Origin of the sequence: Pseudaeromonas sharmana, from assembly GCF_042649925.1 — a bacterium.
GTDB classification, from domain to species: Bacteria; Pseudomonadota; Gammaproteobacteria; order Enterobacterales; family Aeromonadaceae; genus Pseudaeromonas; species Pseudaeromonas sharmana.
Genome location: NZ_JBHSAF010000007.1, coordinates 1 through 55948 on the forward strand (window position 1 = coordinate 1; position 55948 = coordinate 55948).

Annotated in this window: 57 protein-coding genes and 1 tRNA gene (1 of these 58 cut by a window edge); 26 read left to right on the forward strand and 32 right to left on the reverse strand. The window is 57.1% G+C overall.

Annotated features, from left to right (window positions below):
* Window positions 1-144: 144 nt before the first annotated feature.
* Entirely contained in the window at window positions 145-687 is a 543-nt protein-coding gene (locus tag ACFOSS_RS07680) for a gamma carbonic anhydrase family protein (protein WP_377151995.1), read from the forward strand.
* 4 nt (window positions 688-691) lie between these two features.
* Here the strand turns inward: ACFOSS_RS07680 and ACFOSS_RS07685 are convergent, their stop codons facing one another.
* From ACFOSS_RS07685 to ACFOSS_RS07720, 8 genes are all read right to left on the reverse strand, one after another.
* Window positions 692-955, reverse strand: a complete 264-nt coding sequence (locus tag ACFOSS_RS07685) for a DUF1488 family protein (RefSeq protein ID WP_377151623.1) — start codon at window positions 953-955, stop codon at window positions 692-694.
* A 3-nt stretch (window positions 956-958) separates the two neighbouring features.
* Window positions 959-1774 (reverse strand): shikimate dehydrogenase, encoded by an 816-nt coding sequence (aroE, locus tag ACFOSS_RS07690; RefSeq protein ID WP_377151625.1) that lies wholly within the window; start codon window positions 1772-1774, stop codon window positions 959-961.
* 74 nt (window positions 1775-1848) lie between these two features.
* The gene (locus tag ACFOSS_RS07695; protein WP_377151626.1) at window positions 1849-2415 is read right to left on the reverse strand and encodes a Sua5/YciO/YrdC/YwlC family protein; all 567 of its coding nucleotides are present in this window, start codon (window positions 2413-2415) and stop codon (window positions 1849-1851) included.
* Between the two features lie 53 nt (window positions 2416-2468).
* Window positions 2469-2975 (reverse strand): 5-(carboxyamino)imidazole ribonucleotide mutase, encoded by a 507-nt coding sequence (gene purE, locus ACFOSS_RS07700; RefSeq protein ID WP_377151627.1) that lies wholly within the window; start codon window positions 2973-2975, stop codon window positions 2469-2471.
* 49 nt (window positions 2976-3024) lie between these two features.
* Window positions 3025-3585 (reverse strand): DNA topoisomerase family protein, encoded by a 561-nt coding sequence (locus tag ACFOSS_RS07705; RefSeq protein ID WP_377151628.1) that lies wholly within the window; start codon window positions 3583-3585, stop codon window positions 3025-3027.
* Window positions 3586-3622: 37 nt separating this feature from the next.
* Window positions 3623-4093, reverse strand: coding sequence for a DUF494 family protein (locus tag ACFOSS_RS07710; RefSeq protein WP_377151629.1), 471 nt, complete (start codon window positions 4091-4093; stop codon window positions 3623-3625).
* A 2-nt stretch (window positions 4094-4095) separates the two neighbouring features.
* Complete coding sequence (dprA, locus tag ACFOSS_RS07715) at window positions 4096-5190, reverse strand: DNA-processing protein DprA (protein WP_377151630.1); 1095 nt, start codon at window positions 5188-5190, stop codon at window positions 4096-4098.
* Window positions 5190-6269: a LysM peptidoglycan-binding domain-containing protein gene (locus tag ACFOSS_RS07720; protein WP_377151631.1), complete on the reverse strand. Its 1080-nt coding sequence runs from the start codon at window positions 6267-6269 to the stop codon at window positions 5190-5192. The genes dprA and ACFOSS_RS07720 overlap by 1 nt, the downstream gene beginning before the upstream one ends.
* 97 nt (window positions 6270-6366) lie before the next feature.
* On the opposite strand from ACFOSS_RS07720, the gene def reads away from it, so the two are divergent.
* The 5 genes from def to ACFOSS_RS07745 are packed head-to-tail and all read left to right on the forward strand — an operon-like array spanning window position 6367 to window position 11993.
* Window positions 6367-6870: a peptide deformylase gene (gene def / locus ACFOSS_RS07725; protein WP_377151632.1), complete on the forward strand. Its 504-nt coding sequence runs from the start codon at window positions 6367-6369 to the stop codon at window positions 6868-6870.
* A gap of 9 nt (window positions 6871-6879) precedes the next feature.
* On the forward strand, window positions 6880-7824 hold the full coding sequence (fmt, locus tag ACFOSS_RS07730) for a methionyl-tRNA formyltransferase (protein WP_377151633.1): 945 nt from the start codon (window positions 6880-6882) through the stop codon (window positions 7822-7824).
* 43 nt (window positions 7825-7867) lie between these two features.
* Window positions 7868-9175: a 16S rRNA (cytosine(967)-C(5))-methyltransferase RsmB gene (gene rsmB, locus ACFOSS_RS07735; protein WP_377151635.1), complete on the forward strand. Its 1308-nt coding sequence runs from the start codon at window positions 7868-7870 to the stop codon at window positions 9173-9175.
* The gene (trkA, locus tag ACFOSS_RS07740) at window positions 9172-10548 is read left to right on the forward strand and encodes a Trk system potassium transporter TrkA (RefSeq protein ID WP_377151637.1); all 1377 of its coding nucleotides are present in this window, start codon (window positions 9172-9174) and stop codon (window positions 10546-10548) included. The genes rsmB and trkA overlap by 4 nt, the downstream gene beginning before the upstream one ends.
* A 2-nt stretch (window positions 10549-10550) precedes the next feature.
* Entirely contained in the window at window positions 10551-11993 is a 1443-nt protein-coding gene (locus ACFOSS_RS07745; protein WP_377151639.1) for a TrkH family potassium uptake protein, read from the forward strand.
* A gap of 47 nt (window positions 11994-12040) precedes the next feature.
* Here the strand turns inward: ACFOSS_RS07745 and rmuC are convergent, their stop codons facing one another.
* Window positions 12041-13387 carry a DNA recombination protein RmuC gene (gene rmuC / locus ACFOSS_RS07750; protein WP_377151996.1) on the reverse strand — a complete coding sequence of 449 codons (1347 nt, stop codon included), beginning with the start codon at window positions 13385-13387 and terminating at the stop codon, window positions 12041-12043.
* Window positions 13388-13415: 28 nt separating this feature from the next.
* Complete coding sequence (locus tag ACFOSS_RS07755; protein WP_377151641.1) at window positions 13416-13859, reverse strand: Rrf2 family transcriptional regulator; 444 nt, start codon at window positions 13857-13859, stop codon at window positions 13416-13418.
* A gap of 159 nt (window positions 13860-14018) precedes the next feature.
* On the opposite strand from ACFOSS_RS07755, the gene ACFOSS_RS07760 reads away from it, so the two are divergent.
* Window positions 14019-14186 carry a hypothetical protein gene (locus ACFOSS_RS07760; protein WP_377151642.1) on the forward strand — a complete coding sequence of 56 codons (168 nt, stop codon included), beginning with the start codon at window positions 14019-14021 and terminating at the stop codon, window positions 14184-14186.
* A gap of 66 nt (window positions 14187-14252) precedes the next feature.
* On the opposite strand, the gene ACFOSS_RS07765 is transcribed toward ACFOSS_RS07760, so the two are convergent.
* The 5 genes from ACFOSS_RS07765 to ACFOSS_RS07785 form a co-directional block, all read right to left on the reverse strand.
* Window positions 14253-14329, reverse strand: a tRNA-Pro gene (locus ACFOSS_RS07765).
* A gap of 156 nt (window positions 14330-14485) precedes the next feature.
* On the reverse strand, window positions 14486-15334 hold the full coding sequence (locus ACFOSS_RS07770; protein ID WP_377151644.1) for an ABC transporter permease subunit: 849 nt from the start codon (window positions 15332-15334) through the stop codon (window positions 14486-14488).
* On the reverse strand, window positions 15331-16245 hold the full coding sequence (gene potH, locus ACFOSS_RS07775) for a putrescine ABC transporter permease PotH (protein WP_377151645.1): 915 nt from the start codon (window positions 16243-16245) through the stop codon (window positions 15331-15333). The genes ACFOSS_RS07770 and potH overlap by 4 nt, the downstream gene beginning before the upstream one ends.
* 10 nt (window positions 16246-16255) lie before the next feature.
* The gene (gene potG, locus ACFOSS_RS07780) at window positions 16256-17392 is read right to left on the reverse strand and encodes a putrescine ABC transporter ATP-binding subunit PotG (protein ID WP_377151997.1); all 1137 of its coding nucleotides are present in this window, start codon (window positions 17390-17392) and stop codon (window positions 16256-16258) included.
* A gap of 52 nt (window positions 17393-17444) precedes the next feature.
* Window positions 17445-18542: an extracellular solute-binding protein gene (locus ACFOSS_RS07785; RefSeq protein ID WP_377151647.1), complete on the reverse strand. Its 1098-nt coding sequence runs from the start codon at window positions 18540-18542 to the stop codon at window positions 17445-17447.
* Between the two features lie 431 nt (window positions 18543-18973).
* On the opposite strand from ACFOSS_RS07785, the gene ACFOSS_RS07790 reads away from it, so the two are divergent.
* Complete coding sequence (locus tag ACFOSS_RS07790; RefSeq protein ID WP_377151649.1) at window positions 18974-19402, forward strand: META domain-containing protein; 429 nt, start codon at window positions 18974-18976, stop codon at window positions 19400-19402.
* A gap of 83 nt (window positions 19403-19485) precedes the next feature.
* Entirely contained in the window at window positions 19486-20316 is an 831-nt protein-coding gene (locus tag ACFOSS_RS07795) for an HDOD domain-containing protein (RefSeq protein ID WP_377151650.1), read from the forward strand.
* Window positions 20317-20779: 463 nt separating this feature from the next.
* Here ACFOSS_RS07795 and ACFOSS_RS07800 read toward each other — a convergent pair whose 3' ends face one another.
* Complete coding sequence (locus ACFOSS_RS07800; protein ID WP_377151652.1) at window positions 20780-21367, reverse strand: YhgN family NAAT transporter; 588 nt, start codon at window positions 21365-21367, stop codon at window positions 20780-20782.
* A 91-nt stretch (window positions 21368-21458) separates the two neighbouring features.
* Window positions 21459-21701: a YecH family metal-binding protein gene (locus ACFOSS_RS07805; RefSeq protein ID WP_377151654.1), complete on the reverse strand. Its 243-nt coding sequence runs from the start codon at window positions 21699-21701 to the stop codon at window positions 21459-21461.
* A 206-nt stretch (window positions 21702-21907) separates the two neighbouring features.
* Between ACFOSS_RS07805 and ACFOSS_RS07810 the strand changes: the two genes are divergently transcribed.
* Window positions 21908-22060, forward strand: coding sequence for a hypothetical protein (locus ACFOSS_RS07810; protein WP_377151655.1), 153 nt, complete (start codon window positions 21908-21910; stop codon window positions 22058-22060).
* A gap of 601 nt (window positions 22061-22661) precedes the next feature.
* Here the strand turns inward: ACFOSS_RS07810 and fabR are convergent.
* Both fabR and ACFOSS_RS07820 read right to left on the reverse strand, forming a co-directional pair.
* Window positions 22662-23282 (reverse strand): HTH-type transcriptional repressor FabR, encoded by a 621-nt coding sequence (gene fabR / locus ACFOSS_RS07815; protein WP_377151657.1) that lies wholly within the window; start codon window positions 23280-23282, stop codon window positions 22662-22664.
* Between the two features lie 65 nt (window positions 23283-23347).
* Entirely contained in the window at window positions 23348-24688 is a 1341-nt protein-coding gene (locus ACFOSS_RS07820) for a phospholipase D-like domain-containing protein (RefSeq protein ID WP_377151659.1), read from the reverse strand.
* A 160-nt stretch (window positions 24689-24848) separates the two neighbouring features.
* Between ACFOSS_RS07820 and ACFOSS_RS07825 the strand changes: the two genes are divergently transcribed.
* A complete protein-coding gene (locus ACFOSS_RS07825; RefSeq protein ID WP_377151661.1) occupies window positions 24849-25106 on the forward strand; it encodes a hypothetical protein in 258 nt (85 codons plus the stop codon).
* Here ACFOSS_RS07825 and ACFOSS_RS07830 read toward each other — a convergent pair.
* The 3 genes from ACFOSS_RS07830 to ACFOSS_RS07840 all read right to left on the reverse strand — a co-directional run bounded on the left by ACFOSS_RS07830 (window position 25103) and on the right by ACFOSS_RS07840 (window position 29140).
* Window positions 25103-26536 (reverse strand): MltF family protein, encoded by a 1434-nt coding sequence (locus ACFOSS_RS07830; protein WP_377151663.1) that lies wholly within the window; start codon window positions 26534-26536, stop codon window positions 25103-25105. The two genes, ACFOSS_RS07825 and ACFOSS_RS07830, sit on opposite strands and share 4 nt — an antisense overlap.
* A 123-nt stretch (window positions 26537-26659) precedes the next feature.
* The gene (locus ACFOSS_RS07835) at window positions 26660-26956 is read right to left on the reverse strand and encodes a DUF406 family protein (RefSeq protein WP_377151665.1); all 297 of its coding nucleotides are present in this window, start codon (window positions 26954-26956) and stop codon (window positions 26660-26662) included.
* A gap of 105 nt (window positions 26957-27061) precedes the next feature.
* Window positions 27062-29140 (reverse strand): S9 family peptidase, encoded by a 2079-nt coding sequence (locus tag ACFOSS_RS07840; protein ID WP_377151666.1) that lies wholly within the window; start codon window positions 29138-29140, stop codon window positions 27062-27064.
* A gap of 214 nt (window positions 29141-29354) precedes the next feature.
* Here ACFOSS_RS07840 and ACFOSS_RS07845 point away from each other — a divergent pair, with 214 nt between their 5' ends.
* The 3 genes from ACFOSS_RS07845 to ACFOSS_RS07855 are packed head-to-tail and all read left to right on the forward strand — an operon-like array spanning window position 29355 to window position 32256.
* Window positions 29355-29954, forward strand: coding sequence for an NAD(P)H-dependent oxidoreductase (locus tag ACFOSS_RS07845; protein WP_377151667.1), 600 nt, complete (start codon window positions 29355-29357; stop codon window positions 29952-29954).
* Entirely contained in the window at window positions 29951-31870 is a 1920-nt protein-coding gene (locus ACFOSS_RS07850) for a monovalent cation:proton antiporter-2 (CPA2) family protein (RefSeq protein ID WP_377151668.1), read from the forward strand. Before ACFOSS_RS07845 ends, ACFOSS_RS07850 begins: the two co-directional genes overlap by 4 nt.
* A complete protein-coding gene (locus ACFOSS_RS07855) occupies window positions 31870-32256 on the forward strand; it encodes a SirB2 family protein (RefSeq protein WP_377151670.1) in 387 nt (128 codons plus the stop codon). Before ACFOSS_RS07850 ends, ACFOSS_RS07855 begins: the two co-directional genes overlap by 1 nt.
* A 172-nt stretch (window positions 32257-32428) precedes the next feature.
* Here ACFOSS_RS07855 and modC read toward each other — a convergent pair whose 3' ends face one another.
* Complete coding sequence (modC, locus tag ACFOSS_RS07860) at window positions 32429-33502, reverse strand: molybdenum ABC transporter ATP-binding protein (RefSeq protein ID WP_377151671.1); 1074 nt, start codon at window positions 33500-33502, stop codon at window positions 32429-32431.
* Window positions 33499-34182: a molybdate ABC transporter permease subunit gene (modB, locus tag ACFOSS_RS07865; RefSeq protein WP_377151673.1), complete on the reverse strand. Its 684-nt coding sequence runs from the start codon at window positions 34180-34182 to the stop codon at window positions 33499-33501. Before modB ends, modC begins: the two co-directional genes overlap by 4 nt.
* A gap of 196 nt (window positions 34183-34378) precedes the next feature.
* Between modB and ACFOSS_RS07870 the strand changes: the two genes are divergently transcribed.
* Complete coding sequence (locus tag ACFOSS_RS07870) at window positions 34379-34675, forward strand: YebG family protein (protein ID WP_377151675.1); 297 nt, start codon at window positions 34379-34381, stop codon at window positions 34673-34675.
* 53 nt (window positions 34676-34728) lie between these two features.
* On the opposite strand, the gene ACFOSS_RS07875 is transcribed toward ACFOSS_RS07870, so the two are convergent.
* Window positions 34729-36357 carry a M14 family zinc carboxypeptidase gene (locus ACFOSS_RS07875; protein WP_377151677.1) on the reverse strand — a complete coding sequence of 543 codons (1629 nt, stop codon included), beginning with the start codon at window positions 36355-36357 and terminating at the stop codon, window positions 34729-34731.
* Window positions 36358-36770: 413 nt separating this feature from the next.
* On the opposite strand from ACFOSS_RS07875, the gene ACFOSS_RS07880 reads away from it, so the two are divergent.
* Both ACFOSS_RS07880 and ACFOSS_RS07885 read left to right on the forward strand, forming a co-directional pair.
* Window positions 36771-37286: an outer membrane lipoprotein gene (locus ACFOSS_RS07880; protein ID WP_377151679.1), complete on the forward strand. Its 516-nt coding sequence runs from the start codon at window positions 36771-36773 to the stop codon at window positions 37284-37286.
* A 25-nt stretch (window positions 37287-37311) separates the two neighbouring features.
* Window positions 37312-37896: a DUF5384 family protein gene (locus tag ACFOSS_RS07885; RefSeq protein WP_377151680.1), complete on the forward strand. Its 585-nt coding sequence runs from the start codon at window positions 37312-37314 to the stop codon at window positions 37894-37896.
* Between the two features lie 48 nt (window positions 37897-37944).
* Here the strand turns inward: ACFOSS_RS07885 and ACFOSS_RS07890 are convergent, their stop codons facing one another.
* Together ACFOSS_RS07890 and ACFOSS_RS07895 are read right to left on the reverse strand one after the other, a co-directional pair.
* Complete coding sequence (locus ACFOSS_RS07890; protein ID WP_377151681.1) at window positions 37945-38634, reverse strand: LrgB family protein; 690 nt, start codon at window positions 38632-38634, stop codon at window positions 37945-37947.
* Window positions 38627-39025: a CidA/LrgA family protein gene (locus ACFOSS_RS07895; protein WP_377151683.1), complete on the reverse strand. Its 399-nt coding sequence runs from the start codon at window positions 39023-39025 to the stop codon at window positions 38627-38629. The genes ACFOSS_RS07890 and ACFOSS_RS07895 overlap by 8 nt, the downstream gene beginning before the upstream one ends.
* A gap of 105 nt (window positions 39026-39130) precedes the next feature.
* On the opposite strand from ACFOSS_RS07895, the gene ACFOSS_RS07900 reads away from it, so the two are divergent.
* The 6 genes from ACFOSS_RS07900 to ACFOSS_RS07925 all read left to right on the forward strand — a co-directional run bounded on the left by ACFOSS_RS07900 (window position 39131) and on the right by ACFOSS_RS07925 (window position 45782).
* A complete protein-coding gene (locus ACFOSS_RS07900) occupies window positions 39131-40006 on the forward strand; it encodes a LysR family transcriptional regulator (protein WP_377151685.1) in 876 nt (291 codons plus the stop codon).
* 120 nt (window positions 40007-40126) lie between these two features.
* A complete protein-coding gene (locus ACFOSS_RS07905; RefSeq protein WP_377151686.1) occupies window positions 40127-41959 on the forward strand; it encodes an ABC transporter permease in 1833 nt (610 codons plus the stop codon).
* On the forward strand, window positions 41959-43116 hold the full coding sequence (locus ACFOSS_RS07910) for an ABC transporter ATP-binding protein (RefSeq protein WP_377151688.1): 1158 nt from the start codon (window positions 41959-41961) through the stop codon (window positions 43114-43116). Before ACFOSS_RS07905 ends, ACFOSS_RS07910 begins: the two co-directional genes overlap by 1 nt.
* A gap of 7 nt (window positions 43117-43123) precedes the next feature.
* On the forward strand, window positions 43124-44227 hold the full coding sequence (locus ACFOSS_RS07915; RefSeq protein WP_377151690.1) for an ABC transporter substrate-binding protein: 1104 nt from the start codon (window positions 43124-43126) through the stop codon (window positions 44225-44227).
* Window positions 44228-44280: 53 nt separating this feature from the next.
* Window positions 44281-45177, forward strand: coding sequence for an inositol monophosphatase family protein (locus ACFOSS_RS07920; protein ID WP_377151692.1), 897 nt, complete (start codon window positions 44281-44283; stop codon window positions 45175-45177).
* On the forward strand, window positions 45174-45782 hold the full coding sequence (locus tag ACFOSS_RS07925) for a dual specificity protein phosphatase family protein (RefSeq protein ID WP_377151694.1): 609 nt from the start codon (window positions 45174-45176) through the stop codon (window positions 45780-45782). The genes ACFOSS_RS07920 and ACFOSS_RS07925 overlap by 4 nt, the downstream gene beginning before the upstream one ends.
* Here ACFOSS_RS07925 and ACFOSS_RS07930 read toward each other — a convergent pair.
* Window positions 45777-46802, reverse strand: coding sequence for a LacI family DNA-binding transcriptional regulator (locus ACFOSS_RS07930; protein WP_377151696.1), 1026 nt, complete (start codon window positions 46800-46802; stop codon window positions 45777-45779). The genes ACFOSS_RS07925 and ACFOSS_RS07930 overlap by 6 nt on opposite strands.
* Before the next feature lie 163 nt (window positions 46803-46965).
* Between ACFOSS_RS07930 and ACFOSS_RS07935 the strand changes: the two genes are divergently transcribed.
* Complete coding sequence (locus tag ACFOSS_RS07935; protein WP_377151698.1) at window positions 46966-47832, forward strand: helix-turn-helix domain-containing protein; 867 nt, start codon at window positions 46966-46968, stop codon at window positions 47830-47832.
* 105 nt (window positions 47833-47937) lie between these two features.
* Complete coding sequence (locus tag ACFOSS_RS07940) at window positions 47938-49359, forward strand: alpha/beta hydrolase-fold protein (protein WP_377151700.1); 1422 nt, start codon at window positions 47938-47940, stop codon at window positions 49357-49359.
* Window positions 49360-49392: 33 nt separating this feature from the next.
* On the opposite strand, the gene ACFOSS_RS07945 is transcribed toward ACFOSS_RS07940, so the two are convergent.
* The gene (locus tag ACFOSS_RS07945) at window positions 49393-50319 is read right to left on the reverse strand and encodes a DUF1848 domain-containing protein (protein WP_377151702.1); all 927 of its coding nucleotides are present in this window, start codon (window positions 50317-50319) and stop codon (window positions 49393-49395) included.
* An 82-nt stretch (window positions 50320-50401) separates the two neighbouring features.
* On the reverse strand, window positions 50402-51430 hold the full coding sequence (locus ACFOSS_RS07950) for a helix-turn-helix transcriptional regulator (protein ID WP_377151704.1): 1029 nt from the start codon (window positions 51428-51430) through the stop codon (window positions 50402-50404).
* Between the two features lie 479 nt (window positions 51431-51909).
* On the opposite strand from ACFOSS_RS07950, the gene ACFOSS_RS07955 reads away from it, so the two are divergent.
* A complete protein-coding gene (locus ACFOSS_RS07955; RefSeq protein WP_377151706.1) occupies window positions 51910-54333 on the forward strand; it encodes a beta-glucosidase in 2424 nt (807 codons plus the stop codon).
* 55 nt (window positions 54334-54388) lie between these two features.
* Here the strand turns inward: ACFOSS_RS07955 and ACFOSS_RS07960 are convergent, their stop codons facing one another.
* Window positions 54389-55579, reverse strand: coding sequence for an endonuclease/exonuclease/phosphatase family protein (locus ACFOSS_RS07960; RefSeq protein ID WP_377151708.1), 1191 nt, complete (start codon window positions 55577-55579; stop codon window positions 54389-54391).
* 4 nt (window positions 55580-55583) lie between these two features.
* Window positions 55584-55948: the 3' portion of a 1,4-dihydroxy-2-naphthoate polyprenyltransferase gene (locus ACFOSS_RS07965; RefSeq protein WP_377151710.1), read on the reverse strand. Its footprint extends 544 nt past the window's final position; the window shows 365 of its 909 coding nt (coding positions 545-909); its start codon lies off the right edge, out of view — the gene reads right to left on this strand; its stop codon occupies window positions 55584-55586.

Here is a 55948-nt window from a genome sequence, read left to right on the forward strand (position 1 = left end):
GCTCCGAGGAGTGCGGGCCTTGCCGTGTCAGCGAGGCGGCATTATAGGGATATCAGCATCGCTGGCAAGCGCTTTTTCCTGAATAATGGTATTTTTTCAACCCCAGCGCAAAGAACGCTTAGAAAACAAGCGGAGAAGCCAAAAGTGAATAATTTACGACCGTATAAAGACCACCGCCCTGTTGTAGGAGCTGGTGTCTATATCGACCAGGGCGCTCATCTGATCGGTGATGTAGTACTGAACAATGATGTCAGTATCTGGCCAATGGTTGTGATTCGTGGTGATGTTAATCATATCCGGATTGGGGCGAGAACCAATATTCAAGACGGTTCGGTGTTGCACGTTGCTCGTCCTACCACGCAGAATTCTGCAGGCCATGCCCTGATCATCGGCGAAGATGTTACTGTCGGACATAAGGCGATGCTGCATGGATGTACAATCGGGAATCTGGTCTTAATTGGCATGGGAGCCATCATCATGGACGGCGTGATAATCGAAGACAATGTCATCGTAGGAGCAGGAGCATTGGTATCACCCGGCAAAAAGCTCGATTCAGGTTTTCTTTATCTCGGCAATCCAGCTCGAAAAGTCCGTGCGCTCACCATCGAAGAAAAGGAGTCACTAATCAGGTCCTCCCTGCAGTATGTAAAACTGAAAAACGAATACCTTGATGAGCTAACCGTATGAAACGCTAATAAAGGTAGATACTTTCATCTTCTGCGAAGTCTTGTTCGACAATTTTCGCCGCGAGAAGCTCCTCTATGTCAAAACGATGGCGTTCGAAGCAGTCCAGCCACTCCTCTTCTCGCCAGGGTGTTTCTTGTGATAGCTGTTTTAGGCGTTCATTGCTAACACGACACACGACCTCTCCCAAAGTCGTCATCGCGCTCACTTCAAACACCTGTGATTGCGGGACCCACGTAACCAACTCGCTGAAGATAATCGACTGATTCACTCGTTAGCCCATATTTCGCCGCAATTCTGCGATAACCTGTTTAGTCCCCGGGCGAATGCCACGCCAGACAGCAAAACTCTCAGCTGCCTGAGCAACTAACATCCCTAATCCATCAATGACCTTGTACGCCCCACGCTGTCTTGCCCACGCGTTAAATGTCGTATCCGTTGCGGCGTACATCATGTCATAGACGACCACATTGGGATGAATCAATGACTCCGCGATCTCCGGTAGCTCGCCAGCCAGGCTAGCAGAAGTCGAGTTGATCACCACATCAAATGGCCCCCGCACTGCGTCAAGCTCGGCGCAAGAAATGGGGCCGAGCCCTCGAAACAGATCAACAAGTTGCTCTGCTTTCGCAGCGGTTCTATTTGCGACGACCAGCATTGCGGGATGCTGTTCTAACAAAGGCCCTATAACACCTCTAGCTGCACCACCCGCACCTAATAACAAAATATGTTTGCTTTTTAGGGTGACCCCATGAAAGCCAAAATCCTGAATCAAACCGGCGCCATCGGTATTATCACCCCAAAGCAAACCGTCGTCCGTTAGCTTTAGTGTATTTACAGCTCCCGCCTGACGTGCTCGTGTCGACAGGCCGGCAGCGAGGCGGTAAGCCTCCTCCTTGAACGGAACCGTAACATTGCAACCTTTTCCGCCATTAGAAAAGAATTCGGCAATGGACTGAGCAAAGTGTTCCAGCGGGGCTTCAATGCGTTCGTAGCTGATGTCTTGCTGAGTTTGCCTAGCAAACAGGGTATGAATGAAAGGCGACTTGCTATGTTTGATGGGATTACCGAATACAGCATAACGATCCATGTTGCGTTCTCTTTGCCGACATCTTCAAACGTATGATTAAACGACGAGAGATCTCTGCCGACAAGTAAAAAAGCTTATGCCGGCCTTAATATATGCCCCGTTAACGCATCGCGGATCTGAGATGGATTTACTGCGCCCCCCACCTGACCAGGTAATACATAATCCAGATGCTCGCCTAGAGAAGAACGAACATCGGCTTCGGTTCTGCACGGATTTTCACCTGAAAGATTCGCGCTGGTAGAGACCAGTGGTTTACCCCAACAAAGGCAGAGCTGTTGCACCTGAGGATGGGCAGAAACGCGCACTGCTATCGAATCAAATTTCCCGGTTATCCACGGCGCAGCTTTTGAACTTGCAGGCATGACCCACGTGTTCGGTCCAGGCCAGCTCGCCAAGATTTCGGCCATGCGCGATTGCGAAACCACGGACAAATCAAGGTAGGGCTCGAGCTGTTGTAAGTTTGCTGCAACCAGAATCAACCCTTTATCGACAGGGCGCTGCTTGATGCTCAGGAGTCGTTCGACTGCTGACTGATCGTCGGGGTCACACCCCAGCCCAAAAACGGACTCCGTTGCATAGGCAATAACGCCACCTGCACCCAGGTGGCGAACGGCTTCATCAATAAAATGAACTGGTGTCATGTCTTAATACTCGGAGCTCAACAGGCGGTCTTTCCCGGCCGCCCGCTGAGGTATCACAAACTTAGTTGTGCTTGTAATGCCGCGTCTTTAGCCATCACTTCTTCAGCATTCTTCTGACGCTCAAGTCGTACTTTTTCAGCGAGTTCATCATCAGCCACCGCCAACATCTGAGCAGCCAGATAACCGGCATTCTTGGCTCCAGCCTTACCGATGGCTACAGTTGCGACAGGAACGCCACCAGGCATCTGGACTGTGGATAGCAGAGCATCCATTCCCTTTAAAGGGCCGCCATCAATAGGGACACCAATCACTGGCCGCGTCGTAATACCCGCCACTGCACCAGCCAGGTGCGCCGCCAAACCTGCAGCACAGATGAATACCTTGCAACCTCTCGCTTCGGCATCCTTGACATAGCTATGCGTTGCCGCTGGAGTACGGTGCGCGGAGGTAACCTTCACTTCACAGTGAATATCAAATGACTTCAGCACTTCGACTGTGGATTGCATGACAGGAAAGTCGCTGTCTGAACCCATCAAGATGGCTACGAACGGCTTTGACATGGTGAGGAGTCCTTCTCGTTTGATTCAAGTCAATTATTGAAGTCACGCATTATAAGTCAGTTTCGTACTGACACAACTTCTGAGGACAGACAAACCGCTTGCCCTCTTTACCATGACGTTCGATCAAGACAGGCCAACCACACCGAGGACAGGTGTGAGCAACGGGCTTATCATTCAGTATGTATTTGCATGCGGGATAACGGTCGCAGGCATAAAATTGCTTGCCCTGACGAGAGGTCCTCGCAACCAAGACACCTTTCTGGCAGGCTGGACAGCCTACTGTTTCATCCTGAGGTTGTGCCGCATGTTCAACATGCTGACATAGCGGATAACTGGAACAACCAATAAAAAGCCCATAGCGCCCTTTCTTGATGGCCAACTCATGGCCACAATCCGGACAGGCCGAGCCCGTCAGAATTTTTTCGATTGTTACCCCTTGCACAGAGAGCGGGCGAATGTAGTCACATGCCGGGTATGACGAACAACCAAGAAAAGCGCCATGTTTGCCATGCCGCACCGCCAGTTCACCGCCACATTGCGGGCAACTGCGGTATTCTTTTTCCAACGCTTGGGCATGAGCAGAAAAAAGAGTAGGGTCAATTTTGGACATAACACTCCTGTGCCCGCGACAGGTCACACTGCCATCTTCAATGCAACAAGCCCTCAGGCTCGTCATATAGCAACTCTTCCATCTGATGGCAGGCCGTTTCGCTTCCAGGCACGTTAAAAAGTACCATCAGAACAACCCACTTCATATCATCAAGCTCGATTTCGGCATTATCGAGATCCATCAGTCGCTCGATAACAATCTCTCGGGTTTGACAATCAAGCACGCCAATTTGCTCTAGGAATAGCAAGAACCCTCGGCAATCGGGCCCGAGGCGTGACATCTCCTCTGCTGCATAGATTCGGAATGAGCCGGATGCACTGCCCATGCGAGAAGCACGTTCATCATCGTGCAGGGCAGCAAGCTGCTCTAGCCAGTTCAATGCCTTATATATTTCGTCAGAATGGAACCCTGCCCGACTCAGCTCTTCGGTCAGCTCATCCTGATCCATTTTCATGTCGGCATCGCTTTGGACGTAGGTTTCGAACAGGTACATCAGTACATCAAACATCGTCAGTCCCTCCTCGCCCTTACATAACCACCGGGTACAGACTCTATCTCCCCCGCCATTTCCAACATCAATAGTGCCTGCATCACATCTGTCAGTGCCAAGCCACTGTTCGCCACGATTTCATCTATCGATGTAGATTCATATCCTACGTTATCCAACAATGGCGGCCTTGGCAAACTTCGGTCAGGGCTTAACCGCTTTGACGAGACAGGAATTTGCCATCGCACCTCTTCCTCTATATCGGCCGCACATGTAATTAGTTTTGCCCCTTGTTGAATTAAATGCAGACAGCCGGCGACAGCGGGGTTATGGATGGCACCGGGCACCGCGAACACTTCCCGCCCCTGCTCAAGTGCATAGCGCGCCGTAATCAAGGATCCACTGCGTACAGACGCCTCAACAACCACTGTGCCCAATGACAAGCCACTGATGATTCGATTTCGCATCGGGAAAAACTCTGGACGCGGTGCAACATCCGGCAAGAACTCCGACACCAGAGTCCCCCCTGTCTCCAGAATCCTCCTGGCCAGCAATTGATTCCGACGCGGATAGCAATTTGCCAAACCCGAACCAAGAACTGCAATGGTCTGACGCCCCAGATCCACACAACAGCGGTGACATTCTGCATCGATGCCTAATGCTAACCCCGATGTGATAACAAACCCTTTTGCTACCAACTCCTGAGTTAAATTTCGAGCGGCGGCCATACCACCGGGGGTGGGATTGCGCGTTCCCACCATTGCAATCTGCGGTAAAAGAAGATTACCCAGATCGCCTTCCACAAATAACAACACTGGCGCGGAAGGCGCTTCATTCAACTGGGAGGGAAATTCAGCACACTGACAACTGATAATGTGGCGATGGGTTGACGCCGAAATCCACTGCTCGACCGCGGGGGAATGACGCTTTGCGTTACTCCGGAAAAGATGGATTTGCTCTGGTGTTAATCCGAGTGACGACAATCTGGCATCGGGGAAGTCAAGTAACAGCTCTGGAGAAGCATGCGCCAGTAGGCGTCTTAGCCTACTGGCTCCAAGCCCCCGCACCGAGCTCAAGGCAAGCCAGGTTTGGAGTACCGCCAGATTGTGATTCAACATCAGTCTGGATTGCTCACCGTATAATCTTTGTGGACGATATCATTGGCCCTCAAGACCAAGGCCATAGCCACCTTGTCATAGACCTTGAAGGTCATCGCCTGGCCAATCACATCGGCAGGAAGGCGGCGAGATTCAGCATCCAGCACCCTCTGTCCCATATTGCTGTTTTGGCGATAGGAAATCGTGTCGGCATCATGACCGGTCAATGCGACTCCTGGGCGTTTGATGGTAATGACGTCACCATTCTTAAGACCATCACGGGCCCCCTTACTCAGCAATATGACATCGTACTTGCCACTCACCGAACTTGAGGTTCCCGGAAAATCAATGATGTAACCATCGCTCTTCAAGGCTGAAGGTTGCATCTGATATGTAATATCCAGATTTTCATTCGCGGGGATCGCCATTACGCGATCACCCTGCATCACCTCACGCATGTTTTTGATCAACGCAACTTCGGTCACGTCGTCAGGATGAGATGCAACTGCTACGGCAATGCCAGCCAAGACGCCTTGGCGCCCCAACTCTTCCCCGCTGTTTCTGTCTTTATATACGACACCGGGATGATAAATCCCATATTGGCCTCCCAGTGGCAAGTTGCCCTTGACGTAGATGTGCTGCTCTTCCATCAAGCCACGATCATTTTGGTTGTTGCCAAGAACATAAGGCATGCTGTCGACGTCATGCTCACCACTGAAGATATGATCGCTGCGCAAGAAGGCGGCGACAGCGCTCAATTTAAGCGACGGGATCGGATCTTCTTTGACCACCTTTTTGATTGAAGGAGATAAACGGATCACCTTTTTGTGCACCAGGCGTGGTTCGCCGTCAACCCAGACCAGATTGAGGATATCGCCCGGATAAATCCAGTGAGGATCCTTGACCTGGGGATTAATTTGCCACAGTCGCGGCCAAAGCCATGGCTTCTGCAAGAAAACACCGGAAATGTCCCAAAGCGTATCTCCCTTCTTGACCACATAGGTCTCAGGGTGCCCCTCTTTGAGCTGTAATACATCGGCCAGCGCGGTAGTTGCCAGCAAAATACCGGCGAAGAAAACTGCAATCTTGTGAGATTTCATAGCGATCCCTGCATGTCCAACCCTAGTAACTATTAATTGCTGTCGCAAATGACTAGAATTACGCCAGCACCTTAAATCAATTAAAGCAAAGTGAACTATGGCGGTCCTAGAAGTATTACGATTTCCTGACGAGCGTTTGCGCACCGTAGCAAAACCTGTGGCCTCAATCGATCCCGCAGTTCTCCAGATTGTGGATGATATGTTTGAAACCATGTATGCAGAAGAGGGGATTGGTCTCGCTGCGACACAAGTCAACATTCACCAACGAATTATAGTGATAGATACAAGTGAAGACCGTAGCCAACGTCTTGTTTTAATCAATCCAGAGCTGCTAGAACAGCGAGGCAGCACAGGGATTGAAGAGGGCTGTCTGTCTGTTCCTGAGTGCCGAGCCCTGGTGCCACGAGCCGAATGGGTCAAAGTTCGCGCCATGAATCTGCAGGGTGAGACCTTTGAACTGGAAACCGATGGTTTGCTGGCTATCTGCATCCAGCATGAGATGGACCATCTGATCGGTAAATTGTTTGTCGATTACCTCTCGCCTCTGAAGCGTCAACGGATTCGCCAGAAGATGCAGAAACTCGATAAAAACCGACTCTGAGGGACCGTTTTGCATAACCTTCGAATCATCTTCGCCGGCACGCCAGATTTTGCGGCCAGCCATTTGCAGGCACTTCTCGACGCAGGCTGTAACGTGATTGCAGCCTATACCCAACCAGACAGACCCGCCGGACGAGGCAATAGACTCACCGCCAGTCCGGTCAAATTGCTGGCACAACAACATCACATTCGGGTTGAACAACCTGAGTCACTACGTAACTCAGCGGCGCAACAGACGCTGGCCTCATTACAGGCTGACTTGATGATAGTGGTCGCCTATGGCCTGTTGTTACCCCAAGAGGTGCTGGATACCCCTCGTCTTGGCTGCATCAATGTACATGGTTCGCTCTTGCCTCGCTGGCGCGGGGCCGCCCCCATCCAAAGGGCGATCTGGGCTGGTGATGCTGAAACCGGCGTCACCATCATGCAGATGGACGCAGGCCTCGATACCGGCCCCATGTTGCATAAAATCCACTGCCATATCGCCGCAGATGACACGTCGGCTTCTTTATATGACAAGTTGGCACAGCTCGGTCCACAAGGCCTGCTAGAGACCGTGAAGATGCTCAGTGCCAATGGAGTGAGTGCCGAACAGCAAAACAATGATCTGGCCACCTATGCCAGCAAGCTGTCAAAAGACGAAGCTCGCCTGGATTGGCAGCTCTCCGCGATCCAGCTAGAGCGTTGTATTCGCGCGTTCAACCCTTGGCCGATCAGTTTTCTGCTATTGGACGATATGAATATCAAAATCTGGCAAGCCGAGGCGCTCTCTATCCATAGCGCGGCCGCGCCGGGGACAATCCTCAAAGCCGATCGGGAAGGCATTGATATCGCAACGGCACAAGGTGTCTTGCGCTTACTAACCCTGCAACCGCCAGGTAAAAAGCCTGTCTCGGCCCAAGAGCTGCTCAACGCACGACGTGACTGGTTTCAACCAGGCAAGGTGCTGGCTTGACAACCGGGCCTCAGGGCCCGGTTTTGCTATACAGGACACATGAATGAAAACTCGCGCGCATGCAGCACAGGTCATCTATCAAGTCGTGGAAAACGGCCTGTCACTCTCCTCACTTTTGCCAGCGGCACAAGACAAGATTGCCATCAAAGACAGAGCGCTGTTACAAGAGCTCTGTTTTGGCACTTTACGCTGGCTAAGCCGGCTGGAATCTATCGTTGCCCCTCTGATCAGCAAACCATTGAAGGGAAAACAACGCCCGGTACATTACTTGCTGTTGATTGGACTTTATCAACTGCTCTATACCCGCATCCCCCCCCATGCCGCACTGTCTGAAACAGTCAATGCCACCCGACTATTGAAGTCAGAAGGGCTTAAGGGCATGGTCAATGGGGTGCTGCGTAACGCGCAACGTCAATCCGAGCAACTGCAGCTGCAGGCTGAACACACAGAAACCTCACGTTATGCTCACCCTGGCTGGTTTATACGACGCATCAAGGAAGCCTATCCGGCTGATTACCAACAGATACTAGAAGCCAACAATCAGCGCCCGCCGATGTGGATCCGGGTCAACACGCGTCATCAGGATCGCCAAACCTATCTCACTCGCCTTGCCAATGCTGACATCCATGTCGCGCTGGTCGATCCTGCAGGGGCAGGTATCTGTCTGCAGCAAGCTTGTGACGTGAGCCGATTACCAGGATTTAGCGATGGTGATTGCTCCGTTCAGGATGGCGCCGCTCAACTCTCCGCCAGCTTGCTGCAACCCCAGCCGGGAGACTGGGTTCTGGACGCTTGCGCCGCCCCCGGGGGGAAGACCGCGCATCTGATGGAACTACAATCCGAACTGGCAGGCATCGTTGCAGTGGATGCCGATGCCACCCGTCTACAACGTGTGCACGAAAACCTGCATCGTCTTGGCCTGACGGCGACAGTGTTGCATGGTGACGCCTCACAACCTGACACCTGGTGGCAAGGCCCTCAATTTGATCGCATCTTGCTGGATGCCCCCTGCTCCGCGACTGGAGTCATTCGCCGGCACCCGGATATAAAATGGTTACGCCGCGACAGTGACATTGCGGAACTCGTTGCCTTGCAAGCAAAAATTCTTGACGCGCTCTGGCACAAACTCAAACCCAACGGTACCCTGCTGTATGCCACATGCTCGATTTTACCCGATGAGAATCGGGAGCAAATCAGGGCGTTTTTATTGCGAACACCGGACGCAAAACTGGTGGCTCTGCACGACATGGACACGCCAGCCCATCCCGGCTGGCAACGGTTGCCCGGAGAAGACAATATGGATGGCTTCTACTACGCCAAACTCACGAAACAAGCGGTTATGCCATCATGAAAATCATCATTTTGGGTGCGGGTCAGGTTGGTGGAACCTTGGCCGAGAATCTGGTCGGAGAAAACAACGACATCACTCTGATCGATACCAATATTGAGCGCTTGCGTGAGTTACAAGACAAGTATGACCTGCGTATTATTGCGGGCCCGGGCTCTCATCCCAAGGTATTGCGGGATGCAGGCGCCGATGACGCGGACATGCTCGTCGCCGTCACGAATAGTGATGAAACCAACATGATTGCCTGCCAGGTGGCAGCGTCGTTGTTTAATGTGCCCAACAAGGTAGCGCGTATCCGTTCTCAGGCCTATCTCACCGAACGGGAAGAGCTATTCGGCGAAGAAGGGCTCAAGGTTGACCACATCATCTCTCCAGAACAATTGGTCACCGATTATATTCGGCGCTTGATCGAATACCCGGGGGCGTTACAAGTGGTGGACTTTGCCGGCGGACGTGTCGGGCTGGTCGCCGTCAAGGCCTATTATGGCGGGCCTCTGGTGGGAAATGCCTTGGCCACGCTCAAGGATCACATGCCTAATATCGAGAGCCGGGTCGCCGCCATCTTCCGTCAAGGCAAAGCGATTCGCCCCCAAGGCACAACCATAATAGAAGCCGACGATGAAGTCTTTTTTGTCGCCGCGGCTGGTCATATCCGTGCCGTGATGTCGGAATTGCAACGACTGGAGAATCCATATCGCCGCATCATGATCGTCGGCGGCGGAAATGTCGGTGCCGGCCTCGCCAGGCAGCTTGAGAAACGCTATAACGTCAAGCTCATCGAACGCAATCCAACCCGTGCCGAACAACTGTCGGAACTGCTGGAGAGCTCCATCGTCTTTTGTGGCGACTCGGCTAATCAAGAGTTATTGCTGGAAGAGCATATCGATCAAATCGATGTTTTCATCGCCGTGACCAACGACGATGAAGCCAACATCATGTCTGCCATGCTGGCGAAGAAATTGGGCGCGCGCAAAGCAATTGTATTGATCCAAAAATCAGCCTACGTCGACTTGGTACAGGGTGGTACCATCGATATAGCCATATCACCGCAACAAGCCACCATTTCTGCATTATTGACCCACGTTCGCCGCGCCGATATTGCCAACGTCTATTCACTACGACGCGGCGCCGCCGAGGCGATCGAAGCCATTGCTCACGGTGATGAACACACCTCCAAGGTGGTGGGCCGCGCCATCGGCGATTTGAAGCTACCGCCAGGCACGACCATTGGCGCTGTCGTCCGCGGAGATGAGGTCCTGATTGCGCATGATAGTTTGATCATTCAACAAGATGATCATGTGGTGATGTTCCTGGTCGACAAGAAACACATCCAGGAAGTCGAGCGTCTGTTCCAACCCAGTCCGTTCTTCCTCTAATCATGATTAATCTTAAACCGATTGTCTTCATCCTGGGCCTTACGCTTTCCAAGCTGGCCCTGTTTATGTGGCTACCGACGCTATTGGCTTTCTTCACCGGCACATCCGGTCTGGCTGAATTCCTGGCAGCCGTGATTCTGACCCATTTGGCCTCATTTGCATGTCTGCATCTCGGACATAAAAGCCAACTTCGACTCGGTGTGCGCGACATGTTTCTGCTCACCAGCTCAGTCTGGGTGGTTGTCTGTGTCTTCGGTGCCTTGCCATTCGTATTCATAAACCAGATCAGCTTCACCGATGCCTACTTCGAAACCATGTCCGGCGTCACCACAACGGGGTCGACGGTGCTTTCTGGGCTGGACAACATGGCTCCCAGCATACTGTTATGGCGTTCGTTGCTACAGTGGCTGGGAGGGGTGGGCTTCATCGTGTTGGCGGTAGCCGTGCTGCCCTATCTGAACGTCGGCGGGATGAAGCTCTTCCAGACCGAGTCATCGGATAAATCGGATAAGGATTCGCCACGCGCCGCCAATGTGGCCAAGAACATCGTCGTTGTCTATGTCACGCTATCCATGCTCTGTATCGCCGCTTACTGGTTGTGCGGCATGACCATCTTTGAGGCCATCAACCACGGCATGACAACCTTGAGTACCGGTGGCTTTTCCACCTCTGATGCGTCGATGGCACATTTTTCTAATTCAGCGCATTGGGTCGCGACACTGTTCATGTTTATGGGCGGGTTACCGTTTCTGTTGTACGTGCAATCATTGCGTCGGCGCGAGCTGATTCTGTTCCGCGATGCCCAGGTGCGCGGTTTCTTCTATCTCGTGCTTTGCACCGGCACCATGATGAGTCTCTGGCTCTGGCATCAGGGCGTCTTTACTCTTCCCGATGCCATCCGGATCAGTCTGTTCAATATCGTCTCCGTGTTGACGACGACGGGTTATGGCCTGACAGATTTTGGCGTCTGGAGCCATTTCACCACCATACTGTTCATCTTTTTGATGCTATTTGGTGCTTGCTCCGGCTCGACATCAGGCGGCATTAAGCTATTTCGGATTCAAGTCGCCACGGCGCTGTTTCGCAAACAAGGGCGCCAATTGATGCATCCTGCCGGCGTTTTCCCGCAGAAATACAATGGTCGTCCCGTCAGCGATCACATAGTGCGTTCAATTGTGGCGTTCGTGCTGAGCTATGTCGCCGTCATAGTCATCAGTTCGGCATTGCTGGGCTTGTTGGGTTTGACGCCGTTAGAAGCCATCAGTGGCAGTATTACCGCTATCAGTAATGTCGGCCCAGCCTTGGGACCTGTAATCGGTCCGCTCGGTAACTTTTCCAGCCTGCCAGACCTTGCGAAATGGATACTGGCATTTGACATGATGCTTGGCCGCCTCGAAATCCTGACGGTCGCCGTGCTGTTCTTCCCTTCGTTCTGGCGTAACTAACGCTGAGATAGGCTGATAGGGCGGCATCGCCGCCCTATTGGCACCATTCATTCAGCGGAGGAGCAGCCTTCCTCTTCATTCTCGAGCGTAGCCACCTGCACCAGTTCATCGTCTAGCGTCCGCTTGACCTCTACCCCCAATGTGCGCAATTGCTCAGCTTGAGCAATTAAATTGCCTCGCCCCGTAGCCAGACGGGACAGTGCAGTATTGAAACTCTCCTGCGCCTTGCCCAGGGTGCCACCAAGCAACTGCATCTCTTCAACAAACAGTCGAAACTTCTCATACATGCGCCCCGCGCGCTGGGCGATTAACCTGGCATTCTGCTGTTGACGCTCCTGGCGCCAGAGGTTGTCGATCGTTCGCAATGCGATCAACAAGTTAGTCGGGCTCACCAGCAGTATATTCTGTTCAAAAGCCAGACTGGTCAGCGCAGGCTCGGCATCAATCGCCACCAAAAATGCCGGCTCAATGGCAACAAATAGCAGGACATAGTCCAGCGTGGCAGCACCGGGAAGTTGGTGGTAGGCCTTGCCACCCAACTCGGTGATGTGGTTTCTTAACGATTGCACATGCTCACGCAAAGCCTGTTGCCTTGCAGCATCCGACTCCGCATTGAAAAATCGCTCATAGGCCGTCAGCGATACCTTGGCGTCAATAATGACATGGCGTCCGCCAGGAAGATTGACCAGAACGTCTGGCTGGTAGCGTCGCCCCGTATCCGCTGACATGGAGACTTGTATCTGATATTCGTGGCCGACACGCAGCCCCGACTCTTCAAGAACGCGGGTTAAAACCCGTTCCCCCCAATTGCCTTGCTGCTTACTGTCGCCTTTGAGGGCCTTGGTCAACGCCGCTGCATCTGCGGACATCTGCTGATTCAAGGCAGCCAGCCGCTGCATCTCATATTGCAGGCCAAGTCGCTGACGGGTCTCTTCACTATGTTGCTCACCGAGTTGCTGGCGAAAATGTTCAATCTGGTTTTTGAGAGGGGAAAGCAGTAGATCCAAATTCTGCTGATTCAGTTCGCGAAAGCTGCCGGAGGTCTGCTCCAATAGTCGATTAGCCAGATTTTCGAATCGCTCGCTCAGGCGCAGCTCATCCTGTTGCTGTTGCTGTTGGCGCACCGCGGCGGCCTCACGCTCTGCGTGCAACAAGGTTTCATACTCTTTCAATCTGCCGTTCAGCTTCATCAACAGTGTCTGCTGTTGTTCATACCGCAGATCCTGTTGCTGACACTCCTGTTCCGCCTGTTGTAACTGCGACGTCAGTAACTGAACTTGTTGTTCATGTAATCTTGCTGTGATTTCCCAGCGACGCGCTGTCCAGAACAATCCGCCGCTGATAACGATCAAAACGCCACTGGCCAACCAGCCGGCCCACTCCATAACCAACATGCCGCTGATGCCCTCTCTCACTCGTCAATCATGGATCCAGCAAATTCTCCATGCCCAACAACCCACACATGCGAGCCTTATCCTTGACCAGGTCCGCCAAGGTGAACTCGCCTAACACATCGAGAAAAGCCCGCATCGCCTTACGCATGATGCCCTGAAAACGACAACTGCTGCTCAGCAGACAACCCTCGCGGTTGCAATCCAGCAGGCAGGTCACATTCTCCATATCAGAGACCACATCGCGGAGATTGATCTCTTCGCAGGCACGCGCCAACCGAATACCGCCGTGTTTACCACGTACAGTTTCGATATAGCCCTTAACCCCGAGTTGATGAACAATTTTCACAACATGATTGCGTGAAATGGCGAATTTTTCAGCCACCTCGGTAATCGTCGACAACCTCCGGTCGGGTTGCAATGCCAAATACGTCAAAGTCCGCAACGCATAATCGGTAAACAGGGTCAGTTGCATGATGGTTTCTTTCTCGTCAATCTGGGTATGTCACTGAGAGCAGGCCGCTTAAGTATGCTGCGAAATAAAGGACAAGCGCAGTGAGGGAGGTTTTATAACACAAAAAAGATTTCTATAATCGGCATCGATAAAACATTCACTAGAATTCTGACAAGCATTATGTTGTTTTTACTGACCAGTACCTTGTTGCTCGTCATCGGATTACCAGTAATCTGTTTTTCGACCGGTTGGGGAGAACTGTATCTTGATTATGGCCCCCTGATCTCGGCCGTTATTCTTATCATCATGTTGATGCTGGATCTGATGAAGCAACAAAGACGCCGCTAACGATCTTTATTTCCGCACCACAAAATCAAATGCAAAAAGGCCACTCATTGAGTGGCCTTTTAAATTTGGTCGGCGTGAGAGGATTCGAACCTCCGACCCCTTCGTCCCGAACGAAGTGCGCTACCAAGCTGCGCTACACGCCGTTGTCTGCGGAGCAGGAATTTACAGAAGCCGGGGAGTCAATGCAAGTGCTTTTTCGCTTTCGAAAGCGGCCGTGGCGTTATTTGTCGAATTAGTAGCCGAATCGTAGACAAACGAAAAAGGGTGCTAACGCACCCTCTTTTGTCAACCGTATCAGCCTATGATGCTTTGGCGGCCATGGCTATCTCGTTGCGCCGTCGTTGCTCGTTTCTGGCCATCATCCACCAAGCGATGAACGTGGCCGTTGAAACCACCAAAATGATCAAGGTAGCCAAAGCATTAATCTTCGGACTGACCCCGAGCCGCACGCTGGAAAAGACGACCATTGGCAATGTTGTGGCATTGGGACCAGATACAAAACTGGTAATCACCAAATCATCAACCGAAAGCGTAAAGGCCAGCAACCATCCGGCCGCGATCGCCGGGGCTATTGACGGCAAGGTTATCAGGAAAAACACCTTTAAAGGTGTCGCGCCCAAGTCCTGCGCAGCTTCCTCTACCGATTGATCGAGCTCATTCAACCGCGAACGAATAATGACGGTCACATAGGCAGCGGTAAAGGTCACATGCGCAATCCAAATGGTCATTGCACCGCGCTGTGAAGGCCAACCGAGCATGTCAGACATCGAAACAAATAACAGCAACAGAGCCAGGCCCGTAATGACTTCCGGCATCACCATGGGCGCCGTAATCAAAAAGGCAAATCCGGTCTCACCAGTGAATTTGCCCACTCGGGTCAACACAAAAGCCGCCAGGGTTCCGACCACCACAGCCATCGTAGCGGTCATAACACCGATGGAGAGTGACAGTACAACACCGTCCATCATCAGCTTGTCCTGGAACAGCTCATAGTACCATTTGACCGAAAAACCCGACCAGACGGTGACGAGCCGCGACTCATTGAATGAGTAGACAATGAGGATCAAGATCGGCGCATATAAGAAGCCAAAGCCAAGCAACAGACTCAGAGTTCGCCAAGGCGATTTAATTTGTGGAATGGGGGTCATGCCCGTCCCTCCTCCATTTCACGACGCTGGTAACGGTAGAACCAAATAATGGGCACCATCAACAGCGTAAGCATTACGACAGCAACCGCTGATGCCACAGGCCAGTCGCGGTTATTGAAGAACTCCTGCCACAAGACACGACCAATCAGCAATGAGTCGGGCCCCCCTAGCAGCTCAGGGATCACAAACTCACCGACTGCCGGGATAAAAACCAGCATCGAGCCGGCGATAATCCCACTCTTGGTCATCGGCAACAGTACCGTCAGGAACGTTTTCCACGGTTTAGCCCCCAAGTCGGACGCCGCCTCAATCAGCGAATAATCCATCCGCATCAGCGCTGTATACAACGGCAGAATCATGAAGGGCAGATAGGCGTAGACAATCCCGATATAGACTGCAAAATCGGTATGCAATAACGGTAATGGCGCATCGATAATGCTGAGATACATCAGGAAGTTATTCAGCAATCCATTGTTTTTAAGGATACCGATCCAGGCATAAACACGTATCAGGAATGAGGTCCAACTCGGTAAAACCACCAGCATCAGTAGCACATTTCTCATTGCTGGCGAGGAGTGCACGATGGACCAAGCGATCGGATAGCCAATTAGCAGACACAATAGGGTTGAGACTCCGGCCACTTGCAATGATTGCAGGTAAGAGTCGAAGTACATCTCATCTTCTAGCAGATAGAGATAATTCCCCAAGTTCAGAATGAACGTCAGTTTTTCTTCTGCATACTCGACCAACGCCGTATAAGGCGGTATCGCAACCTGAGTCTCGGCCAAACTGATTTTCAGAATAATGGCAAACGGGACCAGGAAGAACAGCAACATCCAGGCATACGGAAATGCAATGACCAGGTGTCGGCCTCGTGGTAACCAATTTTTGAGGGCTGAGCGTCGTCTCATCTCGCCTCCATTAAATCGTCAGGACCACACAGGAGTCTGGCTCCCAGTGCAGAATTACCTCGTCATCCCATGTCGGCAGTCCCTTCCGGAAACGGTCAACATTCGGCAAGGTTGCAATCACTTTTTGGCCACTTGGCAACCGCACGTGATAGATAGAGATATCACCCATGTAGGCGATGTTCTCGACGATCCCGGTATCATAGTTGAAGTGGTCACTCGGTATTTCGTTGCTGAAATAGATCTTCTCTGGCCGTAGCGCCACGGTCAGATGTACACCATCAGCCACCGAGGCGCCGTGATTGACATGAATTGGATGGGTCAGAGAGTCGGTACGAATGACCATATAATCCGGCCCCCCCTCTTCCAGTACCCCGTCGAAGATATTCACTGAACCGATAAACTCGGCGCTCAGGCGGCAATTGGGATGCTCATAAATCTCTTCCGGACTGCCAATCTGAACGAACTCGCCACGATCCATGATCGCAATCCGCCCGGCCATGGTCATCGCCTCTTCTTGATCGTGGGTCACCATGACGCAAGTAACGCCGACACGCTCGATAATATCGACCACTTCCAGCTGCATCTTCTCTCGCAGCTTCTTGTCTAGCGCCCCCATAGGTTCATCCAGCAACAACAGCTTTGGTCGCTTGGCCAACGAACGGGCTAGCGCCACGCGCTGGCGCTGACCACCGGACAGTTGATGCGGTTTCCGGCGAGCAAATGTTTCCATGTGGACCAGACCGAGCATCTCATGCACGCGAGCCTCGACTTCCGCCTTCGGCAAGCCATCCTGCTTGAGACCAAATGCAATATTCTGCTCCACCGTCATATGCGGGAACAGGGCATAAGACTGGAACATCATGTTCACCGGCCGCTTGTAGGGTGGAATGTTTGCCATGTCCTGCCCATCAAGGATGATGCTACCCTTCGTCGGTCGCTCAAACCCTGCCAGCATGCGGAGAAGCGTCGACTTGCCACACCCTGAGGCTCCTAACAAAGCAAAGATTTCACCCTTGTTGATGGTCAAGCTGACATCATCAACCGCCGCCACACCATCAAAGCTCTTGGTGACGTTGCGGATTTCCAGTAACGGTTGCGGCTCCTCAGCCGCACTGGCAGGCTTGTTCACGTGATCTACCACGGCAATAATTCTCCCTGAACAATCAGGGGGCGCTCTGCGCCCCCATTGCTACCTAACATTATTTCCCAGTCTTAACCTTGGTCCAGACCCGTGTGACTTCACGGTTGACCTTTTGCGGCAGGACTTTGAGCGTGAACATCTTCGGCTTCATCTCATCCGTTGGGTAGATGTTCGGGTTGTTCCGAATCGCTTCATCCACCAATGGCAGTGACGCTTTGTTGCCACTGGCATAGGAAACATAATTGGAAACCTTAGCGATGACATCGGGCTTCATCAGATAGTTAATAAAGGCATGGGCATTTTCCGGATGCTTAGCATCTGCGGGAATCGCCAGCATGTCATAGAACACCAACGCCCCTTCTTTTGGAATGATGTAATCAACCTTCACACCATTATTCGCTTCTTCAGCGCGCGCGGCGGCCTGCATGACATCACCTGACCAGCCAATCGCCACACAAATATCGCCATTGGCAAGGTCATTGATGTACTGCGATGAGTGGAAATAGGTGATATACGGGCGCAGGGTGCTCAACACAGCACCCGCCGCCTTATAATCAGCGACGTCAGTTGAATTCGGATTCTTACCCTGATAGTGCAGCACGGTGGCAAAAATTTCGGTCGGCGCGTTGAGGAACGACACACCGCACTTGCTTAATTTGGAGAGGTTTTCTGGTTTTAATACCGCATCCCAACTCTCCATCTTGAAATCGGGCCCCATGACCTCAGCCACTTTTTTCGGGTTAAAACCAATGCCCGTAGTGCCCCCAAGATAAGGGATCGAGTGCGCGTTGTCTGGATCCTTGTCAGCCAACAACTTCATGACATCCGGATCCATGTTGCCCAAATTAGGCAGTTTGCTCTTATCTAAGGTTTGAAATACACCAGCCTGAATCTGGCGGGCCAAGAAGTCAGAGCTTGGTACCACGACATCAAAACCGGTATTTCCTGCCAGCAACTTGGCTTCAAGCACTTCATTACTGTCAAACACGTCATAGACAACTTTGATGCCTGTTTCCTTTTCGAAATTGGCCACAGTGTCTTCGGCGATATAATCACTCCAGTTGTATACGTGCAGCACCTTTTCTTCGGCTGCTAACGCTTGACCGGCGGCCAAAGCCGTCACCAGCGACAGGGTGACGATTCCCTTTTTGAACATAGAGCGTCTCCTTACCAAGGACCGGAAGTTCATTGCCATGCATAGTTCGGGCCATCGCACGGCAATGTGCAATGCTAACTGAAGTCGATCTCGCCGGCCGGCACGCACCAAATGCGTTGCACCATGGCTGACCAGATTATTGACTTGCCGGCGAAGTATATTCCGAATAACTGAAAATGTATGCATTAAATGCGCTGCCAATACAGTGTTCTATTCTGATGCCGCACCATGTCAGGGCTGGGTTCACCAGCCAAATTCAACCATAAGTGTCAAAATGCATGTTAATACAAAACCACAATCTGGCTACGGGCGAAAAATGAGACGCTCGAGTTTAGAATTCATCCGGCTATGTCGCATTCCCGCCCCCGGCTTCGTGCTAGTCTAGAGATGGTCCAATTGGAATCGTTCGACAACAATCCAAGGAGTAAAGCATGAGCCAGGCAGCCGCTATCGCAATACGGCTTTCGCTTCTGCTGTTATTAACGGGTTGCCACTATGCCCCGGCCATTACACCGGAGGATGTGCAACACCATCATTGGACGCTGATTTCGATAAACGGAGTCGCTGTCGCTCACGCTGACAACACCAATGCCGATCTGGAGATTGGTGAGAAGATGACCATAAATGGCAACACTGGCTGCCGACGCTTTGTCGGCCAGGGGCAGTTGGCAGCGAATCGACTGACGATCACGTCGCTATACCTGACCGGGCAACGCTGTCCGGTAGAAAAAGAGTGGATAGAAAAAGCAATTCTGACCACGCTTAAATCTGAGGCAGCCTTACAGATGAGTAATACACAACTTGTCGTTCGTGGCGAACAGTACGTTTTGCATTATCAACTGGCTGACTGGATGCATTAAGTCACAACCATCTCCAGATATCCGATTCACCAACGCTTGTGGCAAACTACACATCCCGAGCGAGCTGGGAGAGCGAGTTCAATATGTCCATGGATAATATTTTTAGCAAAATCAAGCAACTACCTGTAATACCTAAGCTATTGCACGAACTGATGCAGAGTTTTTCTGATGAGAACTCGCGCATTGAGGAGATCGCGAAGAAGATCTCCATGGATCAGGTTATCAGCGCCAAGGTGCTGAAAATGGCCAATTCCGCCGCTTATCGGCGTGGCGCCGAGATTACATCGATCGAACAAGCCGTAATACGCTTGGGATTCAACGCATTACGCTCCCTTGTCGTTGCTTCAGGCATCATGACCAGTTTCAAGACTCCAGCCAACTTCGACAAAAACAAATTCTGGGTCGACACCTTTCAGGTAGCGACTATCGCAAAATCACTTGCCTCAGATTGTCGCACGATTGCACCAGAGACAGCCTTTACTTGTGCATTGTTGCACAATATTGGTGAGCTACTGATCCAGTCCACCCTCCCGGAAGAAGCCAGCTTGATCAACATGTCCATCAATCAGGGCAATAGTCGCATTGATGCTCAGCGCGAGATGCTCGGATTTGATTACAGTCAGGTAGGCGCAGAATTGGCTCGTCGCTGGAATCTGTCAGACACCTTTATCCGGGCCATCGCCCAACAACTGGATCCGCTCAGTTTTGAACCGGTAAGCCACGAGGCCATTTTGATTCGCTTGGCGATGTTTGTCTCTTTTGCGTGGAATGCAGGCGTCCCCCCTCAGGTCATCATTGCCCGCTTCCCGACGCCGCTGGCTCAGCATCTGGGAATTGATCCACAAAATATGGCCAACCGTCTTGAGGAACTGCATCAACAAGGTAACGAACTGGCCAATATGTTGACCCACTAGATACAACCATATATCCAAGCCGTTTTTGTTTCATCTGCAAGCCTTGCTCTGGTTCAAGGCTTCTGCTTCTCGGTCTTCGCTGCAATTGACGCTGTTTATCTATCTCCAACGTGACTTGCATCGGCTTTTCATACGCCACAAGCCGGACAATGAAGAAATCTTGATGCCAGTGAACATAGCCTTGTTGTTGCCCGGACTCTGGAAAGCGGTGTGGTCATCACGGCTCTCGACCGCAACCAGAGATTCCGAGCACCATTACCTTGCCACTCTGGCCGTGCAGCGCGCTCACCAACCGGTTTACTGATCCCAAGAGCGGGCAAAAATTGGCAGTCCTCCAGGGCACACAACTCCTGACCATTCCGCCGAAGCGGCTCCGTGCTACTAGCCACCTGATGATTTCCCAGTGACTCAATAGAAATAAAAAAGGCCGCACAGCGGCCTCTTCTCTTTGTAACGACAAGACTCAGCGACTGAGATACTGCTCCGCACCATCCAGAAGCATCTGCACCGATAACATCACCAGTAGCATCCCCATCAAACGCTCCATCGCCTTGAGCACGCGTTCGCCCAGGATGCGGTTGATCCACTCATGGAACATCAGGATGACTGAACTCCCCCCCCAAGCTAATAGCAGGGCCAGCGTCCAGTCGGTCATCTGAGTGGGATACTGGTGAGACAGCAACACCAGCGCGGCCAGCGTTGATGGCCCCGCTATCATCGGAATCGCCATTGGCACAATCAACGGCTCTTCACCCTCAGGCAACCCGGTCACCCCCCCCTCGCTGGGGAAAATCATACGGATCGCGATGAGGAACAGCACGATCCCGCCCGCGATGCTTACCGCTTCCTGCTTCAGATTCAACAAGTTCAGCAATTCCTGCCCGGCAAACAGGAATACCAGCAGAACCACCAGCGAAATCAACAGCTCACGAATCATGATTTTGCGACGACGCGCCTCCGGGAACGGGCGCAATATCGACAGGAACACAGGCAGATTACCCACCGGATCCATAATCAAGAACAGCATGACTGCCGCAGTAATAACATCCATCGCCTAACTCTCAAAAAACAGAATAAAAAACTGGATAGAGTATATCGGATGGGCGACAGGAAGGCGATGACCGACCTCCGGCAGAGTTAAATCAGTGCTGACAAATACGGCTGGCTTCCGTGTTGAAGCCGTCGGCCGCCTCAACAAATTTACCCTTGGCTTTTAGAAACTGAATCAGCGCCTCTGCATCCATATTGTCGGCGCTGCAGGTATGAAACCGGGCCTGCTCGCCAAAGCGGGTGTGAATCGCCTGCTTGAGACTCTCGGCGGTAAAGGAGCCGCCCAGCTCCAGCATCATATGCATCACTTCGTGGCCATGAATCGACTCTTGCATCACTATTCCTCGCGGTTAGTTAAGTTGCTTAATTTAAGCATGTTTGATGTCGACAACTTTGCTCGCGATCAAGGTCGCGGCACAGCCCATTCCTCGCGAAAACAATTCATGGCTCACACCCTGAGACGCTAAAAGAATTTTTTGCTTGCCGCCAATGCGGGTTTACCCGTTTAGTGAATATCCGACTGCCAGAGTAGGACATAGTGATGGAGACGACACTGCATAACTTCTTGCCCGCGATCGAGCTATTGATGTGTCATCTTGGCAAAAGCTTTGATGAAGCCTGTGATGAATTGGGTTTGAGCACAGAAGAGAAAGAACTGCTGGTCCAGCAGCTGGCAGCCAGTGCCCGCGAGTAACCATGGTGCGGCTTGAGTACCGCGAGAAAAGCAAAGAAAAGAGGGGCGACTTTCGCCGCCCCTCCAAGTCTTAGTGTCCGATCCGTGAACAGTATTGCTCCCTGCAATCCCTGACTTAGCTCGTCCCTTAGTCTTTCCACTTCCCGATCCTTCGGGGTGTCCTTGAGCCATCCTGGCCAACGAGCAGTCCTTACTCGCTGTTCTGTCTCCCTCCCGGGAGGTGTCCATGCCCACATCCTGTGGGGTTCCTTTCGCCTTACCCTGGCAGCCAACCATCCTGGTTAACTTCAGCGCGTCCTGCACGATTAATACTAGGGATCTGGCAAAAAACGACAATCCACCTCAAAGCAAAAAAAAACGACATCACTCAGAACAAAAACAAAAATAAACTTAAATATCAATAATATAACAAACAAGCGCTCACATTTACCGACAAAAGAAAAACGTTTTTACCTACAGCAGGTATGGCAAATGTCTTACACGCCACCTGTCGTTTTCCTACAGATATCCTCGTGCTGCAACACGCCAATTACGACGGATGTATTGGCCAGCCACTCCGAAATAGCCAAGTCAAAAAAAACCGGCCTAGTGGCCGGTTTCATCACCCCTCACTCGGGCGTGGTTTGTGATAAAAATCGGCACCACGCGCTATCATCCGCAACTGAAAAACCACGCGCTCCGCCAATTCCTGACGCGCAGCCACCTCCAGATCCAGCGCATCGGCACCGGCGTTAAAGACGATGGTCACCATCGCCTCCGCCTGAACGTGAGCATCATAGGAGGTATAGCCGGATTTTTTTTGCAAATCGTCGGCAAGCTCAGCAATGAAATGCTGGATTTCACGCTGCACCGCTTGGCGAAACTCAGCTGAAGTGCCCGAACGCTCTCGCAATAACAGCCTAAAAACGTTCGGATTGTTCTCGATGAACTCCATGAAAGTCAGCACCGAGGTCCGAATCACGCTGCCTCCGCTGCAGGCGATCCGCAGACGGGCTTGACGCATCAGCTGGCGCAAGGTCAGACCGCCTTCGTCGACCATGGTCAAACCCAGTTCTTCCATATCGCGGAAATGGCGATAGAAGGAGGTGGGGGCTATCCCCGCCTCTCTGGCGACCTCTCGCAGACTGAGATTCGAAAAACTGCGTTCCGCGGTTAACTGGCTGAACGCGGCGGCGATCAACGCGCGGCGAGTACGTTCTTTTTGTTGCGCTCGAATGCCCACCATCAGATCCCGGAGAGAAGAAAGGCCACATCATAGCCTATTTCCGCGGTGACTGTGCAGCCGAGCTAGAGCAGATGGTGGACCGGTAACCAGCCGGCCAGCCGGATCAAACCTCGCCGCCAGGCACTGGTTTCAGGCTCTATCGCACTCCCTGCCCAGCTAATGCCCTCTTCACGCAGCGTCACCGACCAAGCCTGCTGCGCGATGAGCTGCTGCTCCAACCAGGCCTCAACCTCCGCAACCAGCGAGGCCCCCTCCAGCAGTAGCGCAATCTCAGTATTCAGATAAAAAGACCGAGGATCCAGATTTAGGCTACCCACCAACAGGCTACGCCGATCAAACAGCGCCAATTTGGCATGCAGGCAACGCCCAGCCTCCGGCCGCAACTCAAACAGCGATAGACCGGTTTTCAGCAGACGGGTACACCGACTGCGAAATCCAGCATAGGCCAGCGGCATGTCCGTTGCTGCCAGCGAGTTGGTCAACACACGTGCCGAACATCCGCGCCGGATCATGCGACGTAAGGTTCTATAGAAGTGACGCGTCGGAACCAGGTAGGGCGTAACGATGTCCAGTGACTGTTGCAACCCATCCAACTGCGCCAGCAAGGCTCTGCCTGCAGCTGTCGGCTGTCGCCGTAAACGTGCGCCCTTGCCAGGCGCATCCATAAACGCCTGAGCCGAAACGGGATGCCAGTGTAGCGGCGGCAGGTCGACGGCCAATAACTGCGGCTCAACACCAAACAGTCTGGCCAGTTCCGGCTCCATCAGATGCAGAAGAAATGCATTGTTGGCGAGCGCCAGCGACTCTGGCAGACGAAACCAGCTCAGATGGTGCAAGACATGACTCCAGCGGCTCCGCCAGTAACCTAGGAAGTCCGACACCAGGTCTGCACAGACAGGGCCGCGAATCAGAATATCGAGATCGACAAAATGGCGCTCACGCCCCAGCCCCAGGTAGCTGTCACCAATATTGCGCCCGCCCACCAGAGCCCAGTCATCATCCACGACCAGTAATTTGTTATGCATGCGGTGGTTGAGACGTCGAAAGCTGAACAGGATTTCCAAGGGCCAACCCCAAGGCCGCGCCAGGCGTAGCCAGAACGGATTGAAGAGACGAATACGAATGTTGGGCTCGGCAGCCAGCGACTCCAGATAACGATTGCTGCCTGAATACAGATCATCGACCAGCAAGCGAACTCTGACCCCGCGCCGCGCGGCCTGCAACAAGGCCCCCAGCAGCAGTTTGCCGCTGACATCCTCCTCCCAGCTATAGTATTGCGCCAATATGCTATGGCGGGCCCTGGCAATCAGGGCCAATCTGACCGCCAAGGCCTGCTCCCCCTCGGCTATCAACGCCGCCTCGCAACCGCTACGCCATGGATATCGATTATTTGTCGCTGGCATCCACACCCTCCGCTGCTGTCAATTGAGCATATAGCGCTCGTCGAGCGTGGCATAGAGCTTGCTGAAGCCTGGAGGTTGATTTCATTGAATCGTCATCTGCCGACAGCACAATCGCTGTCAGCGCCGATGCGATACAAACCAGGCAAAGGAGGTCATCACGATGGCGGTATGGATGGAGACAATTCACCAGAACGAGGATAACCCGGCCCTGCTGTACCAGATTGCACCTGTCGAGACAGCAGAACAGCCGCCGTTAGCGAAGCGGGCTGCTCATGGCGTGATCCGCCAACGTGCAGACGATGCTAACTGGCCGAGCTCGGGCTCTGGCCAGGAGCTGGATGACTACTTTCTGTGGCACCCGGATCAGTATCTGGAGCACCCAGAATCGGGTGCCCCAACGGGGCACCAGTGGCATTAATGGGGTTGCAGCCGTTTTTTCTGTTCGTTGAGCTCGTAGGTGCGTCGATAGGCGACATAGCGGCTGGATACATTTTTGACATATTGCACCGTTTCCGCGCCCACCCGTGACGCGGCGACCCGCTCAACGTTACCAAACCAGACGTTGCCATCCAGGCCGCGCCTTGTGGCTTCTTTACGCAACTGGGCAATCCGGTTGGGGCCGGCATTATAAGCGGCCAGCGTAAACAGCACGCGGTTGTTCTCATCCAGTGACTTATCATCAAAGTAGGTGTCCATCATATGCCGCATGTACTTGGTACCGGCATGGACGTTATTTTCCAACGAACCGATCCCCGATACATTCAGCGATCGCGCCGTGCTGGGCAGCACCTGCATGATCCCCATGGCACCGCGGGGGGAACGCGCCGCCTGATTCATCGTCGACTCCTGATAAGCTTGCGCCAGCAGCATCATCCAGTCGATGGAGTACTGTTCGCCATAGCGCTTGAACAGGTGCGCATAACGAGAGAACTCTTTCGGTGACCAGCCCATCATGCTGGAATTGGCAGCCCGATGGCGCGCCAGCAGACCCGAGCCATTTTGCAGATACTGGCGGTAGATAGGCTCACCCTTGCGGGTTTCGGCACCATACTCGCGCAGGAACGCATTCACCTCACGCTCCATCAGCGGACTATTCTTGCGAAACGCCCAGGCAATCTGGCTATCGCGGCGTAATGGCACCGCGTCATGGAAACGCAGGTCGGTGAACACTTTTTGCCAGAGTCGTGCCTTGTGGCTGTCCACCACCGTATAGGCAATCTCGCCACGACTGACCATATCCAGCAGATCGCTGTCTTGCAGGACTTCGTCCACCGGCTCGATATAGACCGGTGGCATCTTCAGGGTGGCCAGCATGTCGTTGACCATCTGCAGGCTCTCGAAATAACTCGAGCTGCGGCGCACCCAAACATGCTTGCCCGAAAGCTCGGTCAAGCGGTTGATGGCCGGCACCTTGCCGCTGCTTACCAGCCATTCCTGAATCCCTTTAATTTCCGGGATGGAGAAATCGGCCTGGGTCTGCCGCATCTGGGTAGTGCTGAGGTTAGCCAGCACCAAATCGCCCTGCCCATCGTTGAGCATCGGCAGCAGTTTGTCGTAGCGAACCGGAACCAGCACCACGTTCATCTTCAACTTCTGATCGTTGAAGTAACGTCCGTTCAACCAGCGCTCAAACTCTTGCATCAGTCGGACATTGAGCCCTTCTTGGCGGCCCTGGTCCAAGTAGAAATTGGCATTGTCATAGACTACCAGCACGCGCAACTGGCGCGCCGTGAGCATGGCATCCAGATCGCCTTTACGGGTCGCCATCTGGTCAGTCAACGGCAGGGACTGGGCGAGCTGGGGAACCAGCATCATCAGCCACGCCAGACCTAATATCAGGTTTCTCATAGCGTATCTTCGAATGTCTGTTCGTCAAAACGCGGCATTAAAGCGCATAAAACCTGAACGGAAGCTGAACGAGATGGTAATTTAATGAACAGCGGGGGCGGCAAAACCCCCGTTTTTCGTGACTCAGATCGCGCGGGAGCGCATTTCGAAGATGATTTTTTCAGCAGTGCAGCTGAAGGTGAGCTGGCAGGTCAGCGTCACACCAACCTCACTGCTTGCAGACTCTTTTGCAACCACAACATCACTGTAAATAGCACGGGCCAATTCGATAAAACTGGCTAACCGGGCTTCCGCTTCTTCTGCATTCGCAGCCTCAACGGTCAAGACCACCTGATCATCGCCCTCGCTGATGATGCTGCCGATTTCGGCCACGCAACCGCACGCTTCACACGTTTCCTGAACCTGTTCTTGAACCGACATGGTTTCCTCCTGCTAACTGACCGCCGATGCGGTCCTGGAATCACACTGACGTGTCGGCCAGTGTACGACCATCCCCCCCGAAAGGGTATCTTAACCCTGTAAAGACTAGCGTTTTTTTTCGGTGGCCGCCCCGGGGTTGTCTGCCAGACGTAACAGGAAGGCATATTCGAGCGCCACATCGTGCAGATAGTGGTACCGCCCAGCCTTGCCGCCATGGCCGGTGTGCATATCCATCGCCAATAACAGCAGTGCATCATGGCTGCAATGGGTTCGCAGTCGCGCCACCCATTTGGCTGGCTCCCAGTATTGCACTTGGGAGTCATGCAGTGCGGAAACCACCAGCAGATGGGGATAGGCCTGATGGCTGACGTTATCGTAAGGGCTGTACTGACGGATGTAGAAGTAATCGTCGGCCCGTTGCGGATTCCCCCACTCATCGTACTCTCCCGTCGTCAGCGGCAATGAGGGATCCTGCATCGTCGTCAGCACATCCACGAAGGGAACCGCGGCAATGGCGCCACAATAGAGCTCGGGAGCCATATTTAACACGGCACCGACCAGCAAGCCGCCAGCACTGCCGCCGTAGGCAAATACCCGTTGTGGATCACCCCAGCCGCTGGCCAGCAAACCACGGGTCACATCGATGAAATCGTAGAAGGTGTTCAACTTATGATGGCCACGCCCCTGCTCATACCAGTGGCGCCCCAGCTCCTCGCCACCGCGCACATGGGCAAGCGCAATCACGAAACCGCGGTCGAGCAGCGACAACCGCTCCGCAGAAAAATCCGGTTCCTCGCTGAGACCATAGGCACCATACCCCTGGACCAGCAACGGATTGGCTTCCGGGGCAAAACAATCTCGACGCCATACCAGTGAAACCGGGACCTGTGCTCCATCTCGAGCCGTCAACATCAGACGGCAAGACTGATACCACTCGCTGCAAAAGCCACCCCGCACCCGTTGCCGCTTCAACAAGGTTTGCGCTCCGCTCTGCAGATCGAGCGCCAACGTACTGGTCGGCGTCGTCAGCGAACTGTAGCCATAGCGAACCAGGCTGCAGCCAGGGTCAGGATTGAAGCCGAGCCAGCACACATAGGCCGGATCGTCAAACTTGACCTCATGCCGCAACTCGCCACTGAGCGTCAACTGACGCAGGCGGGTCAACCCTTGCACCCGTACTTCCAACATCAGTCCGGCCGTAAAGAGTTCAAATTGCTGAAGCAGCACCTCATCCGAGGGCGGTACCAGGGTTTCCCAATGGCGATTGTCGCTGATATGACAGCGATACAGCGCGAAATTGGCCCCCTCCTGGTTCGAACGCAGATAAAAATGGTCCGCAAAATGGTCCAGCTGATACTCATGTCCGGTGACCGCATCAAGAAAACAGCGAGCCACACCAGGCTGCGGATCCGGCTCACGCGGCAACCACCAGACTTCACTGCTGAGGGTGCTTTGCAAGTTGATGAACAACAACTCGCCACTGCGACTCTCATCCAATGACAGGTAAAAGGTATCATCCTTGAGCGTAAACAGGAGCACATCGGCTGCCGGATCCTGGCCGAGCCGGTGCCAGTACAGCTGTTGCGGCTGCAACGTATCCGGGTGCAACCGCGTGTAGTAGAAGCCCTGGCTCTGGCGATCCCACAACGGATCGCCACCACAGCGTGGCAGCGTATCGGTTAGCCACTGTCCCGTCGTCAAGTCGCAGACCTGGAGTTGATACTCACGACGTCCCTGCCAATCCTCGCTGACCAGCAGGTAACGGTTGTCAGGGCTGATTTCAAATCCGGCCAACTCATAGTACTCCGCCTCGCCGGCTCGCTCGTCGCCATCGAAGAAGGTCACGCTGTCTTGCGGGGCCGCTAACGGGTGACGGGTATAACGGGCAAACTCGGCACCTTTGTCGTAGTGACGCTGATAAACGTAACCGCGCAACGTCCACGGCAGACTGCTCTCCTCGCTGGGCTGGCGGCGACGCATCTCGCGGTATAACTGCCGCATCAACGGCTTCTGCGGTGCCATCACGGCCGCGGTATAGTCATTTTCAGCGTGCAGATAGGCCAACACTTCGGGATCTTCGCGCTCATCGTCACGTAGCCAGAAATAGGGATCGCTACGCTCGTCACCATGAGCACTGAGGGTCACTGGGCGGCAGGGCGCCACCGGGGCAGAAGGGAACTTCATCTGGCCTCTCCAGGAGTGCAAAAAGGAGGCCTATGCTAACAGGAGCGGGGCGATTCGTCGTGAGCCGAGCAGGCGATCCAAGGTCGGCGGACTTGAGTCTGGATCGTCGCCCTTGGCCTGATTCCGGATTTACGTCACAATTTGTCGGCCTGAGACTCAGGCAGCCAAGCCGCCCCGCCGTTTGCGGCGCTATTTTCCGAGCATCGAGAGCAGCATGAAAAAGATACTGATCCTGTTTGCCCACCCGGGCTATAACCGCTCCCATGCCAACAAGGCGCTGTTACAGGCACTGCGCAAGGTCGAAGGCATTCATGTCCATGACCTCTACCAGCGCTACCCGAACATGTTCATTGATGTTGCCTACGAGCAGCAATTGCTGCAGGAGCATGACATCATCGTCTTCCAGCACCCGCTGTACTGGTACTCGGCGCCCGCCATCATCAAGGAGTGGATGGACCAGGTACTGGAATACGGTTTTGCATTCGGCCCGGAAGGCCACGCCCTCAAGGGCAAGTTGTTGTTGTCCGCCATCACCACCGGCGGCAGTCAGGAGTCCTACACCTCGCATGGTCATAATCGCCGCGCCGTGATCGAGTATCTGCTGCCCTTCCGGCAAACGGCCTGGCTGTGTGGCATGCGCTACCTGCCCCCGTTCGTGCTCTACTCCTACCATACGATTCAGGATGCCAAGCTGCTGCGAGATACCGCCCAAGAGTATCGGCGTCTGCTGATCGCGCTGCGCGATGGCACCTTGTCTGCGGATTCGCTACAGCGGGCAACCTATCTGACCGACCTGATCGAGGAGCTCCCATGACCAATGCTCTGCTGCTCGATGCCTTCATCTTTCTGACCGCTGCCGTCATCTCGGTGCCGGTGGCCAAACGGCTGGGGCTGGGCTCGGTACTCGGCTACCTGATTGCAGGCATCATCATTGGCCCCTACCTGCTGAATGTGGTCGGCAAGACGGAAGACGTCATGCACGTCGCCGAGTTTGGTGTCGTGCTGATGTTGTTTCTGATCGGTCTGGAACTCAAACCGGCGTTACTATGGCAACTGAAGGGGCCCATCCTCGGTCTGGGGGCCAGTCAGGTGGCATTGACAACCGCCGCGCTGGCCATCCTCGGTCTGATCTTTGGCCTCAGCTGGCAACAGGCGTTGACCGCCGGCATGATACTGGCGCTCTCGTCGACGGCAATCGTGTTGCAGAGCCTGACCGAACGTCGACAGCTGAAAACCGAATCCGGCCAGGCCAGCTTTGCCGTGCTGCTGTTTCAGGATATTGCCGTCATTCCGATGCTCGCCCTGATCCCGCTGCTGGCACCCATGGGGGATGCCGCCAGCACAGGGCCCAGCCTCGGTGGCTGGCAAGACGGTCTGCTGATCGCCGGTGTCATCTGCGCCATTATCCTGGGGGGGCATTATCTGATGCGCCCGGTGTTCCGCTTTATCGCCCAATCCGGGTTGCGCGAGATCTTTGTCGCCGCCGCCTTGCTGCTGGTCATCCTGATAGCGCTGGCGATGGAGCATGTCGGGCTCTCGCCGGCACTGGGCACCTTCCTCGCCGGTGTGGTATTGGCCGAGAGCGAATACCGGCACGAACTGGAAGCCAATATAGAACCGTTCAAAGGATTGCTGCTCGGCCTGTTCTTCATCTCGGTAGGCGCCGGTATCAACTTCACATTATTGACGCAGCAACCTGGCATGGTGCTGGGCCTGCTGTTGTTGCTGACTGTCGCCAAGTTCCTGGTGCTGCAGGGGCTGGGGGGAGTGTCGCGCATGCACGCCGCACACCGCTGGACTTTCGCGTTGGCGCTGGCACAGGGTAGTGAATTCGCTTTCGTGCTGTTGACCCTCGCCTACAAGGGACAGCTATTCAACGCCGAAATGGTTGCACTGCTGACCCTGGTCGTCGCCCTGTCGATGGCCTTGACCCCCGTACTGCTGATCATCAATCAGCGTCTGGTCCAGACCCGGGTTCAGCAACAAGAAGAGGAGCGGGAAGCCGATACGATCGATGCCCAGGATAACCCGGTGATCATCGTCGGCTTCGGGCGATTCGGCCAGATCGTTGGTCGTCTGCTGCATGCGCATGGCATCGGCACCACTGTGCTCGATAACGATGCCGGCCACATCGAAGTGCTGCGCAAGTACGGCTACAAGGTGTTTTATGGTGATGCCGATCGCCTCGACCTGCTGTACGCCGCCGGCGCCCATCAGGCCAAGTTGCTGGTGGTCGCTGTCGGGAATCCGGCCAAATCGCTGGCAGTGTGCGAACTGGCGCAAAAACACTTCCCGCAGATCAAGCTGCTGGCGCGCGCCATCGATCGCCCCCACGCCCACCAGTTGCTGCAAATCGGTGTCGATCTGGTCTATCGGGAAACGGTCGGCTCGGCGGTGGACCTGGGGGTATGCGCCCTCAAAGAGCTGGGGGTGCGGGCCAATCAGGCGTGGCGCGCCGGCCAGACCTTCAAGCAGCACGATGAAAAGTTATTGCGCGAGCAGACTGCCTTCATCGATGACGAGAACATGTACATCACCAAGAGTGTCCAGTACCGTCATATCCTAGCCGAGATGCTCAAAGCCAATCAGGATGACAAGCGCTCGGAGCTGATGTCCGCCTGGGAAAACCAGACTGACATCGACAATGGCAATGAAAATCCCGAAGAGGAGGCCCCTCGCCCCTTCTTCGCCTCACAAATCCGCGATACGCCGACCCGGGGAGAGAAGTAATGCTGTATCTGCTGTTCAAGGCCATTCACGTGTTGACCGTCGGTATCACTGGCGGCCTCTTCTGCTGGCGCTGGCGCCTGGCGCTGGCCGCCGATCCCCGGCTGCAGCAGCGCTGGCTGCGCATCCTGCCGCATGTCAATGACACCCTGCTATTGTGCAGCGCCCTGGTTCTGGCCGCCATGGCCGGCCGTTATCCGTTCGTCAATAGCGCCGTGTTGACGGCCAAGGTCTGTGGTCTCGTGCTGTACATTCTGCTCGGCACTGTGGCCATCAAACGGGCTCGTAGCCGCACACAACGTCAAGTCAGTGGCCTGCTGGCCATACTCACCTTTGGCTATATCGTTGGGGTCGCTATCACCAAAAGTCCCAGCCTGGGAGTGTTTTAGGCCGCGTGCTCCCTGCTGTCGCCACGCAGCAGGGTGGCATACATTGTCGGCTTTACGCTGTAGCAAAAAACACATAACGCCACCCGGAGTCCTGATTACAGCAGGGCTCTGCACTCACTGGCGCACCCTAGATCACGCCGCTGCGCTACCACGGCCGACACTGTGCTACCCCTCAGCTGTCAAGCAACGCCACCCCCTTGATCTGCACCCAAACCGCCAGGCCGGGCGCGATGGCCAACTGGCGGCGGGAGCGCTCTGTGATGCGCGCCAGAATCTGGGTGTCACCACAGCGGACTCTGACCAGCAGATGGCCCGCCGCGCTACCCAGGCTGACCGTCTCCACCACCGCCGGGAGACGATTCAAAATGGTGCTGCACTGCGGCTCCTGCAGAGACAGGCTGACGTCGCGGGCATGTATACGACACCGCAGCCGCTGCCCCACCGGATAGGCACGGGTCGGCACCAGCAACTCGCCACCGGCAAACGCCAGACGCATCAGATCGTCCGCCTCCTGAGCCTGCAGCCGTACCGTCACCACGACGCCGGCATCGTCGGCAAACACCGCAGGCAGGTCGGTGCGCGCCAGCGTCTGCTGCAGTGCGCCGCTGGCCACCACCTGCCCATGCTCCAGCAGCACCAGATGATCCGCCAGCCGGGCGACCTCATCCGGCGCATGGCTGACATAGACCAGCGGAATCGCCAGCTCCTCATGCAGGCGTTCGAGGTAGGGCAGGATCTCCTGTTTGCGTTTGATATCCAGTGCGCTGAGCGGCTCATCCATCAACAGCAGTCGAGGCCGCGTCAACAGCGCACGCGCCACGGCGACGCGCTGGCGTTCACCGCCGGAGAGCTGATCCGGCATGCGGCCGAGCAGGCCGTCGATGCCCAGCAGCCGGGTCATCTCGGCGATCAACACCGGATCGACACCCCCCGCCCGGCGCATACCGAACGTCAGATTGGCGCGCACGTCCAGGTGCGCAAACAGACTCGCCTCCTGAAAGACATAACCCAGTGATCGCCGATGGGGCGGGACAAAGATCCCTCGCGCCTCGTCCTGCCAGACGAGATCGCCGATCGCCACCCGGCTGTCAGGCAGGCGTTCGAGACCAGCCAGCGCCCGCAGGATGGTGGTCTTACCCGATCCCGACGGCCCAAACAGCGCCGACACTCCGCGCTCCGGCAGATGCAGGCGGACATCGAGGGCAAAATCCGGTAAGCGTCGGCACAGCCTGATATCAATGCTCATCCCAGTCGCTCCCGTTGTCCACGGCCGTAACCCAACGCGTACAGCAACAGCAGCGCCAAAAAAGAGAACAGCAGCATGCCGGCGGCCAGTCGATGGGCTTCGACATACTCCAGCGCTTCGACATGGTTGTAGATCTGAATAGACAGCACCCGGGTTTCACCGGGGATGTTGCCGCCGATCATCAGGACGACACCAAACTCGCCGATGGCATGGCAAAACCCCAGCACCGCAGCCGTCAAAATCCCGCGCCGTGACAGTGGCAACACCACGCTGAAGAAGGTATCCAGCGGGCTGGCTCGCAGAGTGGCCGCCACCTCCAGAGGCCGGCGCCCTATGCCGGCAAAGGTATCCTGCAACGGCTGAATGACGAACGGCAACGAGTGCAGCACACCGGCAATGACGATGCCGGAGAAGGTAAACGGCAGCACACCGAGGCCCAATGACGTCAGCAGCTGGCCCACCGGCCCCTGGGGGCCCATCAGCAACAGCAGGTAGAAGCCCATGACGGTGGGAGGCAACACCATCGGCAGCATCAGCACAGCACGTAACCACACGCAGTGCCGGCTGCGACTATGCACCAGCCACCAGGCCAGCGGGATCGCCAGCAACAGCAAAATCGTCGTAACCAGGCTCGCCAGCTTCAGCGTCACCCAGACAGCACTCCAGTCCCCGTCTGTCACCCAACCTCCTTGTTCACCCCACGCGCCCATAACAGTGCTCGTCCGAAGCAATCCCTGCACGCTCAGCCGCGGCGCCTGCACCAGACGAAGCAAGAACCAGACCGGAATTTACTTTTCACGCAAAACCTGATGGTCGCACTGGCATAACATCACGAGATAGGATATAAAAACTGTATGTTTATACAGGAATGAAAAAATGGCCGTCGAGATCAAATATGTTGTGGTACGCAATGGCGAGGAAAAGATGACGTTTGTCAGCAAGAAAGAGGCGGACGCCTACGACCGCATGCTGGATCTGGCCGATGAACTGGCCGCCTGGCTGCAACGTAGCCCGCTCGCACTGGAGGAGTCCCAGCGCGAGGAGCTGGCGTTATTCCTGGCGCGAGAGAAGGAGCAGCTTCAAACGCTGCTGCGCGGCGGCAAGGCTGAGGCGGAGCCCACGCTGAAACGTCAGAAGAAGGCGGCGCCAGCCAGCACCGACGAGCCTGTCTGACGCCATGCTCAGCGCCTGCCAACCAGGCCGCTGGCTGGGGCAGTCTGATGGATTCAACCAGCCGGCGTAACCGGCTTGGCCGGTTTGTGCTCGTTGGCCAACCGTGACTTGGTTGTTTTGCCGGCCTCACGCTTGGCCAAATCGGCGGCATCCGCCAGCAGCGGGGCCGTCGGTAGCGGGTTGCTCATCAGTAAACCTCGCCATGCCGGCTCCTGATAGAGGCTGTTTGCCGAACGCGGATCCAGCATGATGGCGATCAGAGCCCCCTGCGGCTGCTCGGTGGAGACCAACAGGTCTCCGGCTTTCAGTTCGGTCTGTACCACCTTCTGGTCCAGAGTCACATCCAGCCAGTCCCGGGTTCCGGGTTTGGTACGGGCGCCAATCTGCAGGCTGGCCACCCGTTGCTGGCTCAATTCCACCCGTTGCGGCTGCTGCACCACCTGATAGTCGATATGGTGATCATCCAGCCACTCGCGGAAACGCCGGGTCTGCGAGCGAATGACAAACCCGTCCGGGATCTCGCCCGTGCCCTGCAGCGCGATGTAATCCTCGCGGCGGAACGTTTTGACTACTTTTTTGCCACTGCGGTCGGCCAGCGTTACCGACGTGGTCGGCTCCGTGGGGTTCGGCGCAAAGGCGTACTGCATGACAAACTTGTCGTCGCCCTCAACCCCTCTCCAGCGGAAGCGGGCATCGCGACTGAGGTGACGGATACGGCTATCATCCCCGGCTACCAGCGCCAGCGCCGCTTCGACACTGATGCGCTGCTTGCGCACTCGCTCCGCTATGTTCTCCGGCGTCGGGAACTGGCCTTTTCCATCATGACGATTCTCGAAAAGTACCGTCAACGACCCCTGCATGGCGGCATAGTTGCGAAAGTTTGACAAACTCAGACCACCGCGCCGTACCGGATCACGCAACGAGTAGATCTCGTTGTAGCGTTGTGAGGGAATCCCCTGCGCCTCGACCGCCTGAATCAGCGCCGGTAGAAAATGCTGGTTGGCGTATTGGCTGAGTTCCGCATCCAGGTTCGGATTATTGCCGACCTCGAACTGGGCATCCGTGGTCGTCAGGAATCCTTCGCGCGGCGTCATCGGCCACTTGTCATTCCAGGTTTCATGCAGATCCATCACCACGTCGGGCTGGAAACGGGCCAGCGCATCGATATAAATCCGTGTTTCGGGGGACTCTACGGCGATGAAATCGAGGTTTGGATTCTCATCCTTGGCATTCAGTCGCCGATTCAGATCGCGGCCATCGGGATTGGCCAGCGCCACTATGACAAAGTTCATCTGCTGCAACAGTGGTGTCAGCTCACCGTCCAGTACCCGACGCGCCACGATCTGCAACACTTCGGTGCCCGAAGGTTCATTGCCATGTTGCGATCCGAGCAGCATCACCGTCAAACGGTCGGCCTGAGGTTCGCCCTGCTGCAGGAACTGCGCATCGCGGGAGACCAGCAGCGCCTCGACCGGACGCCCCCCGGCGGAAGTGCCCAGCCGGGTGACGGTTGCCAGCGGAGAGTGTTGCGCCAGGGTATGCAGGTAACTGGAAATCTGTGCCGAATGCGGCAAAGGGCGGGTGGGTGCCTGCTCGAATGGTGTCAGTGGCACAGCGGCCTGCGCCCATGCAGGCAAGGATAGCAACAGGGCGCCGACGATGCGCCCGCAGCGAATGCTCATGTGAAAACCTCAACGGCGGAATGCGTCACAAAGGAGGTCGGGGCCCCCGACTGCGACGCATTATAACGTTATCTGTTCGGGAAAAAAGAACAAAAACTCACCGTCCGCCCCGCGAAATTGCGGCTGAAAAAAAATAAAAAACGCACAAACAAAAACATTTAAAATCAGAATAATAAATTCAATAAAAAGCAAAAAATCAAGATGCCTAAGTTTTATTAAAAAAACTCATTAAAAATACAAAACAATCATGAAAACAACTGGCATGACATCCGTATTAATCTTCGAGTTATGCGTTGTAATTCACGTTTTTCAACCAGATAAAGGATTGTGTTTATCTGTGGAACTGAACCTTAACTCTAATAAAGAATGTGAAATTAAATCTTTTATTAACAATGCATTAAAAAGGGAACGGTATGAAACTGAATACAACACTGACTTGTTTGTCTCTGTCTGCCGCATTGCTGGCTGGATGCCAATCAACCGGTAGCGAATACAAAGCCTCGGTTTATGACACAAATCAAGTTAATACCAAACAAGAAGCCAAAACAGTAAAAATCATCTCTGTTCTCCCAGCCCAGGTTGCTGTCGATAACACCGAAGGAAAAGAGGCGGCCAAGACGTTTGGTACCCTGCTCGGCGCCGTGGCCGGCGGTGCGGTTGGGTATAACGCCGGGGGTGGAAAGTCTGCGGCTGGCACGGTAGCCGGGGCCGTTGGCGGCGGCACACTCGGCGCAATTGCCGGCAACATGGCTGAGGACAAGATCCTGGTCGATGGTGTCACCCTTGCCTACTCGGAAGAGGACAAAATCTACACCTCGACTCAGGTCGGAAAAGTGTGTGAATTCCAGCCTGGCGTCGCTCTGGTCGTGACAACCACCAGCAATGAGACTCGCATTCAACCTAACGCCACCTGCCCCAAAGAGTCTTGATGGTTGACACGCAAGGAAGAGAACGATGAAAGCATACCAAGCGCTGATGGCTTGTACCTTGGGACTGAGCATGCTGGCTCCGGCCGTGAGGGCAGATGACCTGCAATCCCAGCTCGAAGCGGTCGCCTCGGCCGAAGCGGATGGCAAGGCACGGGAGCAGGCTCGCCTGTTGCAGGAAGAACAGCAACGGCAATTAGCCCTCCAGGCTGAACAGGAAGTCCGGCTGCGCGAGGCTCGTGCCGCTGAGGCCAAGGCTCGGGCCGCTCAGTCCGCCGCCGTCGCCAGGATCAAGGCACAAAAGGCCGCTGCGGCGGCCAAGGCCAAAGCAGTGGAGGATGAACGACTGGCGGATAAGAGTCGCGATCAGGCCTATGAAGACCAACTGCGGGAGCTGGAGCTGGAGAAGGCGAAGCTCGAGTTGAAACGGCAAGCCAAGCGCGTCGACCGAGAGGAAGACTTCATTGACGCCGAACTCAACCGTGAAAAGGCCAAGACCGATGTCATCCAGTCTGATGCCGACGCATCGCGTAACCTCTCCTCCGGCGCAAAGCGCCTGCTGGAAAGCGAAGGCGAAGCCAGAAAGGAAAAAGCCAGCAGTTGGTTTGACTAACCGCAATTAGCCCGGAATGCCCTGCCAGCCAGGGCATTTTTTGTCACCTCACCAGAACAGGTGCCCTAACCAGGGCGCCAGCAGCACTGTCACCAACCCGGCGATCAGCATCACCAGACTGGAGATGACCCCCTCGGTGGCGCCCATCTGGTAGGCCCGCGCCGTGCCGGCACCGTGCGATGAGGCACCAAAGCCTGCTCCCCGCCCCAGCCGGCTGCGCACCATCAACAGCGTCAAGACCGTCTCGCCAACCACCATCCCGATCACCCCGGTCAAGACCACAAACAGCGCCGTCAGATCGGCCTGACCACCCACGGCCCGCGTGGCTTCAACCGCGAACGGCGTGGTGATGGAGCGCATGGCCAGGCTGCGTTGCAACAGCTCCGGCAGTGCCAGCCAGCGTGCCAGCCAGACGGTGCTGCCGACGGCGACAAACACCGAGGTGGTGACGCCAAGCGAAAGCGAGAGCCAATGGCGCGCGATCAACTGCCGATTCTCGTAAACCGGCACCGCAAACGCCACCGTCGCCGGGCCCAGCAACCACAGCAACCAGTGGGACTCTGACATGTAGTCGGCATAGGAGACATGGGCCAGCACTACCACCGCCACCAACAAGGCCGGCGCCAGCAACAGCGGCATCAACGGCATCAGGCGCAGCCGACGATAGATCGCCTTGCTGGCGTAATAGAGCACGACGGTCAGCAGCAGGAACAACAGGCCACGCAACAGATCAAGCATGGCGGCGACTCCGGCGGCTCAGCCAAATCTCAAACCGATAGAGCCGATCGACCACCAATGCCGTTGTCCCCAACACCATACAGGTACTCAGCACCAGCACGACCCCGATCCGCCAGCCCTGTTGCAGTAATAAATCCGGATAATTGACGACCGCGACCACGGCCGGCACAAAAAACAGCAACATCTCGGCCAGCAGCCAGCCAGCGCCATCGCGAAACCACTCCACGCGCACCCAACCCAGCAGCAGCAGGCCAAGCAGCGCCAGCATGCCGGTGACATTGGCCGGAAGCGGCAGGTGAAAATAGCTCACTGCCCACTCGGCCAAGACGAAGATTGACGCCAGCAGGCCGATCTGGGAACTGATGCGCAACAGCGAACGCAACGATGTCATAGCGCCTCCTTAATGTGCGTTGCGTCACAGTATACGGGGAGCGAAATCAGTCAGATAATGAATTGTTATTATACAATTAATGCCAAAATGGAATGGATTATCGACATGGACATTCGCGCACTGCGCTATTTTGCCGAACTGGTGCAGCAACAAAGCTTTACCCGCGCCTCGGAGAAGCTGTTTGTCACCCAGCCGACCATCAGCAAGATGGTGCGCAGTCTGGAAGAGGAGATCGGCGAACCGCTGCTGCAGCGCCAGGGCCACAGCTTCTCGCTGACCGCCGCCGGTGAACTGGTGCTGAACCGGGCCCACGCCATACTGGCCGAACTCAGCCAACTGCAGGCCGAACTGCAGGATCTGCGCTTTTTGCGCCGGGGTCAGTTGCACCTGGGTATCCCGCCGATGGTCGGCCCCTTGTACGCAGATCTGCTGCGCCGCTATCGCCAACGTTATCCGGAAGTGGAGCTGAGCATAGTCGAATACGGTGGCCGCCACCTTGAGCAGGCGGTCAGCCGCGGAGAGCTGGATGCCGCCCTGACCATGTTGCCGACCCGTGATGAGAGCGGATTGACCGCTTTCGAGCTGGCGACACACCCCATCATGGCGGTGCTGCCGAACGAGGCGGGCTGGCAGGGGACGTCACCCGTGCCGCTGGAGGCCTTGCGCAGCACCCCCTTCCTGCTCTACACCGAGACCTTCACCCTCAGCGATCTGCTGCAGCAACGCTGCCGCGAGAGTGGCTTTACGCCCACCGTCGCGGCGCGCTCCAGCCAGTGGGATTTTCTCGCCGCCATGGTCCGCAGCGGCATGGGGGTGGCGTTTCTGCCGGAACCCATCTGCCGCCAACTCGACAACCGCGAGCTGATCTTCCGTCCGCTGGCCCCGGCGCTGATCTGGCGGCTGGGCGTCATCTGGCCGCAGCAACGCTACCTGTCGCGGGCGGCAGAGGCCTGGCTGGCCCTGTGCCGTGACGGCCAATGATCGCCAGGAAGCCAGGCGCATAGAAGCGCCTTATTTCTGTCATGGTGGCGTCATATAGCCCTCCTAGCATACGAAGCGATTGCACAGCTGTGCAACGATGCAACCGGAGAGCGGATACCAATGACCAGCCCCCACACCGTCACCTTGCCGCGCGCCCAGCCCCGTCTGCTGCCGCGCTTACGTTATCATTGGCAACGGCTGACGCAGTCGCCGACGACCCCGATCGGCATCTTGCTACTCCTGCTCTGCCTCTACTTCATCGCGGTTCCGGTCGTTGCCCTGTTGCTGGATGCAGTGCAGGTCCAGTTTGGTGACGAGCGACGGGCCGCGGCCGAGACAGGTACCTGGACCCGTTACTATGTGCTGCGGACCCTGTTCTCACCAGTCGCGGACAGCCTGTTCTGGCAACCGCTATGGCACACCCTGCGCATCGCCGGCGGGGTCATCCTGCTCTCCCTGAGCCTGGGCAGCCTGCTGGCCTGGCTCATCACCCGCAGCCAGTTACCCGCCCGCCGCTGGTTTGCCACGGCGCTGCTCGTCCCCTACATGCTGCCGGCATGGACCTTCGCCATGGCCTGGAGCACATTGTTTCGTAATCGCACCATCGGCGGCCCGCAAGGCTGGTTCGAGACCCTGGGCTGGCAGCCACCCGACTGGCTGGCTTACGGCGAGTTGCCGATCATTCTGATCCTGACGCTGAACTACATCCCGTTCGTCATCCTGCTGCTGGGCAACGGGCTGCGCACCTTCGATGCCCAACTCGAAGAGTCCGCCCGCCTGCTCGGTGCCCGCAACTGGACCATAGCCACGCGCATCCTGCTACCGCTGATGTTACCGGCACTGATGTCGGCCTGTGTGCTGATCTTTGCCAAGGTGCTGGGTGAATTTGGCGTCTCCTACCTGCTGGGATTGCCGGTCAACTACAGCGTGCTCTCCACGTCGCTGTTTCGCAGCATAGAACTGCGCCAAAGCGGTACCGCCGCCGTCGTGGCCTGCGCCATCATGCTGTTTGGTGTACTGTCGCTGCTGCTGGACGCCACCCTGCTGCGGGAAGCGCGCAAGTTTGTCACCGTCAGTGGTAAAGGGGGGCTCTGCCTCCCCCATCGGCTCGGCCGCTGGCAGTGGCCGGCATTCGGTTTCGTCAGCTGCGTTTTTATCCTCTCGGTCGTGCTGCCGTTGTCGGTGCTGCTCCTCTCCACCCTGATGCAGGTGCCGGGCCGCTTCACCGTCGACAACTTCACCCTCGACTTCTGGATTGGTGACAAGCTTGGCACCATCGCCGAGACCCGCGGCGTGCTGTTCAGTCCGAATTTATGGCGCGCCGCCTGGAATACGCTGTGGATCGTCGGCAGTGCGGCGCTGGCCGCCGGTTTGCTCGGCCTGCTGATCGGTTATGTCGTGGTCCGCACCCCGCACCGCGGACTGGCGCTGCTGCTGCGGCAAATCACCTTCTTTCCCTATCTGGTTCCCGGCATCGCGTTCGCCGCCGCCTACCTGACACTGTTTGCCGAGCCTCATGGCCCGCTGCCCGCACTGTACGGCACCGTGACACTGCTGGTGCTGGCACTGATTGCCGATGAGATGCCCTATGCCTCCCGTGCCGGCATCGCCGCCATGCTGCAACTGGGCAAGGAGCCGGAAGAGGCAGCACAGATGGCCGGTGCCGGCTGGTGGCGACGGATGCTGCACATCGTGATACCGATACAAAAAGGGGCCCTGGTCACCGGCATCCTGCTGCCGTTTATCTCCGGCATCAATGGTCTCAGCCTGTTTGTGATGCTGGCGGTGCCGTCGACCGATGTACTGACCACCTATGCCCTGCGTCTCATCGATTACAACTACCTGCAGGCGGCCAATGCCGTCGTGTTGCTGGTCTGCCTGCTGGCGTTCACCGGTACCCTGCTGACGCAGCGATTAACCGGCACCAACCTTGCGCAAGGAATTGGAAACTGATGCCAACTATCCAGCTCAACCATGTCAGCAAGACCTATGACCGGGGCGACAACCTGTCGGTGCACGGTCTCAATCTGACCATCCACGAGGGTGAGTTCATGTGTCTGCTCGGCCCTTCCGGCTGTGGCAAGACCACGACGCTGCGCATGATTGCCGGCCTCGAGCATGCCAGCGGTGGCGAGATCCGCCTCGGTGAACGCATCGTCGACTCACAACAGGCTGGCCTGTTTGTGGCGCCGGAACAGCGCCAGCTCGGACTGGTGTTCCAAAGCTATGCGTTGTGGCCGCACCTGACGGTGGCACAGAACATCGAGTTCGGTCTGAAATTACGCCGCCTGCCACGCAGTGAACGCCAGCACAGGCTGCAGACGGTGATGGCCACACTCGGCATCACCGCCTACCGTGACCGCTATCCGTCCCAGCTCTCCGGTGGCCAGCAACAGCGTGTGGCGCTGGCCCGAACCCTGGCGGTCCAGCCGCAGATCCTGTTGCTGGATGAACCGCTGTCGAACCTCGACGCCAGGCTGCGCCTGGAGATGCGGGCTGAACTCAAGCGCCTGCACCAGCAGTGCGGCACCACCATGCTGTTTGTCACCCATGACCAGTGGGAAGCCATGGCGCTGGCGACACGGATTGCCGTGATGCAAGGTGGCGAGCTGCAACAGGTCGGCACACCGCAGGAGATCTATGATCGCCCCGCCAACCGGTTTGTTGCCGAGTTTGTCGGTACCCCGCCGATCAACCTGATCATGCTCGATCACAGCACCCTGTTTGCCGAATTGCTGCATGCCTATCTGCGCAGCCTGGGTGAAACCACGGCCCCGCTGGCCACCGTCGGCATCCGCCCGGAGCGCATCCAGATCGTGCCCCATCCGACTAGCACCGCGCCCGCGCTGCGTCCTCTGCAGCTCAAAGCCAGACTGGAGAGCATATTGCCCACCGGCGGTAGTTGGATACTCGAGGTCAGTGTCGCCGGACAGTCGCTGTTGCTCACGACCCAGCAACCCCCACTACAGCGCGAAGGGGAGACGCTGGTCATCACCGTCGCCGCCACCGATTGCCACCTGTTTGACACACAAGGCCTGCGCTGCGAACTGCGCGCCTTGTCAACGACTCCGGTTGCTCATGCCACCTCTCCCCACTGCTATCAGGAGTAACACCCAGATGAAACGGACGATTCCACTGCTATTGGCCACCACGCTGGCCTCGAGCCACGGCCTGGCCGCCGCCGCAGCCGATCTGCAAACCCTGATCGACGCCGCGCGTCAGGAGCCCCCTCTGACCATCTATGCCCCGTCGGGAAAAATCGTGGAGACCGCGGCCGCGTTCAGCCACAAGTATGGTGTCAAGGCCGAGGGGCTGAAGATCAACGGCGCCGCCCAGCTGGAGAAGATGACGCGCGAATTCCGCGCCAGCAACGTGCGTGGCGACGTGGTGCTGACCGGTGACCCGGCGGCCGCCCTGGCCCAGCTGCTGCCACTGGGTATCGTCGAGAACTGGGTTCCGACCGATATTGCCAGCCAGCTCCCTGCCGCCAATCAACAACCGCTGCTGGTGTATGGCGATCCTGTGGTCTGGAGTTACAACACCGAGGTCTATCATGACTGCCCGGTCGACAACATCTGGGCGTTGACCGAGCCGCAATGGCAACGTCGGGTGACGCTGCAGGATCCGTTGACCAAGGCCAGCTATCTGGACTGGTTCAATCAGCTCGAGCAGCGCTACGATGCCCAGATGGCCGCCGCCTATCAGGCTTACTATGGGAAACCGTTCGACACCAGCCAAGGTTCGGCCACCGAGGCCTGGGTCAAGGCGTTTGCCAAAAACGCCCCCCTGCCGACGGACTCCGACGGCCCGGCCAGCGAAGCCGTCGGCGCTCCGGGACAGAAAACGCCGTTTATCGGCCTGATCTCCACCGCCAAATACCGGGATGTGGCCAAGGGCAAGCTGAAGATGGCCATCTGCAGCCAGATGCAACCGTTCGTCGGCTTGACGACACCGGCCTTCGGCCTGATCGCCAGCAAGACCAAGAGCCCGAATGCGGCGCGTTTACTGCTGCACTATCTGATGACGGAGGAGGGCATCGCCAATCAGACCGTGGATGGCAAGATCTCCGGCAACCCGACCATAGCCCCCAACGCGCAGGAAGCATCGGGAGTCCATAAGATCGCGGATCGGTTGCTGTCATACTCCGCCACCGAGGCCATCAGCGATTTCGACGCCCGTCAGCGCTGGTCTGATCTATGGCGCCTGAATTTTACCCGTTAATCCGCCCCTTACTCACGAGGTGCGCCCGCTCCGGCGGGCGCCTGCAGCACACCATGACAGAAACCGATATTCACGTTAGCAGTCACGACTATCCGCAGCCGCCGGCCAGGCCGGTTGCTGCCGCCGTTGATCGCGCGCCTCTGGAACAGCGGCTGCAAAGCGCCATCCAGCTGGTGCGCGAAGCAGGCTCGATTGCCCGCCAGGCGTTTTACACCATGACCACGGAGCAGATTGACTTCAAGGGGCCCCAGGACGTTCTGACCGCGGCCGACCTGGCCGTGGAACGCCACCTCAGGCAACGGCTGAGTCACGAATTTCCGGACGATAGCCTGCTGGGCGAGGAGCTGGGGGGTGAGCCCGATGAACACTGCTGGGTCATCGATCCCATCGACGGCACAGCCAACTTTGCACGCGGCATACCCCATTTTTGTATCGTGCTGGCGTTTATCAGCGCCGGTCAGACCCGGTTTGGCGTTATCTTTGATCCCCTGCATGACGAGCTATATGTCGCGCAGCAAGGGCGCGGAGCAACCTGCAATGATCAACCGATCCAGGTGGCCCAGACCCATCGTTTCGATGCCGCCAGCCTCGAGCTGGGCTGGAATCGACGTCGACCAACAGAGCACTATATGATGACGCTCGGCGCCCTGTTGGCTCACGGCGCCAATGTGCGCCGCGGAGCCTGTGGCGCCCTGGCGCTGGCCTATGTCGCCAGCGGTCGCAGTGATGGCTACCTTGAGCTGCATATGCACCCCTGGGACTGCCTGGCCGGCCTGCTGCTGGTTCGCGAAGCCGGCGGCGTGACACTGGATCCGAGCCGCGATCAAGCTCCGGGGAGCTGGCCGCACGGTGGCCCCGTGCTCGCCGCCACTCCTGCCCTGGCTGCCGCCATGGCCGAGGCTGCCGCACTGCCCTTTTCACCGCCCGTAACCACAAGGATCGTCGTATGAATTCAATACCCGCCTACCCCCGCGCCGCGATGCACCGCATCGCCGACGCCATCGGACCGGAAGGCCAACACCTTTACCTGGGTGGCGATGAGGCAGCACGCGATCTGGCACTGCTACGCGCCCACGGCATCACGGCAGTTGTCAACTGCGCCATCAATCTCGACATCAACTATGTTTGCGATCCCTACCTGCCCGCGTCCGGCGACAAGCTGGCCGGAGGACATGCGCCAATCCGCCATTACAAAATGGGACTGGTAGACGGACCGGGAAACCCCCACCAGATGGCGCTCGCCGGCTTCTTTTTACTGGATGGTGCCTTCCACCAGCAGATCCCGGACAAGCCCAGCTACCCGTGTCGGGAACGGGGTCATGTCCTGATCCATTGCCGGGCCGGGCGCAGCCGCTCCGTGGCCATCGCCGCCCTCTATCTTCGTCATCGTCAGCCCGACCGCTACCCCAACCTGCAGGCCGCCATCGACGCGATCCGCAACCGGCGCGAACTGCAGCCTTACGAGTGGTTTGAAACGCCGAAACCCAGCCTGATCGAGGCCATCACCCGTGCCGACCAGATGCTGGCGCGACTGGCCGACGCCGAAATGCTATGAGTCAATCGCAAGGGGCGGCACAGCGCGAGTGGTGTCTCGCCACACCGGCTGCAACGGACAGCGGTAATCGTTAGGAAAGGCGCCGAACGGCGCCTGAAGCCGCGCCATGATGTGCTGCACCATCTGCTGCTGCGGCTGACAAAACGTCGTCAGCTGGTAGGCGTGCCAGCGCGCCTGTTCGATGTCATCAAAGCCCACCAGCACCATCTCCTCCGGCACTTTCACACCACGGCGCCGCATCTCGTCGAGAAAACCGCACGCCAGCAGATCGGTAACACAAAACACCCCCTCCGGTTGCCGTTGCAGCATGCCAGCCATGGCCACCCCGGAGGCATAGGCGGTATCGCCATAGCGCACCACCTCCACCGACAAGCCGGCTTCCGCAGCAGCGGCGACGAAACCACGCTCCCGCGCCAGCAGGCCAACCGAACCGACGGCCGACGCTATCAACGCCACCCGCCGGCAGCCCTGCTGCTGTAGTATGGCCAGCGCGGCACGGGCCGTGCCTTCATTGTCGATGCGGATATTCTCGGCCTGCGGATGGTCATAGTCACGGTTGACCAGAATCACCCGCTGGCCATTGGTCAGACACTTGTCGATCAGCGCTTTTTGCGGTTGCCCGGAGAGAATGATCGACGCTTCGGCACGAAACCCCAGCGTCTGCTCCAACGCGGCCGCGACGCTCTGCTCGTCACCCTTGGTGTTGATAACCATCGCCACCTTGTCTATCTGTTGCAGCGCCCGCGTCAGCTGATCGAGAAAGCTGGCCTGAAACGGGGTGCTGATGTCGGTGGTAATCAGGCTGACGATGCGGCTGGTGTCGTGCAGACAGCGCGCCAGATGGTTGACCTGATACCCCAGCTCCTGGGCTGCCGCCAGCACCTTGGCGCGGGTACGCGCCGAAACGCTGGCACCGGCGGTGAAGGTCCGCGACACCGCAGAGCGCGAAACGCCGGCCAGCTCGGCCACCTGCACAGCGCTGACAAAGCGCTTCTCCAGCGGGACAGACAAGGGGGACATCGGCGACTCCTCTACGGCAGACAGCAACCTAAACGCCCCAGTCTGCCGCGCATTTTGGTCAGAAATATGACAAGCCGCGACCATAACGTCGCTGCCGATACGTCCCGCGATTGCCGCTTATTTGGTATGCTCGCCGGCAGAGTGACTCGCAAGGAAGCCTGTCGTGTCCCGTGATCGTCTGCTACGTGCCGGTGCCTTTCTGGAACGGCACCTGTTCGACCCCATCCAGCCGGAAGATATCGCCGCGGCCTCGGCACTGTCGCTGCGCTCGCTGCAACGCTACTTCGCGACCGCGGTCGGCGAGAGCCTCAGCGGTTACCTGCGTGGCCGCCGCTTGACCCATGCGGCGCAACAGCTGGTTCTGGGCCACCAGGACATCCTCTCTCTGGCGCTGGATTGCCAATTTGGCAGCCATGAGGCCTTTACTCGCGCCTTCAGCCGTCACTTCTTCATGAGCCCGAGCGCATTTCGCCAGCAGGGCTGTCTGCAACACAACTACTACCGCCCCAGCCTGGATCTGGCGATGCTCGCCGAGCTCGCCGCCCAGCACCAGCAGCCGCCGCACATCACGCCCAGGGCACAGCAGCCACTGTGGGGGCTGACCCAGGCCATGCAGACCGACGAGCTGAGCGGTGCCGGACTGGGCATAGCGTTGTCACAGCTCAACAGCCAACTGTGCAGCCTGTTCGGTCCACGCACACCGACCCGGGTCTTCTATTTCAAGAGCCAGCCCGGCCAGTGCCGCGACTTCCTGCTACTGGTGGCCACCGCGGCCGGCCCCGGCATGCCCCCCCAAGGCATCACAGCGCTGACGCTGCCGGCCGGCTATGCCGCCACCTTCACGCTGCACGGCGACGAATCACAGCTGCCGGTGTTCATGTACCACTGTTTTGCGCAATGGATCTTCCACAGCGGCTGGCACTTTGCCGACGCGCCGATCGAACTGCAACTCCCCGATGAACAGCATCCACGCTTTCGCCTGACGCTACCGGTGCGTACCACCCCCTGCCCGGTTTACCGGCTGTGGTAACCACCTCCAGTCTCACCACGCCGGCACACTGGCGCCGATAATCAAGCCAGCCCGATCACAGCAGCATAAGGTGGAACTCCTACTACCAAGCTGGAGTCACGGGTTATGTTGCGTTGGTTTTCCTTTCCGTTATTACTGGTTGCCGTCTCGCTGTCGGTGCAGAGCGCCGAGCTGAGCGAAGTGCGCTGGCAAGGCCGTTGGGGCGATGGTCTGCGCGATGCCCTGATCCTGACTCCGGCCGCTGACGCCAATGCCAAACAGATGCAGGTGCACTATTGGCGCAAGCTGAATGCGGATTGGCAACAGGCCGAGCTGCAGTTCGATGCCCTGGCCACGGTGCAGCAGGCACAACCGCTGACGCTGCAGTGGAACATCGAAGGGGATCCGCAACAGGGCAGCATGCAGCTGGTGTATCAGCCGGCTGACGATACCATGACCTTGCACTACACCAGTGTGCAACAACAGGGGAGCATGACGATGCGCCGCGCCACACCAACCACGGCAGCCCAATCTGGCGCCGAACCCTGCTTGCAACCCAGTGCCGGCGCTCAGGCGGTCACGCTGCGCTGGCACGCGCCCGATGCCAAGGCGGTCTATCTGGCCGGCGAGATGAATGACTGGCAGGCCGATACGCTGCCGCTGCAACGCCAGGCCGATGGTGACTGGGCACTGACCCTCTATCTGACTCCGGGACGCTGGGCCTACAAGCTGGTGCAGGATGGCCAATGGCTCAGCGATCCGCTCAATCCGCTGCGCCATCCCGATGGCCAGGGCGGCTTCAACTCGCTGCTGCAGATTGGCGCTACCGATCCGCTGTTCACTCCCCGAGCCAATCCGGCCGAGCGCGGCCAACTGCAGACGATCACGCTGACCGGCAGCGACCATGCCCCGCACCAGGTCCTGATCTACCGGCCCGCAGGCAGCGACCCGCACACGCCGCTGCCCTGGCTGCTGGCACTGCATGGTTATGGCATGGATCGCCAGCAGTGGGTGGCTGATGGCGAGCTGCCGACGCTGCTCGACAACCTGATCGCCGGGCAGCAGATCCCGCCACTGGCCGTGGTGCTGGTCGACGGTGGCAAGAGCTTCTATCAGGGGGCGACCGAACAGTTCCTGATCCGCGATCTGCTGCCCCGGGTCGGACACTGGGGGCTAAGCACGCAGCCGAAGCAACGGGCGCTGCTCGGCGTCTCGATGGGCGGCTTCGGCGCCTTCTACCTGGCCTACCGTCATCCGCAGCAGTTCGCCCAGGCGGTCTCGCTCTCCGGTTACTTCGCCCCGCGTCCGCAGGCGGAGTGGACGCCAGCCGGCCTGCAGGCCATGCCACCCACCCGCCTCTACTGCGGCTTGCAGGACCACACCAGCCTCGCCAGCAACCAGGCGCTGCAACAACAGCTGCAACACGCCGGCGTCACGCCGCCCTTTCACTACAGCGCCGGCGGCCACACCTGGCACTACTGGCAGGGGCTGCTGCCGGACGTGATCCGCGAGCTGGCACAACGGATCGGCACGGGGTCTGCCAGCTGAGCCTGCTCCAGCAGCGGAGCGGCCTGCAAGCCACTACCAAGGTTCCGGGCGCAGCCACTCCGGGTCCAGCTGGCTGGCATCGCCGAGCAACAGCGGGCTGGCCGGGTCGTGGCGGGCGCGGTTACGGGCCGCCAGCGTCTGGCTGCGATTGGCGTAACAATAGGCACAGCCGTGGGGACAGCTGTCGTACTGGCCGATATCCACGCTCGGCGCACAGCCGCAGGCGGCACGCTGTCCCGGATCCTTGCGCTGCGGCAAATCCAGGCCGAACAGCCGGTTCAGCAATGCAACATCGATGCAGCGACCCGGCGCAATCTGCCAGCGCGACAGATCGACCGCTTCGGCGCAACTGCTCAGCTGCAGGTCATAATCGGCCGCGCTGCGCTGCAGCGCACCGAGCAACTCGGCCAGCGGCTCGGGCTGCGCCAGCAGATCCTGATACTGCAGGCCGGGCACCCGATCGAGCTGGCGTACGCTCTTGCCATACAGATCGGCAAAGCTGATCACCACCTGCCGGGTGTGACCGGCCAGCGCCGCCGCCAACTGGCTGAAACGGCGCTGGTGTTCGGCCACCGGCAGCCAGTTGCACAGCAGGATAGGGTCATAACGCCAGATGACGCGCTCCGGCCCCAGCTGCCGGCTGAGGGCCTGAAAACTGGCCACTGCCTGCTCCAGTGGCGGCAGATGGGGCTCCAGCCGTGACGGATAGCCCGTCAGCGTGACGTGAAACAGGCTGTGGTAGCCCAGCGCCTCGAGCCGCGGCAACGCCGGCAGCAATGGCGCGGCATGGCGCGTCCAGAAGACGATGGCCTCGACGGCATCCGGACGCAGCCGGATGCGACGGATCTGCCGTGCATTGAACGGATTGGCCACCAGCACATATCCCGCCTCGATGCGGTTCATGAACCAGCGGCTGTAAAACGCCGGAATATCGCTGCGCCGACTGGCACTGATGATCATGACTTGCTCTCCGATTAGGCATCACGACACGCCCTTGCCAATCATCCACGCTGCTCGCGCGCGGCGAGTGTGCAGCGCGCTATCAGTGACTATAGCGCTGTCGATAGGCCAGTGGCGTCATCCCCAGATGACTGCTGAAGAAGCGGGAAAATACCGCTTGCGAAGAGAAACAGACTCGCTCGCTGATCTGCAGGATGCTCTGGTTGGTTTCCGCCAGCAGACGACACGCCAGTGCCATGCGTCGCTGTTTGAGCAATTCCGTAAAGCTGGTGCGGAACGGGCGTAACCGTTCGTTAAGGGTCCAGCGGCTCATGCCCAACAGGGCACAAATCTGCGGCAAAATATGCGTTTCTCCTGCGGTCTCAGCCTGAGCTAACGCCTGATCGATCAACTCGCTGACCAGAGAACAGAAGCTCGGCGGGGGCGCTATCTGCTGACAGCACCGCTGTAACTCTGCCATCTGGCCACGATTCAGCAGCCGATTGAAGCAGCCGCTGGGGCTATCCAGCTGCGCATTTTCCAGCAACAACACATTCTGATGCTGGCCAAAATGGCACGACTGGCGGAAAAACGCATCGATGGCCGAATCTGCTGCATCCCGCTCGGCCTCCAGCCAAATCTGGCCGCGTAAATCCGGAATGCTATTGCGCAAGCAATCAAACATCAGCATGAAATTACCCAAGGCTGAAAAATTCCGCTGCCTGGGGCCATCAACAACATATTCCACACGGGTATGGCTATCGTTTCTGCTAATAATAATATGGTCACAATCCCCGACAACAATTCGATAGTGTCGGTAAGTCTGTAATAAATTAGTGCCATTTTCCTGATTCAAACAGGCACCAATAAATTCCGGAAAATAGTGATAAACTTCGGATGCAATCCCATTATTTATATTCTGCTCCAATAGCCCGTTTAATATTAACTCCTGATAAACGCCAATCTCCTGTAACACGCGCAAATGTTGTGGTGCAGAAAGGCGGCCCTCCTTTTTATCCAGCTCATGCCGGCTGATACCAGACAGACTCAGGATCTTCGACGTTTCGAGGCCCTGCTCCTGCAGCAGGGCCAGCAGGCTTCTGGCCACCAGGTTTGACACACTCTGAGCCATGAATCCGCTCCTCCTCGCCGTGCCATGCACGCCTTGCCACCAGGAGATGGTCATTGCCGCCACTCCCACACTGGCGTGCCGGCCGAGACCGCAGCACGTCAAGTGCCAGCGGGCGGTTCCCGTCACGCGTCACCGGAGGCCATGGTCGATCGATATCAACAGCCGTCCGGCGAGCCTGTATATATCAGCCAGTGGTCATTAACAAAGGGATCAGGCTCACAGATGACAGGGACTCAGCGATGCAACAAACTGTAACTATGTGACCATGAAAACACTTTCAAAACTTCCTCCCCAATGCAAAAAATCCCCACCGAATGGCCAACGACAAAATAACGATAGTGATTAGGCTAATAGGCGAAAATGGCTTCCGGATCAGGCAGGGCGAATATATATACGTTATTCAAGCCATGCTTATTTACCATTTTCTTTTTACACCCAGCTCTGTGGACTATTTCAGCTTGCTGCAAAAGGAATGGAAAATGACTACATATAACCATAACGTCAAATTGACGGTCGTCGCATCAACCGTCTCGCTGGTACTGTTTGGCCTCGTCGGCTGCAACAGCGATTCGGACGACAATCAGACGACCAAAGACAACGCCTATTACCAGGCCAAGGCCAAAGCCATCATCGCCAAGATGAGCAGTGATGAAAAAATGAACATGTTGATCGGCCCCGGTTACGACATGTCGACCTTTACGATCAACAGCGCGGCCGTCGCCAATCTCAAGAGTAGCGTCGACGGTGCCGCCGGTTACATCAGCGGGGTATTGAACAGCGACGCAGGCGTCGATGTCGCCGCCGCCGTGCTGGCTGATGGCCCGGCCGGGATCCGCATCAGCGCGACCCGCGAGAATGAGTCGGGGACCTTCTATGCCACCGGTTTTCCGGTGGGCACCCTGCTGGCATCAACCTGGAACGTCGCACTGGCGCAACAGGTGGGCGCTGCTGCCGGTAATGAAGCCAAAGAGTACGGTGTCGATTTCTGGCTGGCGCCAGGCATGAACATCCAGCGCAACCCGCTGAACGGCCGGAATTTCGAATATTACTCCGAAGATCCGCTGGTTGCCGGCGCCATCGCCGCCGCCGTAACGGCCGGCTCGCAATCCGAAGGGGTTGCCACCACGATCAAGCACTATGCGGCCAACAACTCCGAGACCAACCGCATGAACGTGGACAACATCATCTCGCCGCGAGCCCTGCGCGAAATCTACCTGCGTGGTTTCCAGTATGCCGTCGAGACGGCCCAGCCCTGGGCGCTGATGACCTCATACAACAAGCTCAATGGCACTTACACCAGCCAGCGCGCCGATCTGGTGACTCAGGTTTTGCGTGACGAGTGGGGTTACGAGGGGCTGGTCATGAGTGACTGGTTCGCCGGTGATGATCCTGTGGCCCAGTTAAAGGCGGGCAATGATCTGATCCAGCCCGGCGGCGTCAACTTTGCCAATGGCGGCAACTACACTGACTACCTGACCCGGGTGAAGACGGCCTACAGCAGCGGCGATCTCAGCGACGATGTCATCGATGCCGATGCCACCCGCATCCTGACACAAATGTTGAAAACCACCACCAATCAGGGGGTGGGTGGTACCAACAATCCGGATCTGAATGCCCATGCCAAGATCTCCAAGCAAGCCGCAGAAGAAGGCATGGTGCTGCTGAAAAACAACGCCGCCCTGCCCATCAGCAGTGGCAAGAAGATAGCGTCGTTCGGCATTGCTCAAATCAATACCCTCAAAGGCGGCACCGGCAGCGGTGATGTCCATTCGGCCTATGTGACTTCGATTGCCGACGGTCTGGGCAAACAGTTTACGCTGGATGCCACCCTGAAGGACTATTATGAGACCTTCTTTGCCGCCAACAAGCAAGAGACCACCGATGCCTTCGGCGTCTCCACCATCGTCACCTGTGCCGAAGCCGAGGTCAGTGCGGCGGACATCACCAGCTATGCAGCGAATAACGACGTGGCCGTCATCACGCTGGGCCGAAATTCCGGTGAGGGCGCGGATCGCACCAACACGGCGGGGGATTACCAGCTGACGACGCTGGAAACCGAGCTGCTCACGAATGTCGCAACCGCCTTCCACGCCCAAGGCAAGAAGGTGGTGGTCGTACTCAACGTGGCGGGTGTCATCGATACCGCCTGGAAGGATAAGGTCGATGCCATCCTGCTGGCCTATATGCCGGGACAAGAAGCCGGTGATGCTGTCGCCGACCTGCTCTCCGGGGTCGCCAACCCCAGTGGCAAGCTGGCCCAGACCTTCCCGGCCAACTACACGGATGTACCGTCAGCCTCCAGCTTCAACGGTATCGACAGCGACAGCGATGGCAAGGTCGACACCAACTACTACAACGAGGGCATCTATGTCGGCTATCGCTACTACGACACCTTCGACAAAGCGGTCTCCTTCCCGTTTGGCTATGGCCTCTCCTATACCAGCTTCGAATACAAGGATGCTCAGGTCAGTGCCAACACGCTAAACAGCAAGGGCGCTACCGGCAGCGTGACGCTCACCGCCACCATCAGCAACACCGGCAGTGTGACTGGCAAGGAAGCGGCTCAGGTTTATATCGCCGCTCCGGCCGGTACAGTGGACAAACCGGCCATCGAGCTGAAGGCGTTTGCCAAAACGGCAGCGCTGACGGCTGGCGCGTCGGAAACCCTGACCTTCACGATTCCGGCGAAGTGGCTGGCCAGTTTCGACAGCGCGAACAATCAGTGGATTATCGATGCCGGTACCTATCAGGCCTATGTCAGTCCGTCTTCCGACGTCGCGGCCATCACGCCGGTGACCTTCAGCGTCAGCGAGAAGATCGTCGTCAGCGATACCACCGCAGGCGCGCTGGCGCTGCCTGATGGCATCAGTACCGCCGACTTCGAAACCACCTTCAGCAAGTAACAGGCGAGACAGGCGGGTCGACAGACCCGCCTGTCTTAGCTATCTGAGCATACCGTTACAGCCAGAGATCGACCCACACCGGCCTGTGGTCGGAACACCAGCTGGCTCGATCACCGTCACTGGGGCGGACCGCATCGGCCTGCGGATCGGCCAGCCAATGCCGCCCGGGCTCACCAGGCGCCGGCCACCACACGCCGCTGTCGAGCACCGTCAGATTGGCCGATGGCAACACATAATCCAGCCGCAGCCCGCGCAGGTGGGTCCAATACGCCGCATCGGCCGGGTTCGGGATGCCGCGCTGGCGCCCGCCAAACTGCCGGACGCGACGGGCATAGGCGCTACTGGCATACGCCAGCGCCCCGGGTGAACGCGGCCGCAACGCCCCCGTCGCCACACCGGCGTGCAACCGGGGATGGGCCAGCAGGCGACGGATCGCGCGCCGGTCCCCGTCGCCACCATGGGGGTCGGCATTCAGATCGCCGAGCAGCACAAAGCGCGCATCGGGTGCCATGCCGCCCCGGCGGCCGTCATCATCCTGCAGCCAGTCGGCGCCATCCAGATAGTCACACCACAGGCGGATCTCGTCATGGTTGCGGCAGCGGTTACGCCGCTCCGGGCTATCAAACACCGGCGGTGTCGGGTGGCTCAGCAGCAGGTGCAGGGGGCGGCCATCGGGCAGACAGACAGCGACATCGACATGGTTTTTCGACGACAGGCGCAACTCGGCCAACGCCGCGGCACTGTAGTAGTCACCGCGCCCCGAGCCGGGTTCACGATCCGGCAGACAGGCGGCCGGCAGCGTCGCCCAGCGCAGCTGGCGGAACGTACGGCGGGCGGCGCTATCCAGCGGCCAGCGCGATAGCAGCAACATCGCATACTGGCCGGGAAAGTGGCCGAAGCCCAGACCATCACCGGGCAACGTCAGGCAGCCGTCACCATCCAGATCGCAAGCGGCCAGCAGGCCGGTATTAGTGGGAATGGACCAGCGATAGGGGTAGTCGATGGCCAGGCCATCCGGCCCAGGGGTCGCGAGCCAGTCGCGGCAAAAGCGATCGACGGCGCCGAGATCGCGCCCTTCGCCGTCATTATCAAATTCGTTGAGCAGCAGGATATCGGCCTGCAGCGCCTGCAGCAGCGCACTCAGCCGTCCGAGTAGCGGATCCTCGCGCCGGGCCAGACGCTGGGACAACGCCTGAGGGGTGGCCAGACCCAGACCGAGATTGAAGCTGGCGACGCGCAGGCGCATGGCGTCAGCCCAGCGCGAAGCCGAGCGCCAGCAGCAGGTTGCAGATCAGGCTGCCGAGGGCGGTACGTTTGAGCATGGCATTGAGCAGGGTCGGCTCGTCGCTATGCTGCACCGTCCACGCCGCCTGCAACAGCGGCACGCAGCCCGGCAGGTAGAGCCAGCTCCAGGGCCCGGTCTGCTGCCAGAGGATGAAGCCGGCATTCAGCAGCATAGCACCGCCCACCAGCAACCAGTGGTAGGTCCGCGAGCGCCGCGCCCCGAGGCGCACCACCAGGGTGCGCTTGCCGGCGGCGGCATCGGTCAACCGATCCCGCAGGTTGTTGATGTTCAGCACCGCGGTCGCCAGCAGGCCGCAACTGGCGGCCGGCA

Coding starts and splice junctions, on each gene's coding strand:
- rsmB (WP_377151635.1), top strand. CDS start 7,868: ATGAAAACTCGCGCGCATGCAGCACAGGTCATCTATCAAGTCGTGGAA.
- ACFOSS_RS07845 (WP_377151667.1), top strand. CDS start 29,355: ATGAAAAAGATACTGATCCTGTTTGCCCACCCGGGCTATAACCGCTCC.
- ACFOSS_RS07905 (WP_377151686.1), top strand. CDS start 40,127: ATGACCAGCCCCCACACCGTCACCTTGCCGCGCGCCCAGCCCCGTCTG.
- ACFOSS_RS07960 (WP_377151708.1), bottom strand. CDS start 55,579: ATGCGCCTGCGCGTCGCCAGCTTCAATCTCGGTCTGGGTCTGGCCACC.
- ACFOSS_RS07955 (WP_377151706.1), top strand. CDS start 51,910: ATGACTACATATAACCATAACGTCAAATTGACGGTCGTCGCATCAACC.
- ACFOSS_RS07720 (WP_377151631.1), bottom strand. CDS start 6,269: ATGAAATCTCACAAGATTGCAGTTTTCTTCGCCGGTATTTTGCTGGCA.
- trkA (WP_377151637.1), top strand. CDS start 9,172: ATGAAAATCATCATTTTGGGTGCGGGTCAGGTTGGTGGAACCTTGGCC.
- ACFOSS_RS07915 (WP_377151690.1), top strand. CDS start 43,124: ATGAAACGGACGATTCCACTGCTATTGGCCACCACGCTGGCCTCGAGC.
- ACFOSS_RS07770 (WP_377151644.1), bottom strand. CDS start 15,334: ATGACCCCCATTCCACAAATTAAATCGCCTTGGCGAACTCTGAGTCTG.
- ACFOSS_RS07760 (WP_377151642.1), top strand. CDS start 14,019: ATGTTGTTTTTACTGACCAGTACCTTGTTGCTCGTCATCGGATTACCA.
- ACFOSS_RS07900 (WP_377151685.1), top strand. CDS start 39,131: ATGGACATTCGCGCACTGCGCTATTTTGCCGAACTGGTGCAGCAACAA.
- purE (WP_377151627.1), bottom strand. CDS start 2,975: ATGTCAAAGCCGTTCGTAGCCATCTTGATGGGTTCAGACAGCGACTTT.
- dprA (WP_377151630.1), bottom strand. CDS start 5,190: ATGTTGAATCACAATCTGGCGGTACTCCAAACCTGGCTTGCCTTGAGC.
- ACFOSS_RS07930 (WP_377151696.1), bottom strand. CDS start 46,802: ATGTCCCCCTTGTCTGTCCCGCTGGAGAAGCGCTTTGTCAGCGCTGTG.
- ACFOSS_RS07805 (WP_377151654.1), bottom strand. CDS start 21,701: ATGCAAGAGTCGATTCATGGCCACGAAGTGATGCATATGATGCTGGAG.
- ACFOSS_RS07755 (WP_377151641.1), bottom strand. CDS start 13,859: ATGCAACTGACCCTGTTTACCGATTATGCGTTGCGGACTTTGACGTAT.
- ACFOSS_RS07890 (WP_377151681.1), bottom strand. CDS start 38,634: ATGCTTGATCTGTTGCGTGGCCTGTTGTTCCTGCTGCTGACCGTCGTG.
- aroE (WP_377151625.1), bottom strand. CDS start 1,774: ATGGATCGTTATGCTGTATTCGGTAATCCCATCAAACATAGCAAGTCG.
- ACFOSS_RS07940 (WP_377151700.1), top strand. CDS start 47,938: ATGTTGCGTTGGTTTTCCTTTCCGTTATTACTGGTTGCCGTCTCGCTG.
- ACFOSS_RS07925 (WP_377151694.1), top strand. CDS start 45,174: ATGAATTCAATACCCGCCTACCCCCGCGCCGCGATGCACCGCATCGCC.
- ACFOSS_RS07830 (WP_377151663.1), bottom strand. CDS start 26,536: ATGAGAAACCTGATATTAGGTCTGGCGTGGCTGATGATGCTGGTTCCC.
- ACFOSS_RS07850 (WP_377151668.1), top strand. CDS start 29,951: ATGACCAATGCTCTGCTGCTCGATGCCTTCATCTTTCTGACCGCTGCC.
- ACFOSS_RS07950 (WP_377151704.1), bottom strand. CDS start 51,430: ATGGCTCAGAGTGTGTCAAACCTGGTGGCCAGAAGCCTGCTGGCCCTG.
- ACFOSS_RS07895 (WP_377151683.1), bottom strand. CDS start 39,025: ATGACATCGTTGCGTTCGCTGTTGCGCATCAGTTCCCAGATCGGCCTG.
- ACFOSS_RS07875 (WP_377151677.1), bottom strand. CDS start 36,357: ATGAGCATTCGCTGCGGGCGCATCGTCGGCGCCCTGTTGCTATCCTTG.
- ACFOSS_RS07810 (WP_377151655.1), top strand. CDS start 21,908: ATGGAGACGACACTGCATAACTTCTTGCCCGCGATCGAGCTATTGATG.
- ACFOSS_RS07910 (WP_377151688.1), top strand. CDS start 41,959: ATGCCAACTATCCAGCTCAACCATGTCAGCAAGACCTATGACCGGGGC.
- ACFOSS_RS07820 (WP_377151659.1), bottom strand. CDS start 24,688: ATGCCAGCGACAAATAATCGATATCCATGGCGTAGCGGTTGCGAGGCG.
- ACFOSS_RS07745 (WP_377151639.1), top strand. CDS start 10,551: ATGATTAATCTTAAACCGATTGTCTTCATCCTGGGCCTTACGCTTTCC.
- ACFOSS_RS07785 (WP_377151647.1), bottom strand. CDS start 18,542: ATGTTCAAAAAGGGAATCGTCACCCTGTCGCTGGTGACGGCTTTGGCC.
- ACFOSS_RS07710 (WP_377151629.1), bottom strand. CDS start 4,093: ATGTTTGATGTACTGATGTACCTGTTCGAAACCTACGTCCAAAGCGAT.
- ACFOSS_RS07835 (WP_377151665.1), bottom strand. CDS start 26,956: ATGTCGGTTCAAGAACAGGTTCAGGAAACGTGTGAAGCGTGCGGTTGC.
- ACFOSS_RS07855 (WP_377151670.1), top strand. CDS start 31,870: ATGCTGTATCTGCTGTTCAAGGCCATTCACGTGTTGACCGTCGGTATC.
- ACFOSS_RS07870 (WP_377151675.1), top strand. CDS start 34,379: ATGGCCGTCGAGATCAAATATGTTGTGGTACGCAATGGCGAGGAAAAG.
- potH (WP_377151645.1), bottom strand. CDS start 16,245: ATGAGACGACGCTCAGCCCTCAAAAATTGGTTACCACGAGGCCGACAC.
- ACFOSS_RS07885 (WP_377151680.1), top strand. CDS start 37,312: ATGAAAGCATACCAAGCGCTGATGGCTTGTACCTTGGGACTGAGCATG.
- ACFOSS_RS07880 (WP_377151679.1), top strand. CDS start 36,771: ATGAAACTGAATACAACACTGACTTGTTTGTCTCTGTCTGCCGCATTG.
- def (WP_377151632.1), top strand. CDS start 6,367: ATGGCGGTCCTAGAAGTATTACGATTTCCTGACGAGCGTTTGCGCACC.
- ACFOSS_RS07920 (WP_377151692.1), top strand. CDS start 44,281: ATGACAGAAACCGATATTCACGTTAGCAGTCACGACTATCCGCAGCCG.
- ACFOSS_RS07945 (WP_377151702.1), bottom strand. CDS start 50,319: ATGATCATCAGTGCCAGTCGGCGCAGCGATATTCCGGCGTTTTACAGC.
- ACFOSS_RS07695 (WP_377151626.1), bottom strand. CDS start 2,415: ATGACACCAGTTCATTTTATTGATGAAGCCGTTCGCCACCTGGGTGCA.
- ACFOSS_RS07790 (WP_377151649.1), top strand. CDS start 18,974: ATGAGCCAGGCAGCCGCTATCGCAATACGGCTTTCGCTTCTGCTGTTA.
- ACFOSS_RS07800 (WP_377151652.1), bottom strand. CDS start 21,367: ATGGATGTTATTACTGCGGCAGTCATGCTGTTCTTGATTATGGATCCG.
- modC (WP_377151671.1), bottom strand. CDS start 33,502: ATGAGCATTGATATCAGGCTGTGCCGACGCTTACCGGATTTTGCCCTC.
- ACFOSS_RS07825 (WP_377151661.1), top strand. CDS start 24,849: ATGGCGGTATGGATGGAGACAATTCACCAGAACGAGGATAACCCGGCC.
- ACFOSS_RS07795 (WP_377151650.1), top strand. CDS start 19,486: ATGTCCATGGATAATATTTTTAGCAAAATCAAGCAACTACCTGTAATA.
- ACFOSS_RS07705 (WP_377151628.1), bottom strand. CDS start 3,585: ATGTCCAAAATTGACCCTACTCTTTTTTCTGCTCATGCCCAAGCGTTG.
- rmuC (WP_377151996.1), bottom strand. CDS start 13,387: ATGTTGGTTATGGAGTGGGCCGGCTGGTTGGCCAGTGGCGTTTTGATC.
- ACFOSS_RS07840 (WP_377151666.1), bottom strand. CDS start 29,140: ATGAAGTTCCCTTCTGCCCCGGTGGCGCCCTGCCGCCCAGTGACCCTC.